The organism is Mesorhizobium sp. CNPSo 4688, from assembly GCF_057784295.1.
Genome location: NZ_JBWLUY010000028.1, coordinates 1 through 43,115 on the forward strand (window position 1 = coordinate 1; position 43,115 = coordinate 43,115).

Below are 43,115 nucleotides of genomic sequence, written 5' to 3' on the forward strand. Positions count from 1 at the left end.
GAACGGGCACGCGGTTTCAAGGCAGGCAGCGGCAGCTGGTTTGCGGTCCGATCGCTTTTCTCGTTCATTGCGAGGTGGCTCCGTTCAGTTTGCGGATGATCTCGGCGGTCAGGGCATTCGTCTGGTCGCGAGCGTCCTGCACCGCCTTGTTCACGGGCTGGACTTCGTAGAGCGTCCCGGCGGTTGCGATGGAGGCGAAGGTCGGCCGTTGTGACAAAAAGGTCTCAAGCACGCTGGCGTCGGCCTGCCGCAGCAGCTGGATCATCGACAGCAGAAGGTCCTCGGCGTCGGATTGCGCCAGGCGATCGATCAGTTCGTCGGTCGACTGATAGAGATGACGTGGCTGTTCGAAAGAGCGTACCCGGCGCGGCGACTGTTTTTACTCCACTCCACGGCGGACAGTTGCGGATCGGTGTCGAGGACCGTCACCCGATGACCGCCGGCGGCCTACTGGTCATGCTGCCCTGTCATCGTTGCAGTGCCTGATGAACGCCCGAAGCACCGCGGCAGTTTGACAACCCGTCCATCGGCGCGGTAGCACCGTCCAGGCCAAGAGTCGCAGGGCAGACAGCAACCCATCGGGCTGCGCGACCCAGACCAGCTGACGCCCAACTGGCACACTTATCGCGCATCATCACCGTGGATGCGACATCAACTTTGTTGCGAGCGCGATATCGGAACGTGGTTGTGACGCAGGCTGTGCGTCAAGCGCACCGCTTTGAGTGACTGAAAGAACTACGTCGTGAAGGTGAGAAGTCATGCGGCGTCAAGATTCCCCGCCCTTTGTGGCAACCACACTGATCCCTCTTCAGAACCCGGTCTTTCGTTCGATTTGGACAGCCACGCAGATATCCAGCCTTGGCTGGCTCGTGCAGAGCGTTGCTATAAGTTGGCTAATGGCCACGATTTCGGCCTCCGACCTAATGGTTGCGCTCGTGCAAGCCGCATCGGCACTGCCCGCCTTCTTCTTGTCGATCCTTGCTGGAGCGATTGCAGACAGCTTCAGCCGCCGCGGGGTGATGCTTGCCGGACATTGCCTGATCGCGTTGGCATCCACGGTGCTGGCTCTCTCTGTGGGGCTGGGCTATGTCAGTCCATGGCTGATCCTGGGACTGAGTTTCTTGGCCGGGTGCGGCTTTGCCTTGAATGATCCAGCCTGGCACGCCTCGGTCGGTGATATTCTGGAAAAGCGCGAGATACCCGCCGCGGTGACGCTGATGTCGGTGGGCTACAACGTTGTTCGAAGCATAGGACCGGCGCTGGGCGGTGTGATTTTGGCGTTGCTGGGCCCGCTGGCAGCTTTCGCCTTGGCAGCGCTGAGCGACCTGGTCCCGTTGAGCGCTGTCCTGCGCTCCAAATGGCAAGTCCGCGCTTCGCCTCTTCCGCGCGAGAGGATGACGACGGCCATCCATGATGGCATGCGCTTCACGGCGATCTCTTCTGAGATCAGAGTGGCGATCGTGCGTGCAACCCTGTTCGGACTGTCAAGCATCTCGATCCTTGCTCTGCTCCCCCTGCTGGTTCGCGACCAACTGGCCGGTGGTCCAATTGTCTACGGCGTCCTGTTGGCCGGTTTCGGCACTGGCGCCTTTATCGCCGGCATTGGCAATAGCTACCTGAGACACATCACGTCCCAGAATCGATTGATCACGCTCGCATCCATTGCCTGCGCAGCGTGTTGCCTTTTGCAGGCCCTCACATCATCGGTGGCTGTGGCGGCGATCGCGCTTGCCATCGGTGGGGCAGGCTGGGTCGTCACCTGGACCGGTACAGACGTGTGTGTGCAGTTGGCAAGCCCAAGGTGGGTGGTTGGCCGCACGCTGTCGATCTATTACGCTCTGACCTACGGCGGCATAGCAGCTGGAAGCTGGATCTGGGGTACTGTCGCGCAGAACTATTCCCTGACGTGGGCTTTGGAAGGTGCTGCAGCGGCATTGCTGCTGGTTGCAGCTGCGGGAAAGATATTGCCGATACAGCTATGGGAAGAATCCGATCAAGGGGCCTTCGACTTCACACCACCAGAACTAGAGCATTTCCTCCTTTGAGAGAATCGTAGGATTCCCAAAGTCGGATGTTTGTGATTCAAGATGCTGTCTGGATTGGAGGCCAGCATCTGATGACGCGAGCGCTTTCAAATGATCTTCGTGAGCGTGCAGTAGCGGCAGTTCGCGATGGGGAGACCTGTCGTGCGGTTGCCTCGCGCTTTGGCGTTGCAGTTTCCTCTGTGGTGAAGTGGTCGCAGCGTTACCGTGCCACCGGCTCGGTGGCGCCGGGCAAGATGGGCGGACACCGCAAGCGCGTTCTTGAGCCGCATCGGGCCTTCATCGTGGAGCGGATCAATCAGACCTCTGAACTGACGCTGCATCGGCTGAAGGACGAGTTGGAAGAACGCGGGATCAAGGTCTCGCACAATACGGTCTGGATGTTCTTGAGGCGCGAGGGCCTGAGCTTCAAAAAAAACGCTGTTCGCCCTTGAGCAGGCGCGCGCTGATGTTGCCCGCAGGCGTCAGCGATGGCGATCCTGGCAGACTGGCCTCGATCCGCAGTGCCTGGTCTTCATCGACGAGACCTGGATCAAGACCAACATGGCTCCGCTGCGGGGTTGGGGGCCGAAGGGCAAGCGGCTGCGCGGCCTGGCTCCACACGGCCACTGGCGCACGCTGACCTTCCTCGGCGCGCTGCGCTGGGATCGGCTCGCGGCGCCTTGCGTCTTCGACGGCCCGATCAACGGCCAGTGCTTCCGCGCCTATGTCGAGCAGCAGCTCGTCACCGTGCTGAAGCCCGGCGATATCGTCGTCATGGATAACCTGGGAAGTCATAAGTCGGCGGCCATCAGGCAGATGATCAAGGCTGCCGGCGCAAGGCTCTGGTATCTGCCGCCCTACTCTCCGGACCTCAATCCGATCGAGCAGGCCTTCGCCAAGATCAAACACTGGATGCGCCAAGCTCAGAAACGTACCGTCGAGGACACTTGGCGCCACATTGGCCACCTCGTCGAAACCATCGAGGCGGCCGAATGCAAGCACTACTTCGAAAACGCAGGCTACGCTTCCGTCAAAACGTGAAAGGCTCTAGCGCTTGATCCGAGGCCCAGGAGCGGTCCGATCGTGATCAAGGTGGAGTACTTGATCGCCGAGGAGAACATCGATGAATTTCTGCGCTGCATGCGCGAAAGGCGGCGCGTTCAGAGCCGTGCCGGTGCGCGGGACTGGACCCTCCAGCGCGACCTTCAGAAGCCGACGCTTTGGACCGAGACATTCCGCACCCCGACATGGACGGACTATCTTCGTCTAAACCATCGGCTAACGGTGACCGACAGGGAGGTAGGCGAGCGCCTTGCCGCTCTGCAGGCTGATGGGTCTCTTCCTCGTCTCGCTCTTTCGATCGAGCGGTCGACAAGCCCTGCCACCGGCAGCCAGGTTCAGCCAGTGCCCTTTGTATCGCGCCCGTAAGTAGATGCTAACTTTCGGAGTTGGACACGGCTTGTCACTTGATCGCGCTCCATCACCATAGCTCAGTGCGAGGACGAGCCTTACATAAGTGGCGACCGAAGCGCCCACCGCCACCTCTCCCTTCTGGTGCGCAACAAAGCGGGCAGAATGTCAAAGTGTCGAAGTCAAAAGGCAACGTCATCAACCCGTTCGACCGCATCGACGAATACGCGCTGATGCGCTGTGTTTCACCTTGACCGTCATGGCGGCGCAGGCGCGCGGTATGAAGCTCGATCCGGCGCGCATCGCCGGCTACCGCAATTTCGGCGCCAAGCTGTGGAACGCGGCGCGCTCGCCGAGATGAACGAGGTCGCGCAGTTTCAACGAGGCGGCCGGCGCACGCTGCCCACCGCTTCGTCTGGAACCTTGTTCTGCGACTGGTATCTGGAGCTGCTGAAGCCGGTGTTCATGGGCACGGACGAGGCAGCCAGAGCCAGCCTGCGTCGCCTTCGTGCTCGACGAGATCTACAAGCTGCTGCATCCGTATGATGCCGTTTCCCGAGCAGTCGGACGGATGCATGTTGCAGCATGCGGCATACTCGCGGCCACGAATCCCGACATGAGGCATCCGCTCGCACACGATCGAGTGGTTCGTGTCGATCAAAGTAACCAGCCAAGACCTCACGCGGTAAAGCGACGCCGGCGCTGTCTCCCGTCAACGCCTACGCCGCCGCAAAGGCCAACCCATGGGCCGGATACTCCGCGCCGCAGAACCGGCGCACTTTGACCCTTGAGCTCCAACAGGCTCAGTGCTGAGAAGCCCACCATGATGGCAACCACGACGAGACGCGCCAGCGGATTGAGATTGTAGGTCGTAATACCGAACCATAGGGCGAACACAAGGACCGCGAGCGCCAAAGACCAAAAGAATACGGTTCGAACCCAGCAGATCATGGTCCCCTTGGCACTGGTGGCTTCTCCGGAGGCTTCACATCCCCGGGCTGCCTCCTTGGTGACGAATACCGTAATGTGTCTTAACGAATTGCCTCAGATCGTGCATTTCGATCCGTCCAGGAAATCCATTGACGCGAAAACAACCGCATCTTTACATTTCAGCAGGCGACGCCATGCATCAGAAAACACCTACATTCGCCTAGAAGAGGGATTGGTGTAAAAACGGGGTAGGACAATGGCTGCGGCAGGAACTGCATTCTTTCTTTGGTAAGTGCGACGCTTGGATGCGCAGCCATCGTAGCTCCGGGAAATTTCTTCCCATTGGTTCTGCCGCGCAGCCTTGTCATCCAAATAGAATAGGGCGCCACAAGGGGCGTTCTCGCGGCCGCACCGTGCAAACTCTTTGGGGGCGGCCAACTCTCACCGTCATGGGGCGATAGGAAGGAGTTACTGTACCCGTATAGGAATGAACGCCTGCATCTTTACCCGGAGCGGATGCGTCCGCTGCGCTGTCCTTGAGGGAGGAGAAGAAATCCATGGAGACCCGTTCGCCTGTCTTCGCAGATAGCCGCACGCTGAATCGTGTCGAGGAGGTCATGACCGATCTCATCCTTTGCGAACTGGCGGGCTCGGAACCGCAATTCATCACGGCGGTTGCTGGCCATCTCGGAATGACGCAGCCGTATTCGATTAAGTCGGCAAGACGAAGCGTTCACGAAAGTTCGCTTGGCGAAACCGATGTCGAACTCGTGCTTGAAAATGAAGGGAGCCGCTGCGGCCTTCTGGTCGAGAATAAAATCCGGGCGATCAGGATGGCGCGGCAGTTCGAGCGATACCGAATGCGCGGCGACGAAGGCGTTGCGAACGGCCTATGGGATACGTTCCTTGTCATTCTCGCCGCCCCGCAACGATAGGTGGACGCGCTGCTTGCCGAGGAGAAGGATTTTCTGAACGGATATCTGACCTACGAACGGATCGTCGCCTGGCTCGTAAGCCAGGACGAAATTCGGCATGCATTCAAGATTCAGGTCTTGCGGGAGACGATCGCCGATGCCCGCGCGGGATATTCAAAGAAGCGCGACACCCGCATGACGGCCTTCCATCAGGGCGTCTATGAAATCGCGACCGCAGAATTCCCGGCCATTCGCATTGCCTGGATAGAGAAAGCGGGCCATGACGATTCGATCATCCATCTCCCCCATGCGCTGCCAGGACGGGGCGACAAAGCTCCTTTTCAAAGCCAAGATGGGCACGGCTGAAATGCGTATCGAGACGCGCGACGCGATCGGTATGGAGCGCGCTCTGGCAGCGATCATCGAGCGGAACTGGCGCACGACGCGAGCGAAAGGGTATGCGGGCGTTGAAATAGCTGTGGCTCATCTCGATCCTGCGTCCGACTTTGCAGACATTGAAGTGGATGTGCGTGACTTCTTAAGAGCACTGACTTCGCTGCAGGAGTTCCATCATCGGAACGATGTGGCAACGATAATTGAAGCAACCCGAGGCACTTGGTGAGTTAAGGCTAGTGGTTGCCGCAACAGAAGAGTCCGATTTTGGATTTTCTTTCTGCGTGTGCGCGCAAGTCTGGCGCATGTACAGGAGTATTCCTCACCGTTCGTCGATTGATCGCCACGGCGACCTCAACGGCCGCGCTGAAACTGTCGTCCCGCAGCGCTTCTCGTGAATTTCATTTGCCGAAACGCGGCTGGCGTGCCGCCCAGCGTCAGTGTCAGCTCCGACCGTTGAGCGCAACGAGCCCCGCGGTGGCCGGCAGGTCCGGACGGACGAACAGCCAGATCGGAGCGTCAAGACTTTGCATCCTCGTTGAACGGTAAGAGATTGGCGCGGACGGTTTGTCTTGCCTGTCATCTCGTGTCGAGATAGATAAAAAAGGACTGGGGATCATGCCCTGGTTGGATTTGTTCATCGCGGGCATCAGGCAGCTAAGATACTTTGTCGGCATCGTCGAAGCCGGCAGTTTCACGAAAGCAGCCGCGATACTCAACATTGCTCAAAGCGATCTAAGCCTGCATGTGCGTCAGCTGGAGGATGGCTTCGGCACCCAGCTTCTGGTTCGCGACAGGACCGGCATCAGCGTCACGGCGGCGGGAGGCAAGCTGCTTGAGCGCGCGCGGATCATCCTGAAGGAAATTCAGCTCGCTGAGGCGGAACTGACCAAAACTGTGGCTGCTCCTTCGGGGGAGGTGACCATTGGCATTCCGTCCGGAGCCTCCCGCGTCCTCAGTGGTCCCCTGCTTGAATCGGTAAGAAGCGAATTGCCAAGGATCTCGCTTAAGATGATCGAGGGCATGACAGCGCCACTGGAGGAGTGGATCGCTACCGGCCGTTTCAACCTGGCAGTCCTTTATCGCTCTGCCGAGAGCGTGGGGCCAATGACGGTGCTGGCCCGCGAGGAGTTTTGTTTAGTGGTACTGCCGGGTGAACTGCCTTTTGAAGATTCGATACCGCTCGCCGGCCTGCATGCGTTCCCGCTGGCGGTGCCCACGCGCAACAACAATGTCAGGCGTTCGGTGGCTGATGTCGTCGCCCAGCACGACTGTGTTTTGGACATAAAATTCGAAGTCGACTCCCTTTCCACGATCATCGATATGGTCATGGAAGGAAAGGCATATTCATCCTTGCCCCGTCCGCTATTCGGAAAGAGGCGTCTCAAGGCCAGGTCCGCACCGTTAAGATCATCGATCCAGTAATCACCCGTTCCGTTGTGCTTGCGGTCAACCCGAAAGATGAGCTCTCTCCAGCCGTGTCCCCGGTCCGCAAGTTGATCCCCAAGGTCGTGAAAACATTGATTGAGAGCAAGGACTGGTCAGCAACGGCTCCGGGCCTGGCTTAGAGAAACGTCAATCTGATCGAGGGTTGAGGACGTACGCGGATGTTTGGCTCTGCCAATGCCTCGTAGATCATAGCGTCACGTAAGGGGGTTATCCTATCTTACCGGCTGAAACCTCGACGACGCCTAGACCTGTTTCGCAGACCTCGGGAAAGTGAGTGGCCTGAGCTTCGGAAAGCCCCAAACAACGGTATGACGGACCATCACGGAGGCGAGGCCGCGAGGCGGTCGCGACCGACGCCAAGTGCCCGATACAATATCAAGGGGCAGACGACGCTTCCGTCGTCTGCCCCTCGCGGTGGCACCACGCCAGTATCCAAGGTGAGGCCGGCCAGATAATGTTCAGGCAGCTTATCCAAGGTGGTTGATAGCGTTCTGCGGACCGAGGGGGTTCGCGGAAATTTGCGTTACCAGTAGTCGGTGACGCACCATATAACGACAATTTGGCAAAGCCTCAGGCCTGCACTCTCTCCCGGAGCGCGAGTGCTGCAGCGACCATGTTCACGAGGGCAGGGCGGACCTCATCCCATTTGCGCGTTTTGAGGCCGCAGTCCGGGTTTACCCAAAGTTGCCGGTCGGAGAGCCGCTCGCGCGCAAGCATGAGGAGGGCCGAAATCTCGGCGACTTCCGGAACGCGCGGTGAGTGGATGTCATAGATCCCGGGACCGATTTCGTTCGGATATTTGGTGCTCGTAAAGGCGTCCAGCAGTTCCATTGCCGAGCGCGATGTCTCAATCGAAATTACATCCGCGTCCAGCTCAGCGATCGCGTCGATGATCGCGTTGAACTCCGAATAGCACATGTGAGTGTGGATCTGGGTCGCGTCCTCTACACCCGTCGAGGCCAGCCGGAAGCATTCGACCGCCCAGTCCAGATAGACTTGCCAATCGCGCTTTAGCAGCGGCAAGCCTTCGCGAAACGCCGCCTCGTCGATCTGGATTATCTTTGCGCCAGATCTTTCCAGGTCCGTCACTTCATCGCGAATGGCGAGCGCGATCTGGCGGCAGACCTCGGAGCGGGGAATGTCGTCGCGGACAAAAGACCAGTTAAGAATGGTCACAGGGCCTGTGAGCATTCCCTTGACTGGCTTTTGCGTAAGCGACTGGGAGAATTCCCACCAGCGCACCGTCATCGGATTGGGGCGCGATACGTCGCCGAAGATAATCGGGGGGCGCACGTAGCGCGAGCCATAGCTTTGCACCCAGCCATTCTGGGTAAAGGCGAAGCCGGACAGCTGCTCGCCGAAATGCTGTACCATGTCGTTTCGTTCGAACTCGCCGTGCACCAGCACGTCCAGCCCGATCTCCTCCTGCCAGCGAATGGCAGTCTTGGTCTCGTTCTGCAGGAAGCTGTCGTAGTCGAGATAGCTGAGTTCGCCCTTCCTGTGGGCGGAGCGGGCCTTGCGCACCCGAGTCGTCTGCGGGAATGATCCTATGGTGGTGGTTGGGAACGGGGGCAGGCTTAGCGTGCGGGCCTGGACCGTGGAACGCACGAGGAAAGGGTTCTTTCGTTGCTTCATGCTGTCGTCAATGCCGGCGATCCGACCTTCAACAAGCGGATCATGGACCTTTGCGGACGCTGCGCGAGCAGCGGCAGCCTCGGCGGAAGCTGTCAACTCGTCTGCCACTGAATCCCTGCCTTCGAACAGCGCCCTCGCCAGCACCACCAGTTCGTCGGTCTTCTGCGCGGCGAAGGCGAGCCACGACCTGATGGTGGCATCGAGTGCCGTCTCCATCCGAAGGTCCATGGGCACATGCAGCATCGAGCACGACGGCGCAATTTCGACGCGGTCCAAGGGCCAGCCGGCGACGATCGGCTTGATGCGGTCGAGAATGGCAGGCAGGTTCGCGCGCCAGACGTTGCGGCCATCGATCAAGCCAAGCGACAGCACCAGATCCTTAGGCGCGAGCCGACCAATCGTCTCCAACTGTTCGGGAGCGCGCGAAAGATCGAGATGCAGTCCGGCTGCGGGCAGCGAAATCGCCGTGTCGAGATTGTCACCCAGCGCACCGAAATAGGTAGCCAGCATGATCTTCAGTTCGGGCGCGGCATTTGACAGCTGCCCATAGGCAAATTCAAAGGCCGCTTGTTCGTTCGGGTTTAGATCCAGCACAAGCGCCGGCTCGTCGATCTGCACCCAATCGGCTCCCGAAAGTTTCAACCTCCGCAGGAGCTGCTCGTAGACGGGCAGAAGCCGCGGCAGCAGCGCGATGGGATTGAAACCCTCGGCAGGTGACTTCGCCAATTTGAGGAAGGTGACAGGTCCAAGGATGACTGGGCGTGTATGAATGCCGAGGGCTTTAGCCTCGAGGAAGTGATCAACCGGTTTCGTCGACGAGAGGGCAAACGTCTGATCATCGTCGAGTTCCGGCACGATGTAGTGATAGTTGGTGTCGAACCATTTGGTCATTTCCATCGCGGTCAGGGCAGGGCCAGCCGCACGCTCCTGATCAGAGTGCCCGCAGCTCCCCGTCTGGCCTTGGTCGCCGCGCGCCATGGCGAAGTAGATGTCGAGCGGGAGCTCGCCGCCACTCCAGGCGTATCGGGACGGCACCGCGCCGACCATTTCTGCAGTGTCGAGCACATGGTCGTAGAGCGAGAAGTCGTTCGACGGAATTTTCGACACACCGCGATCGCGCTGCTCTTCCCAGTTGGCGGCACGCAGCGCTTTCGCCGTTGTGAGAAGGTCGGTAGCGGAAGATTTTCCGGACCAGTAGCTTTCAAGCGCGAATTTCAGTTCTCGTCGGCGACCGAACCGCGGCACACCGAGCGTTGCCACAGGAATTTGCTGAGAGACAGTCATGCCATACCCCGATGGTTGGGGCGTGGGGACAAGAAGGCGCCTCGTAGGCCGGCACGAACGCCGGGCTGCTGCGGCCACCGAGACACCCCGCCCGTGGACAAAGTTCGTCGTGGCAGGTCTCCTGGCTCGCGGGGTCATAGCTTCTCCCCGTCTTCCCGAGGCTGTCGCCTCAGTGACATGAGTGGGGTTGGCTCACCGCTAACAGTTGCGGGGGCAGCGCCGGCCTCGCACCGGCTTCCCTCTTAGCTCCATGCGGCAGTGCCGTACGGAGAACCACGGCATGCAGACAATCACAGCAGGGAACTGTGTGTCAATACCGCATAAAGAAATGTTTATGTCATTATGTGACATTTTGGTGTTGCGCATAGGTTGCACCGAGAGCGAGTAACTGCGACCGCGCTGATCAACCGGCAATCAGGCCACGCATTGAACCGCCCGAAGCCCAGTAGACATCGAGAACTCCGGCCGGCTTGCTGTTCGAGCCCACCGCGGCCTGCCAAGTCGGCGGCGTCAATCCGATCGCCTACATGCCGGCGATCATCAATGGCCTCAGCGCCGAATCGAGGGCCCCACATCCCTGACTTCTTGAAATCCAAAGGCCAAGACACATGACGCGTCGGCAAGGTGCCTATGTCTCTTCTCAGGTCAGACGTTTTTGCCCGCATTTGGCAGATCCGGCTCTGACACGTTGCACTCATACACACGGGATCGGTTGCGGGTATTCTGCCCGCTCGAAGCGTAAAAGCGCCAAAAGGCAAAGCTTGCTCGACGCCAAAACCAAGAGATGCCGTTTCGCTTTCGCGGGTTTACCTAGAAATCTTTGACACGGACCCCACCATTTCTGGTGCGCCTGTCGTATTTCCATTGTGTGTTGCACGGTAGAGTGACTGCGTTTCGCCGCGAGCGCGGCAGAACCGCAGACGGTACGCGATCGGCCGGAGGAAATAAGGCGGCGCAGACCGTCACGCTTTTCAAACGAGACATTCTCCAGGAGGGGATCGTCATCATCTATCCGGCTGTCGGGAGGCTCGGCTGGCTGAGAGGACGAGGCAACATGCGGTCAAGAGATGAAGGGCGAGGTCGACGCCAGGCAACTGCACTGGACGTCGCCCCAAAATGGCGGGCCGGTCGCGCAGTCGAGCCGCCATCACGAGATTTTCGCGGCCGTGGCGGCTTCGCGGTCTGCTGTCCGCCGGGTGAAGCGCGCAGCAAATGAGGCCTGGTGGAGAAGCCCATGCGGCCGAAGCCAGTGCGACGATGGATAGGACATTCGATGCCTCTGAAGGACATATCGGGCCGTCGAAGAGCGCTGCGAGGCGCTGTGCTTCCTGCCGGCGCTCAACCCGACAGCTGGCTGGGCCAGTCCGAGTTGCTGCATCTCACCCCTGATGCACACCTGGAGTGTGTAGAAAGCAAAGATGTCGAGGCGGCAATTGACGGCACTACGGTGATCCCCTCGGGCGCAGAGCGGAGATGCGACTCCGCTTTCGGGATTCAGAGGGCTGCACTTTGTCGGGACGAGATTGAAACATCAGCAACCCAGCAGTCCTCAGAGGAGACTGTTGATCCCTCCTCTATACGCGCGGCATCAACGTTCCCGTCCAGTCAAGCTACGACGAGCGTGATCTGGTCAGGGGCGCCGCCACCTGCCTGTCTTGAACGGTGCCGACATAGCCTTGATCCTGCTGCCTCGGATCCTGAGATCCCTCTTTGCCCCCGCTGTTCATTGAACAGCTCGCACCGGGTGGATCTGGTCTTGCCGCCAACTAGAGCAGCCAGGCTTGCTCCGCCTCGCGGCGCAGGTTCTGCCTCGGCCTTGGGCCGATCTGCTGGATCGCCAGTCCGGCGGCCAGTGAGCCGAGGTCGCCGCAGGTCTTGAGGTCGCGGCCTTGCGTGTAGCCATGCAGGAAGCCGGCGGCGTAGAGGTCGCCGGCGCCGGTCGTGTCGACGAGTTCCCGGATCGCCGTCGCCTGGATGACCACGGTCTCGTCACCGCGCACGATGATCGATCCTTTTTCGGACCGCGTCACGGCGGCGATCCGGCAGTCCTTGCGGATCTTTGCCAGCGCCTCGTCGAAGGACGATGTCTGGTAGAGCGACTTGATCTCGTGGCTGTTGGCAAAGACGATGTCGACGGTGCCCGAGCGCATCAGGTCGAGGAACTCGTCGCGGTAGCGGTCGACGCAGAACGAATCCGACAGCGTCATCGAAACCTCGCGGCCGGCCGCGTGCGCCAGCCTGGCGGTCTGCCGGATCGCCTCCTTGGCGCGCGGCGGATCCCATAGATAGCCTTCGAAATAGGTGACCTTGGCGCCCGATGCCTTGTCGGCCTCGACATCCTCCGGTCCGAGCTCGACGCAGGCGCCGAGATAGGTGTTCATCGAGCGTTCGCCGTCGGGCGTCACGAAGATCATCGATCGCGCCGTCGGCGGTTCGCCCGTGAGCGGTTTGGTGTCGAAGGCGACGCCCTGGGCATGGATGTCATGCGCATAGATATCGCCCAGCGCATCGTTGGAGACCTTGCCGAAGAAGGCGGCACGTCCGCCGAAGGAGGCGATACCGGCCGCCGTGTTGCCGGCGCTGCCGCCGGAGGCTTCGATCGCCGGACCCATGCGGCTGTAGAGCAGTTCGGCGCGCTGCGTGTCGATCAGGTTCATCGCGCCCTTGATGATGCCGTTGGTCTCGAGGAAGTCCTCCTCGCACTGGGCGATGATGTCGACAATGGCATTGCCGATGCAAAGCACGTCATAATCCGGCATCAATGTCTCCACCAAAAACCCGAGCCGGTTTCTTGCCGCGCTGGCCCGGCGTGGGTGTGGCCAGTTGGAATGGACTTTTCGCTTCCCAATCGACTCGGCGCCGGCCCTCACGGGGCGGCGAGCCCTGCCTCGCGACGCAATTCGTCGGCTCTGTCAGTCCTCTCCCAGGTGAACTCAGGCTCTTCACGGCCGAAATGCCCGTATGTCGCTGTCTTGCGGTATATCGGGCGTAAGAGATCAAGCATCTTGATAATGCCCTTTGGTCTGAGGTCGAACAGCTCAAGAATGAGTTGCTCAATCCTTTTCTCCTGAATTCTCGCGGTCCCGAATGTATTGACCATGACGGAAACCGGACTGGCCACGCCGATCGCGTAAGCAATCTGCACCTCGCAGATGTCCGCAAGTCCCGCAGCGACGATGTTCTTCGCGACATAACGAGCCGCATAGGCAGCCGAGCGGTCAACCTTGGACGGGTCCTTGCCCGAAAAAGCGCCGCCGCCGTGGCGCCCCATCCCGCCGTAGGAATCGACGATGATCTTGCGCCCAGTGAGGCCGCAGTCGCCGCGTGGCCCACCGACTACGAACCGCCCCGTCGGGTTGACCAGAATTCGGACGCCTTCGGCGTCCAGGTGGGGCGGTAGGACTGGCTTTATGATTTCCTCAATCACGCCCTCGCGGACCGTCTCTTGGGATACCTGCTCATCGTGTTGCGTCGACACGACGATGGTGTCCAATGCGATGGGGCGCAAGCCTTCATAGCGCACCGAAACCTGGGATTTCATGTCAGGACGCAACCAACTGAGTTCTCCTGCCTTCCGCACATCCGCCTGTCTTTTTGTCAGGCAGTGGGCGAGTTGGATCGGCAAGGGCATCAGAGTATCAGTCTCGCGGCATGCGTAGCCGAACATGAGGCCCTGATCTCCAGCTCCCTGGTCGAGATCCTGCCCTTTGCCCTCGTCAACGCCTTGGCTGATGTCGGGCGACTGCTCAGTTATGGCCACAACGACGGAGCACCGCCGGCCGTCAAAACCGATGGCCTCATCATCATATCCGATATCGAGAATCGTATTGCGGGCAACTTGGCTGTAATCAACCCTTGCATTGCTGGTAATTTCGCCGGCCAGAACGACTGTCCCTGTCTTCACCAAGGCTTCACATGTCTTGACCAACGTTTCGCAAGCGACGCGCGCTTTCGGATCGAAGCGGAGCAATGCATCGAGGATTGAATCCGAGATGTTATCGGCCAACTTGTCCGGGTGGCCGGCGCCAACCGACTCGGAAGAGAACACGAACTGCCTAGCCATGAAATGCCTCGTTTCGGGTGTTAAAGTTGTCGGGGCGCTCTGCTTCAGCTGCCTTGCCGGTCGGTGATGCCCGGCACCTCGAACGCAGTGCACAGGTCGGCAACGTCCTTTCGCACCTGGGCATGGAGACCTTCGTCGTCTGGCCGCCGGAGGACGCAGTCGATGAAGCCAGCGATTTGCACCATTTCTTGGTCGCGCATACCCATGGACGTTACCGCGGGTGTCCCCAACCGAATTCCGCTTGTGAGCGCCGGATGCCGCCGGTCGCCCGGCACCATGTTGAAGTTCGTGATGATGCCGGCCTTTGCCAGTCGCTCGGCATAGGCCTTTCCGGGCAATGGTCGCTCCCGAAGATCGAGGATCAGCATGTGATTGTCAGTCCCGCCCGTGACCAGGTCATAACCTCGCTCCATGAGCCCCTTGGCGAGGGACTTGGCATTTTTGACGATCTGTTGACCGTAGCTACGGAAGGACGGGTTCGCGGCTTCCTGCAAAGCGACAGCTAGCGCAGCGATGACATTCATATGAGGCCCGCCTTGCAGTTGAGGGAAGACCGCCCGATCTAGTCGCTTGGCGAGATTGACTTTGCTATCCAGATGATAGAGCGCTTGATAGCGATCTTCATTTTTTGACAGAATGAAGCCCCCGCGGGGGCCCCGTATTGACTTGTGGGACGTGCTGCTGACGACGTCGCAATATGCTACGGGATTGGGATGCGCTCCCGCGGCGATCAGGCCACTGATGTGCGCGATGTCGGCCACGAGATAGGACTCCGCCTCCGACGCGATTTCGGCCATCGTGGCGTAGTCAAAGACACGCGGGTAAGCAGTTCCGCCGACCCAAATGAGTTTTGGCCGTTCCTGCTTGGCCGTCTCGCGCAAGCGATCATAGTCGATTTGCTGGGATTCTTCGTGGAGCCGATAGGGAACGCGTTTATAATCAGTTCCTGAGAAGTTGACCGCCCATCCATGAGTCAGATGACCGCCACTGGGAAGAGGCAAGCCCATCACTTTGTCTCCGGGGCTCAAAAGTGCGCGATAGACAGCTTGGTTCGCCGGCGAGCCGGAATAAGGTTGGACGTTAGCGTGTTCGCTGCCAAATAGCGCCTTCAGGCGTTCAATGGCGAGCTTCTCAAGCTCATCGACGATCTCGTTTCCCTCGTAATACCGGGCACCTGGGTACCCCTCGGCGTACTTGTTCGTGAAAATCGAGCCGGTCGCTTCCAGCACGGCCGAAGAGGCAAAATTCTCCGAAGCGATCAGTTTGAGCGTCGTCCGCTCCTGTCGCTCCTGCCTCAGAAGCAGTTCGTGAACGCGGCTATCAACCTCGGCCAACCGCGACGGCACACATCTGTCGGGTAGGCCAGTGCGGTCGGCGGAATTGTCCATCGAGGGATCGCGCTCCAACTTGATTGAACTATTTCACGATCAGGCAGGCAGTCCTTTAGACCGCTCGCTTTGCATCGCTTCGAGTCGCCGTAGGTCTCGTTCATGACAGCCGTCGGCGTGGGGCAGGAGATCGACCAGAAACTGAACCAGCCTACTGTCCTTGCCTCGCGTTTTGAGGTGGTATGAGCGCCACGGGTGTTGTTCGTCGCTGCAAAGAAACGAGGCTCTGGCGAGTAGCCGGACATGGTGCACAACCCGCTCGCGGCGCAGACCTAGAATTTCAGCCAGTTCACCGACAGTTAGGTCTGCATGCGCGCAAAGCCCCAGTATTCGAAGGCGATCAAGATGCGCTGCCGTGCGAAGGCGACTGACAAGTGTCATCATTGGTAAGCATCACGTCATATAGGAAAATGGGGCACTCGTCCTTCGGACCTTGTCATTGGCGTTCTCCGCATCTTGCATGCTCCCGAAAGGCCATGTCGGTTTCGACCTGCCCGACTTTACATGTCTCGACAAGCGTACCATTCACAGCGGTTTGGAGTTGCTAAGAGTCTATGAATTTCTTTGAAAGATCTGTTGCAACGCCTCGATGCGATTTGGCGACGTGCTGATCATGCGGCGACCAGGGCAACAGACACCACGATCTGCCGTTTCCTCTTAGGGTTGCCTGAAAACCCGGTTGGAGGCTCGGCCGGCGGAAACAGGACGAGGACACTGAAGCGGCCAGAAGACAGACGGATAACTACTGACCTCGGCCCCAATCTCTATCCAGTTTCGAGTTCGTTTCCAGCGTTGGATTTGCCCGGTTGGGGGGTTTGAGCGATGGGCGCGCGGTGCTGATCATCGTGCGCAGCGCTGTCTGATGTCCGCAGGGCGAACCGCGCAGTGGATGGCAGCTCGAGCCCGCATTTGGGTGGGGCGCAGCCTGGCTATGCCGTTTGCGGATTTTCTGGCAGCCGGGGCGCCTCGAGGTTGAAGCCTGGTCGGCAATGCGCGCGGGTTCGGCGTAGACGCGCCATCGATGGGGTCAGGATGGAATCGAGACCCCAGGTGCAGAACCGACCGGCTTAAAACCCTTCAAGAGCGCCATGCGCGGCCGAGCCGGCGCTGAACTGCAGGGCCAGGATGCTGCCGGTCCAGATCCTCTATCACCACACCAGGTGAGTAAGTCCCCGCCGGTGCGTAATGGAGCGGGACCTCGGCATCTGCCGTGGCCGCGGCTATTTGACCCTGTCCGCGCATAGCACAGAACAACGTCGTAGCGGCGTACGCTTGTGGCGGTGCGATGCTCGTGATGCGTGTCCAAAACCTGACAGTAACATGTCAGGTTCATTACACCTGCCATCTTAGATATTGTGGTTTTTCGACGCGCATCATGTGCTTCCCCCGGCTGAGCGCGTTGGCACGGCCTTTGCTCATTGAGATGCGGGAACATTGCGTGAGGGCTGCTTCGTCTCGCGCATAGTGTCGCGCAGCCTGTGGCAATAGCTTTGGAGAGCAACATGTCTTGCAGATAGAGCCCCGGTCGGAGGCCTGGCCGCCTGGGCAGCCCATCACGAACTTGCAGCCTTGGCATCGAAGCATCTTGCGTTGTGCCGACCATGTGGCCGCCATGCACCATCTGTTATGGATGCAGCAGAAATACAGGACTGCAAAGTTGAGGTCGTAGTTGCACTCATGAACACGCTCTAACGGGAGAGATGAGCGCACCAAAATTCGACGCGTGAGGCTGACAGAGAAGGTCCGAGTCTGATGCATCGGATCGCGCTCGACCGCGCAGGCGAAATGAACAAGCTTTGGAGGGCCCGAGGCTGTGGGAAATTCCGACCTTGTTCGTGGTTGACCGGGACCGCCGGCGCAACTTGGACTCCCAGAACGGGGCATACCCTAAAAATTGTAGGTTTCGAGTGCGGCGCAAGTAGCGGCGCAGAGCTGGATGCGCATGTTTAACGAAAATCCACGTGAGAAGTACAATCTGGTCGGCCGTCGGTTCACCGATGTGATCGCGGCTATCGATAAGATCGGAGCAGCGTTTCCGGACAGAATCGCGATTACGCATGGCGCGGCGGAACTCACCTATGGTGAGCTGCGCGTCATGTCGGCCAGCATCGCGAGCACTCTACGAGAGCGCTGCGCGGTGGGAGCGATCGTGGGCTATTGGGGTGAACGAGATCCCAATTGGGCAGCTATAGTAATCGCAATCCTGAAGGCCGGCTCGACATACTTGCCGCTCGATCCATCTTTACCCGCCTCACGCACTTCATTCATTCTCGAGCAGAGTGGATGCACTCTGATTATCGGGAAAGAGCGACCGGAGACCCTTGGCGTGCTTCAACAAAACAGCCATGGCAATCGAGAATTCATGGCGGTGCAGACCGCGTTAACAGGGGACAGTGCCGCTTCCGTGATGCCCTCATCGGCTGAACGCGGCCTGGCTTACATCTTGTTTACGTCCGGTTCGACGGGTTGGCCAAAAGGTGTGATGGTCGAGCGCGCTGGACTAAACAACCATTTGACGGCCAAGATCGATGCGCTCGAGCTGACCGAAAAGGACTGCATCGCTCAAACTGCTTCGCATTGCTTTGACATCTCGCTGTGGCAGCTCTTGGCAGGCCTATGCGTTGGAAGCCGCGTCGCGATTATCGACGATGCGACGCTTAGATCTCCGATCGCTCTTCTCAAGGCGCTCGGGGAACAGGGCGTCACAATTGTTCAATTTGTCCCATCGGTGCTTGCCATATTTGTTGACTCTCTGCAGACACTCCCGGTCGACGAGCGACCCCTCAGTGCCTTGCGCATGATCTCCACGGTCGGCGAGCCGCTGACGCCTGCCTTGGCGCGCGCGTGGTTGGCACTGTATCCCCAAGTCCCAATTCTCAATCACTATGGCCCGACAGAATGTGCTGACGGGGTTACACACCATGTGGTTTCTATCCCGCCGGGTACAGCTGACGCCTATGTACCGATCGGTCGGTCGATCTCCAATCTTGAAGTCTATGTCGCCGATGGATGGCGGCCGTGCAGGACGGGCGAAGTCGGCGAGATCTGTGTCAGCGGAGTCGGTGTCGCTGCTGGCTACATCAACGATAGCGCGCGTACCAAAGATGCTTTTTTTCCAAACCCGTTCTCCAGCCATCCATCCCATCGGCGCCTTTATAAAACTGGTGATCTCGGACGCTTCAGAGCTGACGGGCTGCTGGAATGTCTTGGCAGACGAGATCGCCAGGTCAAGATTCGCGGGCACCGGGTCGAGCTTGGAGAGATCGAGTCTCGTCTCTGCGCCCATCCTTCGGTTAGTGGCGCCGTCGCCATAGCACCCGTCAATAAAGGCGTGAAGCTTACAGCAAGAGACATAACCAAGGCCGACGGAAGCAACAGGCCAAGACGGATAGTGGCCTACGTGTCGGCCTCTCCCGAAGTCTTGGAAAGCGAACTCCGAAGCTTTGTTGCCGAAATGCTTCCTGCCTACATGGTCCCGGACCGAATCATTCATGTCGATCGCATTCCAATTACCAGAAACGGGAAAGTCGACTTTGCAGCTTTGCCGGACGCCACAACTATTCGCCCTCAGCTGCTGAGTTCCTTCGAGGAACCAAAGACGGAACTCGAAACCAAGCTGCGAGATATCTGGTCCAGCGTTCTTCGCATCAAAGGTATCGGCGTGAACGACCGGTTTATGGACCTTGGCGGGGATTCACTGCGGGCGATGCTTGTACTAGCCCGGCTGCAGAGGCAGTTCGGGGCGAAGATGGATTTCAGGCTGGTGCTAAATGGGACCGTCAGGTCGCTGGCAGCATCGCTGTCAAGTCGATCGGAAACCACGCACAACATGCCTCCCGCGGGCCAGAAGCACGGACGGTCAACGCTGACACGGGTGCAGGAACACCTGTGGTTCCTCTGGCAGCTCGATCCGGACGCGAGGAACTACATCATTCAAGGCGGCCTGCGCATACGAGGAGCAATCGATCCCACTGCCTTCAATGAAGCTTGGATCGATGTCGTCGGGGCTCACGACGCGCTCTCGGCTCGTTTCAGCGACGACGACGGGCCTGTCCAGATTTTTGACAATCCGCACCCCAACTTAGAATTGGTTCACGCTGATCACCTTACGCCAAAAGAGGCTGAGGCGCTTGTGGCGGAGATGCGGCAGACCGAGCTCAATGACGCCTTTGATCTCAGCCAGGGCCGTTTGTTTCGTGCGCGCATGATCCGCTTTGCCCCAGATGATCATCTAATACTGATAACCGCGCACGAAATCATTATAGATGCCTGGTCAATCTCGATCCTGCTCAGAGACCTGCGAACGAGATACTCCAATGCTTCCCCGTTTTCTCCGCAGCATCGTGTGTCACTCTCGGCCTATGCGCACTGGGAAGCTGTACACGTTACACCGGAATCGCTGGTCGAGCAGCAGCGCTATTGGCGTGGGCAGATTGGCGACAACCCGCCCGCGCTTTTGCTAGGGAGCGATCGACCCCGGCCGAAAGGAAATTCCTACCGCGGGGCCTCGCATGCGGCTCCGCTTGGTGAAGAACTGTCGGATCAAGTGAGGCGTTTTGCTCATCGGCACAGGTGCACCACATCCACGATGCTGTTGGCATGCTTTAAGCTGCTGTTGCGGATGTATAGCGGTCAGGACGATGTCATTGTCGGTATACCGCACGTCGTGCGTGACCAAACAGGCACCGAGGAGATCGTTGGTTTCTTCCTCAATATGCTGCCAATCCGAACCACGATCGATGTCAACAAGTCCTTTGTGGCTCACGTGACGCGTGTGCAAACCCTTGTCAGCGATGCCATCGCGAATTCGGCGTATCCTTTCAGTTGGATGGTGAGGGACGCCCGATTGTACCGCGAAGCTGGTCGATCTCCGATCTTCCAGGTCATGTTCAATATGTACTCCGAACCCCAGGAGCCGCCGGCCGGACGCGATTTGGATCTGACGTTTCGTGAGTATGACACAGGTTATGTAAAGTTCGACCTTACCCTATATGCGCAAGACCAGGGCGATGAGATCGCGCTGCAACTGGCATATGCAGAAGACATTTTTTCAGGTGAGCTGATCGCTCGCATGGCCGCCAACCTTCGCCAGCTTATTGCTGCCTGTGTCGATAGTCCTGCTGAGCCGATAGTCGCCCTGGACTGCCTGTGCCCCTCGGAGGTCGCCATGCTGGACGCGCTCAAGGGCCCCGAACAGGTATACGAGAACGAGCCTTCGCTCGTGCAGGCCTTCAATCACGTCAGCGCAAAGAACGACCGGGTGGCGTATTTCGGCGAGTTCGGAGAAGTCACGTTCGGCCAACTGCGCGAGCGCATGGCGGCGATCCAGTCCGCTCTGCGTACCTGCGAGGTAGGGCAGGGCGACATGGTCGCCATGCTGATCGATCGGTCACCAGATGTGGCCGCTACAACTTTGGCCATCCGAGCCGTGCAGGCGACTGTCGTGCCTATATCGCCAGATTACCCGAAGGAACGGATCAGCCACATCATCAGAGATAGCCGTGCCAAGCTGCTGATCCACGCCCGCGCGGATGAAGAGATCGATTTCGGTGTCCCGTCCGTTAGCGTGTCTTCCCTGCAGGCCAGATCCTGCCCCACTCGGGCGTCGCACCGCGAGGTGGTGCGGCCTGATAAGGACGCAGCGAGCCTGATTTACACGTCATCCTCCACGGGTAAAGCGAAAGGCGTGCTCATACCCGAGACAGCAATACTCAATCGACTGAACTGGATGTGGCGATGCTTTCCGTTTGATGACGCCGAGGTGGCAGTCGTTCAGAAGTCGGGGGCACTTGTTGCAGCAGCATGGGAGTATCTTGGAGGCCTCCTGAGAGGCATCCCGACGCTGATCCTGACCGATGAATATTTGCTCGACCCCGACCTCTTGTTGAGCGCCTTGACGAAGCATCGCGTAACCCGATTGTTCGCCTCCCCACCCATTCTGTCCGGTCTGATCGCCTCCCAAAAGCGACATGCGCAGGCGACCAGCTTGCGCCTGGTCACAAGCAGTGCTGAACCAATGCCGCCATCGCTTCCTTCTCGTTGGCGAGAGTGCTTTCCGGATGTGCCGTTATGGAATTTTTATGGCGCAACGGAATGCGCGTCTAATGCGGCAGTCTATGCAACATCGGGGACCGACGATGGCTCTAAAGTTGTGCCTGTGGGGCGCCCAATCGACAATGTGAAAATCTACGTGCTCAATGCGCAGCTTGAGCGGGTCCCCGTCGGGGTAGCAGGCGAACTCTGCGTCGCGGGACGCTGCCTAAGCACCGGGTACTGGCGGGACCGCAAGCGAACGAAGCAAAGTTTCGTGGCCAATCCATTCGATGACGGCCAATACGGCCTTCTTTATCGCAGTGGCGATGTCGCTCGTGTCACAGCCGAAGGTCTTCTGGAGATTTGCGGTCGGTCGGACAACCAAATCAAGCTCCGTGGTTTCCGAATCGAGTTGGAGGAAATCGAAACCGCCCTTGAAGCGCATCCTGGAATTGCGAGGGCCACGGCAATCGTTCGGGGAGCGGACGAAAATCGGCGACTGGTGGCCATCGTGGTCCTAACCGACGACAGCCTTACCTCGCTAGATGTGGTGAATCACCTACGGCAGGAATTGCCACCTTACATGATACCATCCGAGTTTCGCACCGTGGACCACATGCCACTCACGGCGAGCGGGAAAATAGATCGTTGCCGTCTCTCATCTGTCCGGTCGCGCGAGCTTCGGGGTGTGCAATCCCCTGAGCCGAGCACGCAACGGGAGCGACTTCTCGCCGGGATTTGGCAGGAATTGTTGAGCGTCAAATCCATCGGGATCGATGACAGTTTCTTTGATATTGGCGGAAACTCTCTTCTGAGCGTGCGTTGCGTTACATTAGCGCGTAAAGCCGGGCTGAGCTTGACCGTCGCCCAACTGTACAGAACACCGACCATTCGGGAATTGGCCAAGGAGATCGCAGCGGCCACGACGAACTCTGCCAATGAGCTCCCCGCTGGGCCGATGCGAGTGACTCCTGGCGTCTCCTCTTGGAATAGCCTTGTCGGTTTAGGCGAGCACTACAACATAGGCGACCTCTTCTTCCTGCCCGCCGGTCTTTTGAATCTATCAATCCTCGAAGGCGCCCTTGCTCATGTCATTGGCCGGAACGAAGGACTGAGACTTCGAATAGTCCAAACCGAGAACGGCCTGTCGCAGGCAATCGGACCGGTACCAAATCCGCTCGTGGAAGAAATAGATCTGGTCGGCATGACCACGGCAGAACAGCTGACGATCATGGAAGGCGCCTGCGCAGAGCGTCAAACCAGCTTTCGGTTTGATGGCGAATCCCTTCTTGTCAGGCTTTCAGCCTTCCGGACATCAGAGCGCGGCGATTACTATCTGCTTGTTTTGATGCATCACTTCGTGGTGGACGGGACTGGATACCGACTGTTCCTCAATGCACTGGAAACAGCCTACAATACGCTAGCCGCAGGCGGCCCCATTGCGGATCAAGGGACGACGTCTCTCTCTCACTGGCTGGAGCGATTGGGCCATTACGCAGATAGCGAGGCGCCAACCGAACTCGAATATTGGGAGGGGATTCGATATGATCTGCTCGATCTGCATGTGAGCGATAGCGGATCGGGCACAGCGGAATTTTTGGATGAAACTGCCAGAAGGCTCCATTATGCACGGCTGGAGGGGTTGTTAAATGAAGAATATTGCAGGCCATTTTGGCAGGATCAGGCCAAATATTGCGTAACGCTCGGCGAGAAGGAGACGGCCAGACTTCTCAATGTCTCGGCGACGTCTGCACAATGCGAGGATTTTGATATAGTCCTTTCGGCCCTGTCAGGGGCATTTGGCCGCGCATTCGGGAATTACTCGCTTTGGATCGACAGCCTCACATCGACCAGAGGTGAATTGTTCGACGACATCGATCCATCTCAGATCATCGGATTTGTCGGCGAACTGGTTCCGCTTCCCTTATATCTGACAGGGAAGGACACCCCTCAAGATCGCGCTCGTTCGATATATCGGCAGCGCAACGCGCTGCCGCGCCGGGGGATCGGTTTTCGGGCGATGAAGTTCTTGAACCGGGATCCGGCAGTGCGCAAGCGCATCGACCAATTGCCGTTGCCTAGGATCGGACTGAACTATCGAGCACGACTGCAACACCATTATCGACGGCGTCTGTTAGACAGAGATCCGCACTCGCTTTGGATCGGCGAAAATATGAAACAATCCGCCATGAACTACCTCTTCTGGTTCAATGTCGGATACGAAGCTGGCGAGCTGCAGATTGAAGTGAGATACGATCCAAGACAGGTTGGCTATGGAACGACCCGCAACCTGTGCACAATCTTGCACCAGGAACTGCTCCAGATAATCAACACATCTGCAGTAGCCGGTCGTTCGGCCGACTATAAGCCGGTGCGAGGTGATGAACAGGGCAATCGGAAGCATGGCCGCACCGGAAAAGCGCATTGATCTGTCGGACGAAAAACTTTCCCGCCTCATCGTCCGACTCGCCATTCCTTCAATTATTGGCTTGTCGATCAATGCGCTGCAGCAGTTCGTCAACGCGATCTTTGTAGGCACGCTTGGGGCCCAGGCTATCGCCGCCGTCAGCATGACTTTTCCGATAGTTGTCCTCCTCTTGGCAATCGGACAGGGTATCGGCGTTGGCACGGCGTCATTCGTGTCTAGTAATCTTGGCGCGGGCAGGTCGCTTGAGGCGAACCGAGGCGCGAGCTTGGCACTCGCTCTCGCGATTCCGATCGGATTGGCGCTTACTGTCGGTCTGCTCCTGAATCTGCGCGAGCTTCTCGCTTTGCTGGGCACCAGTGCGACAATCATGCCGGCCGCGCTCGAGTACGCTTCGACGCTGCTGTTAGGCTACACTCTCATGCTGCTGAACGTGGTCAATGGGTTCATCGTAAGGGCCGAGGGCAATACACGTTTCAGCATGTGGACCATGATCACGGCCTTCGCGCTGAATGCCGTGCTCGACCCCATCTTCATTTTTTCGCTCGGTCTGGGCGTTCGAGGAGCGGCGTTCGCGACGCTGTTGTCCCAGATCGCCGCCATCAGCCTCTACGTGGCGTATTTTCTGAAGAGGCGTGGGCGTGTCCGTGTCGGAACTTCTTACGTTAGCTTTAGGATGGGTCGCATCAAACAGATCGCGGCCGTTGGAGCGCCGGCAACCATCACCAGTATTTTGTCTGCCGTTGCATTCATGCTCTTCTACCGCGCCGCCGCGCCATTTGGTGACGCTTCAGTTGCCGCTGTGGGAATAGCCACGCGATTGTCAACGATCGGGGCGCTCCCAATTATAGGCTTCTGCATGGGCTCTCAGGCGGTGCTTGGTTTCGGTTGGGGAGCACAGGATTTCGCCCGGGTTGAGAAGGCCGCCAAGTTCATGCTTTCCATAGCCGTCGCATTTTCAGTCAGCTTTTCCGCCGTGGTCCTGATTTTTGCTCGACCAGTGGTTTCGCTTTTCAGCGATAACGTGGATGTAATCGATATCGCCGCCTCTGCCTGTGTTGTTTTTCACCTTTTCTTCGGCCTCTTTGGCGTTCAGCACGTTACGATCACCCTGCTTCAGTCATTGGGGAGAGTGCGGCTTGGCGCCGTCGTTTCCCTAGCCAGGCAAGGCTATCTTTTCATACCTGCCATACTGCTGTTTCCAGCTGTTTGGGGCTTTGACGGACTGCTGGCGAGCCAGGCGGTTGCCGAGTTGCTGGCGGGGCTGATTGCTCTGTTTGTAATTCGCGGTCAGATCGGCGTTCTGAAGAATGCCCTCGCTGAGCTGGAGGATCGGGTCGAGGCTAAAGGGCTGACATGAAGAGCGATCATATCGGTTCTGCCTCAAATGGTGGTTGAAGAACCTGATCCAGTACAAGACCGCTCCGTACGGGCACGCCAATGATCACTCCGTCAACAGGGCGAGGACAAAGCACGGAAGTGGACCGCAGCGCGCTAAGCCGCCAAACAACGGAGTCATGGTCGAGAAAGCGAGGACATCTGGATACGTTGCTCCCCCCATATGTTGCTGTGCAAACCTGTCGAGCAGCGAATGTCGGCAGTGTGCCGGTGATGGCCGAAGAAGAGAGTGCAATCGCCACCGCGGCCGAAAGCAGAAGACGTGAATTCTCGCTCGGGCGCGCCTGCGCCAGAGCGGCATTGTCCAAGCTCGGCGTTCCTCCTTGCGCAATCCCAAGGGGACCTGACCGTGAGCCGCTTTGGCCACCTGGTGTGGTTGGCAGCATAACACATTGTGCTGGATTCTATGCTGCCGCCGTCGCTCGCCATGAAGACTGCGCTGCGCTTGGAATTGATGCAGAAGTCGACGAGGAGTTGCCGTCGGGCGTATTGGAGCTCGTCTCGGTTGACGAGGAACGAAATTGGCTGGCCAACGCATCCGGCCGCCTCAAGTGGGACCGGTTGCTTTTCAGTGCCAAGGAAAGCATCTTCAAGGCATGGTTCCCGCTCACACGTGAATGGCTGGGCTTCGAGGATGCCGTGGTCGCTATCATGCCCGACGAAGGCAAATTTCGTGCTCGCCTCCCTCACACATTCCGGCCGGCCAGAGGTCGTGCATGGGAGCTTCGCGGCCGGTTCATCATTGCCGATGGACTGATCCTCACGGCCGTCTTCGTTCCGGCGCTCAATCCGCTGTTGCGTTTTCCAGCCGCCGGACGCTAGGTGAGATACGTCCGGATTTGACGGGTGAACTCCGAAGCCGGCGGTTCTGCTGCGGGAGGTACTCTCAGCCCGCTCATCGCAGTCTGTCTGTCCGCTACATTTCGGATAAACCAGTCATAAGTTTTGGCAATTCCCACCTCGATGGATGTTTTAGGGCGCCACCCCATCCCTAGCAGTTTTTCGCTGGATATAAGCTTTCTCGGCGTTCCGTCCGGCTTGGAGACATCAAGTTCTATCTCGCCTTGAAAGCCGACGACATCGCAAACGACTCGCACAAGCTCAAGAATAGTCATGTCGCTGCCGAACCCTACGTTAATGTGCTCTGCCTCAGAGTAATGTTTAAGCAGGAAAATCAAGGCGTCGGCACAATCTTCACAGTACAAGAACTCCCGACGGGGTGTTCCGCTTCCCCATACACACATCCGATCTAGGTTTTTGACCTTTGCATCGTGTGCCTTGCGTATTAATGCCGGCAGAACATGTCCTAAGCTAAGATCGAAATTATCGCGAGGACCATAGAGGTTCGTCGGCATGGCCGAGATGAAGTCCACGCCATATTGTATGCGGTAGGCCTGACACAACTTAATGCCGGCGATCTTTGCGATTGCGTACCATTCGTTCGTCGGCTCAAGCGGACCAGTCAGGAGCGCGTCTTCTTTGATGGGTTGCGAGGCGTACTTCGGATAAATGCAACTCGATCCCAGAAAAACAAGCTTCTCAACGCCATTTCGAAACGAGGCGTCGATGACATTGGCCTCCATTATCAGGTTCTGGTAGATGAAATCGGCGGGCATGGTCGAGTTTGCCAGGATACCGCCAACCCTCGCCGCAGCCATTACGACGGCGTCCGGTTTTTCTTTTGACAGAAATTGCAGAACGGCCTCTTGCCGCGTTAGATCAAGGGTTTGTCTATCCGCAACAATGACGTCGCAATCTTCTGAAGCAAGCGACTGTACTATGGCGCTGCCGACCATACCTCGGTGTCCTGCAACCCAAACTCGTTTCCCGCTCAGCGAGTACATCAAATCCGACCCCCAGAGTGTGACGTGCCGTTCATTAACTTCAGATCTTCCCTGGCCATTTCGCGGACAAGCTCCCTTACGCTCGTCTCGTGTCTCCAGCCCAGGACCTGCTGGGCTTTGGTCGGATCGCCTAGGAGAAGATCTACCTCTGTCGGTCTGAAATAACGCGGATCCACCGCCACGATGCACTTGCCTGTGGCGGCATCAATACCTCGTTCCTCGATGCCTTCTCCCAGCCATTCAATCGTCATTCCGACTTCGTCGAATGCCCATTCCACAAACGTGCGGACAGATGTCGTCACGCCCGTGGCCAGGACATAGTCGTCAGGGCTATCTTGCTGACACATCATCCACATGCCGCGCACATACTCGCGAGCGTGGCCCCAATCACGTTGAGCGTCGAGATTGCCGAGGTAAAGCACTTCCTGTTTGCCCACGCTGATTGCTGCCGCGGCCCGCGTAATCTTGCGCGTGACAAATGTTTCACCACGAAGTGGGCTTTCGTGATTGAAAAGAATACCGTTGGATGCGTGGATGCCGTAAGCCTCTCTATAATTTACGACAGTCCAGTATGCGTAGAGTTTAGCGGCAGCGTAAGGTGAACGTGGGTAGAACGGTGTTTTTTCGTTTTGGGGGACCTGTTGAACCAACCCATATAACTCTGAAGATGACGCCTGGTAAAACCGCGTCCGATTGCTCAATCCAAGAATTCGGATAGCTTCCAGCATGCGCAATGTACCTAGCGCATCCGCGTTTGCGGTGTATTCAGGCGTCTCGAAGCTTACCTGGACGTGGCTTTGCGCGGCAAGGTTGTAGATTTCATCCGGTTGGGCTTGCTGAATAATGCGCAGCAAATTGGTTGCATCCGTCATATCTCCATAGTGGAGAAAAAGTCTGGCCTCAGGGTCGTGCGGATCCTGATAAATGTGCTCAATTCGTCCGGTGTTGAATGATGATGAACGACGCTTTATGCCGTGGACTATGTAGCCTTTGTCCAACAGCAGTTCCGCAAGGTATGCCCCATCCTGTCCCGTTATGCCCGTTATCAAAGCTGTTTTTTGGTTTGCCACCTTCGAAATCTCCGATGTGTTTGCTTGGCGCGAGGCGTTTGGGTGACTGCCCGGGTTCTCCAGCGAGATCATCCCTCGTTGGCGCAGATCATCAGACGGCGCCAGCGGTACGCCATGCGCAATGGGAGTGCCGCCACACTGTCGCGCTTGGTGCGTTTTGACGTCGGCGGCCGAACATTATGACTTGGGCCCGCATCCCGTGGAACGCACCTAATGGCCCCATGCCGGTTCCTTGCATTCGCTGAATGGCCGCCATGGCGCGTCTCGGCTGGGACCAGAGATTTGACTGTTTTCTATCAAAATCAGACGTCTTGGGTCCTTCAGATCGAACTCAATTACCCGGGGGACGAAAAGGCGCGCATATCGGCTAAACGCGCTGGTCGGGGGAAAACGAATGACGGTGTCGCAGCGCCCGAGAAGATACATCTCAACGAGGGCGGAAATTCCGCCGTCAACGCCTTGTGCTGCAGTGTGTAAAGGGCCCGCCTGGTCGGATCGGAAACGTTTGGAGACGGTGAGAAGATCGGGAAACCTTGCCGACACCTGATCCAGGACCTGCTCGCTGTCCGTGCACAAGAACACCCGGACCGGCCTTGAGTGCGGTAACGCTTTAGCTTCATCAATCGCAGTGCACACTTGGCGAACGGCGAGCTCCGGGTCACCCCAGTAGGGGGCATGGTCCATTATGTCTTCACCGTTACCATGCCGAACATGAACTCCGATTATGCTGTGTCCCTCAAAACGCTCCTGATAGATGTCGTCTATACGTGATTGAATTTCGGGCCGGAGCTTGACACTCTGGAACACCTGCCGCTCGGCATCCTCATCACAACGCCACATCAAACAAGCGTCACACACGACCGTGTTCGCTTCGACATCCTGCTCAGCCTTGAAGAGATCGCTTAATTCCTCGCGCTCTTGGAAAATCAGCTCATCTGGACGGTAAACGCAGTCGAGCGATGACCTATTCCACGAGGCTGGGAAGAATGGTCCCGGGAAGGAAAAATCATTGATCCCGTCGTCGCAAACAACCGATACGCCAGCGATGTCTTTGATCGGCTGGAAGAACACCGGAAAGGCATTTGTGAAGGGTTGATTGAGATAGCAGGATCCGCGCCAGTCGATGGCTAGCGTTCGTCCCGACCGCCGAGCGTAGTGCCAGGCCGCGGCCAGCGACCACAAACAGTCACCGAAACCCGTACGCCTGCGAGAGACGACAAACCGGCGCTTCAATCCGCTGACCTGCATTGTTCATAGTCTCGTTTCAGAGAAGAAAACGAAGTTGCATCTGACGTTTCCGATCACAGGTCGACCGCGACCTCGGGCACCTGTGAGTCCCCGTTGTACTGCGACGTAAGCGGAAGAGCTTCCTCAGCTCTGCCCGCCCTTATCGCGCCGCTCGCAGATATTGACGCCGATGCACTCGCTTCCGGACAAATTTAGCGTGTTCTAATGGGCCTAGGCGGAATTTGTAAAATTGATTGTGTGTATGGGTTTTATCCATGTGGTGGATACCATCGGAAATGCCTTTGACGACGGGCTAACCCTGCATTCCCGCGACTTGCTCCGAGTCACGAGACATTCACGGTTTGGATAAAAATGATCCAAAGAATCAATTTTACCGGCCGCGTGGAGAGCTATTAGAAGATGCTGAATTAGTCTGATTGCACCGGCCCCAAAGTCGGGGCGGTGCCAGGAGCACGCATATGCAGGTCCGGTGGACACGGTGCTGGGAGAGCGAGTTAGAACTCTCCGACCACACAGAGCTTTGTGAGTTTTTTCGAGCGACCTATGGGCCGACGGGTGCCTTTAACGCAAAACCATTTGAGAATGGTCGCAGCTGGGCCGGAGCACGGCCCGAGCTGCGTATCGTCGGCTACGACTCGCGCGGTGTGGCGGCTCACATTGGAGTATTACGCCGCTTTATCAAAGTTGGTGAGACTGACCTATTGGTGGGCGAACTAGGACTGTGGGGAGTCCGCCCAGACCTGGAAGGGCGTGGACTCGCTCATTCGATGCGGGCGTTGGTCCCTTCACTTCGGCAGCTTGGCGTTCCATTTCTGTTCGGCACTGTGCGGCACGCTCTCTTCAAGCGTGTTGCTAGGCTCTGCCAAGACGGTCTGGCGACCATCCTTCCGGACGTTCGCGTCCGCTCCACCCTCGCAGATGTGTACCTCGACCTGCCCCCCACGCGGTTCGAGGAGCAACTCGTTGTTGTTTTTCCGATCGGACGTCCAATGAGCGAGTGGCCCACCGGAACGTTCATTGACAGGAATGGTCCAGAGCTGTGAAACAACCGAATTGCAAATCCGAAATGCCGCTTCTCTCCGTCGATGGCGCCGAAGATCGTAGCGTTTACCTGACGTTCGACGATGGCCCAGATCCGCTCTCCACTCCTGAGATTCTGGACCTGCTGGCGAAACACCGTGTGTCGGCGACTTTCTTTGTCATTGGTGCTTACGCGAAAGACCGACCGGAACTCATCCGACGTATGGTTGCCGAAGGGCACGAGGTCGCTAACCACACGATGACTCATTTGGACCTGTCTACATGCGGTCTCGGTGAAATAGAACACGAAATACTTGAGGCAAACAGTGCGATCCGGATGGCATGCCCCCGCGCCTCGGTCCGACACATGCGAGCGCCATTTGGAGCCTGGACAGAAGAAGTACTTGCTGCCTCGGCCAAGGCCGAAATGGCGCCCGTGCACTGGTCGGTGGATCCTCGCGACTGGTCTCGCCCCGGGGTCGATGCCATTGTCGATTCAGTCTTGGCGTCGGTCCGCCCCGGCGCGATCGTCCTTCTGCACGACGGATGCCCTCCCGGCGAGTCGGAGCCGGGCACTCATGGCAGCCTACGCGATCAGACGGTCGAGGCGCTATCTCGCATAATCCCAGCGTTGCAGCTTCGCGGATTTTCAATCCGCTCGCTTGCTCAGCATCATTAACGAACGGTATTCCATGGATCTGCTCGGCACCACCAGCAGTGTGGCCATTGCTTTATATGCGCTGCTCTCGACTGCTTACAAAGGCATGCAAGCCATTTATGCCTTGCCACCGAACTTGTCATCTGCGCCTGGGAGTGCCGCCGCTTCCGACATGCTGCCGAGCGTGGATGTCATTGTGCCGAGCTACAATGAGGAGCCGCGGACGCTTTGTGCTTGCTTGGCCTCCATTGCGGATCAAGATTATAAGGGAGAGGTGCGGGTCTATGTAGTCGATGACGGTTCTGCCAATCGGGATGCCGTCGTATCCGTGCAGGCGCATTATGCGCATAACCCGAAGTTTCACTTCATTTTACTGCCAAAGAACGTCGGAAAGCGTAAAGCGCAGATTGCCGCGATACGACGTTCGTCGGGAGATTTGGTGCTCAACGTGGACTCGGATACCACAATCGCGTCCGACGTCGTTTCCAGACTTGTCCTGAAGATGAAGGATCCCGCGATAGGCGCGGCAATGGGTCAGCTCGTGGCTAGCAATCGCAGCGACACTTGGCTGACACGATTGATCGATATGGAGTATTGGCTTGCTTGCAACGAGGAGCGTGCGGCGCAGGCTCGCTTCGGCGCTGTAATGTGTTGCTGTGGCCCCTGTGCCATGTACCGCCGGTCCGCGCTCCTTTTGCTGCTCGATCAATACGAGACGCAATTCTTTAGGGGCAAGCCAAGCGACTTCGGCGAGGATCGCCATCTCACGATCCTTATGCTGAAGGCAGGCTTTCAAACGGAGTACGTCCCCGACGCCATCGCGGCCACCGTTGTTCCAAATAGGCTAAAACCGTATCTGCGCCAACAACTGCGCTGGGCAAGGAGTACGTTCCGGGACACCTTGCTTGGGCTGCGTCTGCTATCTGGTCTCGATCGCTATCTGACGCTGGACGTGATCGGACAGAACCTTGGTCCGCTGCTTCTCGCCCTCTCGGTGCTGACGGGGCTCGCACAATTGGCACTGACCGCCACGGTTCCCTGGTCGACAATCCTCATGATTGGATCCATGACCGCGATACGCTGCAGCGTAGTGGCCCTGCGAGCGGGCCAACTTCGATTTCTCGCGTTCTCGCTGCACACACTCATCAACATCTTTCTCTTACTTCCCTTGAAAGCCTATGCGTTGTGTACATTGAGCAACAGCGATTGGTTGTCGCGCGGACCCGCGACCAGCGTAGCCGATAGTGATGAGAAACTGAACGTCCTTCAAACGCAAAGGCTGGCGGTGCCTCAGGGCCCTCGAAGTGACGGGTGATACTTGCGTTACTCTAGATGGACGAGCTTGAGTCGGGGCATGAATTTACTGCATCAGAAATCGATCGCGGATGGTCGGTCCCGGTGCGGTCCCAATCGGCTCGAGCAGGAGAACGACGGGCGTATAGATGCAGAACATTCTCCAGCTGACTGTGTTTCAGTCCCGGCGATTAATCTTGCGGGGGTAAGAAAGTCATATGGCGGCAGGTCCGTTGTCGACGGGCTCTCGTTCACGGTTGCGGCCGGGGAGTGCTTCGGTCTGCTGGGGCCGAACGGGGCGGGGAAAAGCACAATCGTGCGTATGGTCCTCGGCATGACACCGCCTCACGCAGGCAGCATCGCTGTGCTCGGAGTACCTGTGCCAGAAAGGGCTCGCCTGGCACGCAGCGGCATCGGCGTGGTAGCGCAGTTCGACAACCTTGATCTGGAATTCACGGTGCGCGAGAACCTGATGATGTTCGGTCGTTACTTCGGCATGAGCACGCGCGAGATCGAAGCAGTCATCCCATCTCTGCTCGATTTCGCGCGCCTCGAGAGCAAAGCGAACTCGCGCGTTGCGGATCTGTCTGGCGGCATGAAGCGGCGCCTGATGCTTGCGCGTGCACTCATCAATGACCCACAGCTCCTGATACTGGACGAGCCGACTACTGGTCTCGACACGCACGCGCGCCACTTGATCTGGGAACGGTTACGGCACCTGTTGGCACGCGGCAAAACGATTCTCCTGACGACCCATTTCATGGATGAGGCAGAGCGGCTGTGCGATCGATTGTGCATCCTTGAAGAAGGGCGCAAGATTATTGAAGGTCGGCCTCATGTGCTGATTGAGGAGCAGATCGGCTGTCAGGTAGTTGAGATATACGGTGGTAACCCGGGTGAGCTGAGTACGCTGGTCAGGCCTTATGTTCGGCGCTTGGAGGTGAGCGGAGAGACCCTCTTCTGCTATGCGACCAATCCGGATCAGGTCCGCGCACAACTTCGTGAGCGGCCCGGCCTGCGGCTTCTAGAGCGGCCGCCCAATCTTGAGGATGTCTTTTTGCGGCTGACTGGTCGGGAAATGAGGGATTAGACGGATGTGGGAACGTTATGCGACGGCTCTGCCCGCCAATGGGTGGAACTGGATTGCGGTATGGCGTCGCAATTATCTGGCGTGGAAGAAGGTTGCACTTGCTTCAATTCTCGGCAGCCTTGCCGATCCAATGATCTACTTCTTTGGCCTGGGCACCGGCTTCGGAATAATGGTAGGGCATGTTGAGGGTACATCGTACATCGCCTTTCTGGCAGCGGGCATGGTCGCCGCAAGCGCGATGACTGCGTCGACCTTCGAAACGCTTTATGCGGTCTACGGTCGTATGGGCGGAACCTGGGAAGCGATCCTGTGTACACAACTTTCTCTTGGCGATATCGTTCTAGGTGAATTGGCGTGGGCAGCCACCAAGGCCCTTGTGGCCGGTATAGGAATTACTGTTGTTGCTGCCATGCTAGGCTATGCGCAATGGGCGTCCGTCCTCTGTGCCTTGCCATTTATCGCGCTTACGGGCTTTGCCTTCGCGAGCTTAGCCATGATTGTCACGGCCCTTGCACCCAGCTACGACTATTTCATATTCTACCAGACCCTTGTCGTCACCCCGATGCTGTTCTTGTCCGGCGCGCTCTTTCCGCTCACGCAACAACCCGACTCAATTCAGCGGCTGTCGCGTTTCTTGCCGCTGTCACATTCCATCGATCTCATTCGTCCGACGCTGCTTGGACGCTCGGTTGAAAGCGTCGGCCTGCACATCGGCGCGCTTTGCATCTACATAGTAATTCCGTTCATCCTGTCGCTGGGCTTGCTTCATAGGCGGCTGATGCGCTGACCAACGTTCGCATATCCGACCTGTATCGTCTGGATAGGTACTCCGAAGCATTTAGGCTGTAGATCTTGATCCAGCTTGTCGGTGGTCCGGAAAATCCCCGCGTCACTCCCAAAGGATACAGCGGCGTCAAAGCGCCGATCGGCATCAAGCGCATTTGCCGGCGATGCGGTCTCGGCATAGGGTGCCGCATACCGGTGACGAACCCGAAGTCCCGGCCTGGATGCAACGACATTGTCTCTGAGCTTAGGGCGACCGTGAGACTTCCTTGCAGCACCGAAACAAGCCCATGGTATCGCCGCTATGCACCGGGCGACGAATGTCGCCTGGCTTCCACGCGACGTTCGGATTGGGCCACTCCAGCCAAATGCAGCATTTCATCCCCTTAAAATGAGCGTTGGAAACGCAGGATGCCGCCGACGCTGTTCTTTTTGTCGGCGTTGGTCCTGTTCACGATGGAAGGGTCAGCCACGTCGACGGCGAAGTCGCCGTAGCGGTTATAATCCATTTCGGCTGTAATCGTGAAATCAGGGACGATAGTATAGGCGACATTGATAGCGATACCATAGTTCTTGAGCTGATCACCCGAGAGCTGAAGGTTGAACGAAGTTGTCTCGTTGAACCTGTAAGTGGAACCTGCCCAAAAAGCCCAGTTGCCGCCCCAAATTTTGTAGAAGCCGCGGCCGCGAGCGTCAATTGCGTTGGTGGAATTATCGTTGAGCTTGCCATTGGAGCCGTAGCCGAACATTCCGAACAGCGACAGTTCGGTGGTGACATTGATGTCAACGCGAAGCTTTCCGGCCACCGATTTGTAGCTGCTAGCATAGGCAGCTACGCCGGCGATCGCGCCCCATTGTTGTGTGTATTTCAGGCCACTGACCACGTGCGGAACGTAGCTGTCGATGGTGCCGACCGCGCCTTCGCCTTCTTCAAGCGAGACTACGGCCGAGAAGCCGTTAGCGGCATCAAAATAGTACTGGACTACGTTGGTATCGAGATCACCGTAGGGAACAAGCATCAGATTGAGCACGTTGGCAGGATAGCCGATAAACATGTCGAAGGCCGACCAGTCCTTGCCAACTCGCAGCTCACCAAGCTGAATCCAAGCGAAAGTCAGGCCGAGGTCTCTGTTGGAAGCAAAACCTTGACGGCTGTCCGGATCGGAATGTGCGGTACGGTTGCCAAAGTTCACGCGGGTTTCGGTATAGGTCTTCAACGTGCCGAACTCGGTTTCCTGATTGGTCCAGGTCTTTAGCGTGAAGCGGGCATTGTTCTGCAAGGTGGCGTTGGTGCTGCCGTCTTTGCGGTCGGTTGCCTTCGCGCCATCGAATGACCCAACGTCACCAAAGCCGGTTTCGTAGCGGACATAGCCGCCGATGCGCAGGCAGGTTTCGGTGCCTGGGATATAGTAATAGCCCGCCCCATAGACGTCGCAGATCTTGACGTATTTGGTCGAGTCTGGTTCGGCGACGATCGCGTCGACGGCGCCGGCATCGGAAACTGCAATCAGGGCCGCAGCTGAGCCGACAAGAAGGCTCATGATGTTCATTCTTGATCTCCGTTCAAAGATAAAAAAGCGGAAGGACGTCAAGAGCGGACCCTTCCGCTATCCCCACGATGGAAAAGTGAGGCGCAATGCGCGGCGACTTGCGCCGGGTGACCAACAGTCAAGAACAAAGGCGGCGAAACCTATAGCGTCCTCTCAGTAATAGGTGTTTATAGACTGTACTGACCGCAATTAAGGTAGAGAATTCAGCCATTGTGTGAGCCAATCGCCATAGTTATGTCCCTAGTCGTGCACACTGCCGCCACAGTTTCCAATTTTCCTACGCAATTGACGTGCCATTCGCTAACGCAGTTCCGCGTTAAATCCAGTTTCCCGGCCAACCTTGGTTTGCCGTTGCTTTGAGACAAGCCGAGCACACGAAACGCAGACGTTTTGGGTACTGTTGTTATGTTCGATGCGCGACAGGTTTCGTGGAATGGTGACGGGAATTGTTTGAGCCTCGACATTGACCCCTTATGCGGCACCGTTCAGTACGTCAGGGCAGGGCGGTAACGGTGAAAGACCTCAACCGATCCCAAAATATCGGGAGCTACCGGTGCCCTTCAAAATTCTGCAAGGAATCCGACAAAATAGCGGCACGGCAATTGGCGTAACCCATTGAAAATCAAGATCGCTGCATCTGGCATGGCGTTTGCTGTCTCGCCTCTAACACTATCGAACAGTCGTTTTTCGTGCGCCAACGTTTAACAGACATGATGCCTGATTGATGCGATTTATTCAGGGCTAAAACAAATGAAGGTTGTGTACCAGAAGTGGAGAAAACAGATGACCTATACAATGGCGGAAACGGCTTTGCTGATTGTTTCCACCTTGGGCTTCGCATTGGAATTATATGAAGCCAACGTGGCCGAGCATCGAGGTTTCGCATTGCTGGCTATATCAACACGAAAAAAGTCACCTGTCGCCTCAGCCAATGGCAAGAGGAAACTTCTCTCTTTTCATATCAATGCTGCAAGTTGAACTCATCAGCCTGATATGATGTGCATCTGACGCCTCGGCTTGCAGACCCAATGCGCGCAACACCCAGGATGACCAAGGGCGAACGTTGATCTCGCGCGCAGGCGATCGACGTCGATCGTCCCCTGGCGCAATCACCGGAGGCCATCGGAATTTCCTCAATCAGTCCACCCCTTGAAACGAAAGGAGCAAAACTCGTTCGGCATGCGCGCGACCCCGCAAAGGTCGCGCGAACCCCGTTCTGGTCCTGATAGCCAGGATCGGGGGAGGCTCTCGCAATCTGTTTATCCTGAAGGAGAACAACATGACGTTCCGTCCATTGCATGACCGTATACTCGTCCGCCGCATCGAGGCCGATGAGAAGACGGCCGGCGGCATCATCATCCCCGACACAGCCAAGGAAAAGCCGCAGGAAGGCGAAGTCATCGCCGTCGGCGCCGGCGCTCGCGACGAGAGCGGGAAGCTCAGCCCCCTCGACGTGAGGGTCAACGACCGCGTTCTGTTCGGCAAGTGGTCGGGCACCGAGATCAAGCTCAATGGCGAAGACCTGCTCATCATGAAGGAAAGCGACGTCCTGGGCGTCATCGAGGTTTCGAGCTCGGCCAGCCAGGCCGCGTAACCGAGACGCATGACACAAGGAGTCAACAAGAACTGCCTACTTGCTGGAGTGAACCAATGGCTGCCAAGGAAGTGAAATTTCATGCTGATGCCCGCGACCGCATGCTGCGCGGCGTCGACATTCTCGCCAATGCGGTGAAGGTGACGCTCGGTCCCAAAGGCCGTAATGTGGTAATCGACAAGAGCTTCGGCTCCCCGCGCATCACCAAGGATGGCGTCACCGTCGCCAAGGAGATCGAGCTTGAGGACAAGTTCGAGAACATGGGCGCGCAGATGGTCCGCGAAGTTGCTTCGAAGACCAGCGACATCGCCGGCGACGGCACCACCACCGCCACGGTGCTGGCGCAGTCGATCGTGACCGAGGGCGCCAAGGCAGTCGCCGCTGGCATGAACCCGATGGATTTGAAGCGTGGCATTGACAAGGCGGTGGAAGCGATCCTCGGCGATTTAAAGGCCAATGCCCGCAAGGTAACGAAGAACGACGAGATCGCCCAGGTCGGCACGATTTCGGCCAATGGCGATGCAGAGATCGGCCGCTTCCTGGCCGAAGCGATGGACAAGGTCGGCAATGAGGGCGTCATCACCGTCGAGGAAGCCAAGACCGCCGAGACAGAGCTGGAAGTGGTCGAAGGCATGCAGTTCGACCGCGGTTATCTCAGCCCCTATTTCATCACCAACCAAGACAAGATGCGCGTCGAGCTCGAAGAGCCCTACGTGCTGATTCACGAGAAGAAGCTGGCCAATCTGCAAGCCTTGGTACCGTTGCTGGAGGCCGTGGTTCAGTCCGCCAAGCCGCTGCTAATCATCGCCGAGGACGTCGAAGGCGAGGCACTGGCTACGCTCGTGGTCAACAAGCTGCGCGGCGGACTGAAGGTCGCCGCCGTCAAGGCCCCGGGTTTCGGCGACCGCCGCAAAGCGATGCTGGAGGATATTGCCATCCTGACCGGCGGCACGGCCATCAGCGAGGATCTCGGCGTCAAGCTCGAGAATGTGACACTGGAAATGCTCGGCCGCGCTCGCAAGGTGGACATCGACAGGGAGAACACCACCATCGTCGATGGTGCCGGCCATAAGGACGAAATCAACAGCCGCGTGGCTCAAATTCGGGTGCAGATTGAGGAGACCACTTCCGACTATGACCGCGAGAAGCTGCAGGAGCGCCTGGCCAAGCTCGCCGGCGGTGTCGCCGTGATCCGCGTCGGCGGCTCGACGGAAGTCGAGGTCAAGGAGCGTAAGGACCGCGTCGACGACGCGCTGCACGCCACCCGCGCAGCTGTCGAGGAAGGTGTCTTGCCGGGCGGCGGCGTGGCACTACTCAGGGCAGCAAGGGCGCTCGAGAATGTCGCTGTAGACAACCCGGACCAGAAGACCGGGGTCGACATCGTGCGGCGCGCGATCGAGGCTCCCGCTCGCCAGATCGCCGAAAACAGCGGCGCGGAAGGCTCCATCATCGTGGGCAGGGTTCGCGAAAAGCCCGATTTTGGCTATGGCTGGAACGCGCAGACCAACGAATTCGGCGATCTCTTCGGCCAAGGCGTTATTGATCCTGCCAAGGTCGTGCGCACGGCGCTGCAGGATGCCGCTTCCGTAGCCGGCCTGCTTGTCACCACCGAGGCGATGGTGGCCGAGAGGCCGAAGAAGGACACCCCCGCTCCGGCGATTCCGGGCGGCGGCGGCATGGACTTTTGATCAAATTGAAGGGGAAGTGCTCGCTCCCGCGGGAACGAGCACTTCCCTGGAATGGGGATCGCCATGAATGAGCGCCCCGGGGCGCGCGCGGCAAGTGAGACCTACAGCATCGAAACTGAAAGTGTCCTGGGTTGGGTCGATATCCACAATGATGGTGGGGTCAGCGTTTGGCTCAGAGCTTTCATCGACCCCGCCCTGCCGGTTGTGGAACTGGATCCCAAAGGTATTCCGACCGGCACCCCCGTCAGATAGTCTCAAACGTCACCCGCGGAGGCGTCGTCGCCGGGGCCGCTGAAAAGGCTGTCTGTTCGCACCGAGGAGGTTCGCAGTCAGAATGCACGACTCCCGATGCTCTCCCTGCCCATTTTTCGGAGCCAATCGTTGAACTTTCGTCGTTCACAAAGAGCTGTTGCACGAAACAGCACAGTTCCCAAGGCGGATTGCGAGGCGTTCTTGTGGCTTATCAACGCCTCGCAACACGTTTGCTCTTCCGGTCTATGAGCTCCTTTACTCGATCGAAACGGGTGCCAGTGCCCTCGAGAGGCTGGCCTCGCCGCGGCCGTAAGTCGCCGCATCATAGTTGACGAGCGTGTCGGTCCTGGCTGTATCCAGCAACTGATTGGTAATCTGTGTCGGTGTTGCAGACGTGAACTTGCTGCCAAGGATGGCGGCATAGCCCGCAACCACAGGTGCCGCGACAGAAGTTCCGGATAGCCCGGTCTTGTCACTTTCGACCCCCACCGTCAGGAAGTGGCTCTGCACCTCCGAATCTGAACCGGCATAATTCGAATAGGAGGCGAGCTTTGCCTTGTTTTCGGGAGTGCCATTGTGCTCGAGCGCACCCACAAAGATGGTCGATGGCGCCCCAATCAGGTCGAGAGCTAGGTAGTCCACAGTCCCCTCGATCGGGGTCCCTACCGCTACAGCCTCGTTGCCGGCTACCTTTGTGAAGACCGCATCACCCGCCCGAGCCGCAGCGGCAATCGATTGCTCAAGCGGAAATTCGCTCACGGGACCCTCAAGGGCAAAGCTCAGATTGACGACATTGAGCCCGTCCTCCAGCGTGAGCGGAACGGATTCAGAATAGTCAACCTCGATTATCTTTGCGCCAGGTGCCACCATGCCGGCTACTTCAGCACTCCACTGCCCATGGTGTCGCCATTGGGGGCCATGGCCGAGATCCCCCTCTTGGATTTCACCTTTGAAGTCGTCCACGATAGTCACAGATACCCCAGAACCGGTATAGCCCGATGCCCATGCTTCACCAATATCCGGACTCATCCAGCAAAAGGTGCCGTCGGGATTTTGTGCGCAGCCCGAGCTACTGCCTTCCATGGTTGGGGTTCCGGCACTCCATTTGCCGGTCACTCCGGAATCGAGGTCACCGGCGAAACCGCTTGGTGCCCACAGGCACACGGCAAAACCGGCAACAAACCCTGCCTGCAACAATTGCTTTCTGCGCAAATCAAACTCCTGTCTGCGGTTGTACATCAACGAAATGAACCATTCACCATCACTTAGAACTGACCTTTGAACCAGAGACTGAGTCTCAATCGGCTCGGATGGACGTTTACCAAATGCTTCAACGTATCGGCGGGCGGAAGCCGGGACGCCGCTAGACGGCAATTCACGGTCTGGACCCCGCCGATGTCGCCATAATTAGCGGTGCAGGGTTGTTCAGTCAGGTTCCCGCCCAAAATCGAACTGACGATGAGAGAAAGCGCCGTCGAGGGTGTCGGGCGCTTTTGCACAATAAAGCCCAGTTTTATGCCCGGGTCGATACGAACCTTTTTGGCGTGCTGGCCGGAACTGGCTCCCCACAGGAGACCGAAATCGTCCGACAGCTTTGTTAACATTTCAAATCGCATGTCGATCCATTTGCTACGGTACCACTTGTCAAAAGACACCTGGGTGCCATCCGACAGCTCATATCCTCCCTTCCCCAGGCGGCTGGCGACCGCGGTTAGCTCTGACCCCTGCTGAATGTCGACGAGACAGGTCTCCTGTCCGTTCGCAGTGATCACGCTGAGGGGAAATGTCATCCCAAATAGGACGAAACTCGCCTGTAACCTAATGCCCATCTGCAACGCCCATAGGTGGAGCCGCCTCCAAACCATCGGGCCTCGACAGGCACACGATATCCCTGGGCACGTGTTCAAGCGCGGCAGCGGCCGTAGCCGCAGACGCATGCCTGCCAGCAGAGAACGCGATCGATCTCAACAAACTCACTTGCTCCAGTCCTTGCAATTTACCGAGCGATCGCTTCGCTCTTACCTGGCAAGCAACTCCGCCGCCTCTCAATGGAAGCAGCAAAATTCATACCGATTGTACGATGCCGCTAGAAAATGAAGGCAACCTGGCAGGCATACAGCGCAAGAGCGGCTTGGGTCCGACCAATCGCGGCCCTGCGTGCTGCTGGAAAGCTGTGCGGCGGCGCTCGCGACTGCCCCACGGCAGGCGAACAACTCGATGACGCCCATGTGTCCGGCGCAGCATTATCAAGCCCCCACTCGCCCGTAATTGGTGAATGTCTGCCGCCCGATGACCACCCCGGAATACCAGACGACTTCCGAAGCCGGGTGGCAGGACATGGAGGGATTAGGAATGTCGGACCAACTGTCTGGACGTCATGGCTTGCCACGGGTTGGCGCCAGGCGGGAATTGTCTTTATAACGGAAGCTGACGCTGCTCTCGTCGAAGCGGATGAGTTCTGCAGACTTGGACGGTGTCCGACAATTTGTGTCGCTTTGGCAATTTGACGACATAGGCTTGTTTGGTCGGCTTGCTGGATCTTCTTGTACGGAAAGGCAAACTGCCGGAAGGGATTGAAGCGACGCGGTTGAGGCGGCGATCGCGCGGGGTGCCCCGGTCGCCACCGGTTCGCGGCTGCTGCGCGGCAATGCGCCGGAATGCGAGGCTCTGGAGGCGGGCGCCGCGGCGTTCTTCCGAGCTGAACGCGCGCTGTTCTTCGGCAGCGGCTACATCGCCAACTTCGCTCTGCTGGCCGCCCTGTCGCAGGAGGGGACATTTTGATCCTCGACGAGCTGGCCCATACCAGCATACTTGAGGGGCACGCGCCGGTCTCAAGTTCTCCGAGCATCACGGCGTCGATCCTTTCGAGGATGCGATCACGCGCTGGCGAGCCGAAGGCGGCACCGGGCGCATCTGGATCGCAGTCGAAAGTTCTTACGGCATGGATGGCGATCGCGCGCGCCGATGGAGAGCCTGATCGCGCTTGGCGATCGGCATGAGGCCTTCATCGTCGTCGACGAGGCGCACGACGCTGTCTCGACATTCATGCCAGGTGCGATTCCGACGGCTGCTATTTTACGACATTGCTGATCATGTTGGTATCGAGGAGGAAGCGTCGATTTTCCGTGGCTCTTCATGGGGCGGGAAAGATCGAGGTCAGCTCCACTAGCGGTGAACGACGTAATGGCTGCGACACCAGGCGACGACATATCCGACTCCCGCAAAAAGTTCCGTCACTCGATCCATATCGCGCGAGCAGGTGCCACTCTCAGCCGCTGGCGAGCCCGCCCGACTGGTCCAATAGTTCGCATAACCTCAAAGATATTTTTTGCAATTTTCCCCTTGAATCAAAGTGTAATTTTTGATGGTCCCCTGCGTCGGAATTTTCTGGCCAAAGGCAGTCACAAGAAATGAGTCAGCTGCTTTTTCAGGTCGGGTGGGAATGCTCCTTCGCAGGCCGTGCGCCGCCCACCTATCGGACCCGAACCCCAAGCCGTAGGCGTGAGGTGCTCCAATCTAAATCTAAGCTATCCCGCCATGGCGAAGCTTCAGCCCCTCAGTCGGTTTTGCAGTGCCTGCCGATCGGCACGGAGCCCGTCGAGGTCCAGCTGGACTGGCTGCCCTGGTTGCGCCAATCGCCTAACCAGCTCGCGCGTGCCGTCCACCACAAAGACGCCGC

Annotated in this window: 27 protein-coding genes, 6 pseudogenes and 1 riboswitch; of the genes and pseudogenes, 22 read left to right on the top strand and 11 right to left on the bottom strand. The window is 58.0% G+C overall.

Features of this window, described 5'->3' with window-relative positions; genetic code table 11:
• Positions 1-64: 64 nt before the first annotated feature.
• Positions 65-265, bottom strand: a complete 201-nt coding sequence (locus AC04SH_RS31345; RefSeq protein ID WP_488481565.1) for a hypothetical protein — start codon at positions 263-265, stop codon at positions 65-67.
• A 493-nt stretch (positions 266-758) separates the two neighbouring features.
• Here AC04SH_RS31345 and AC04SH_RS31350 point away from each other — a divergent pair.
• The 9 genes and pseudogenes from AC04SH_RS31350 to AC04SH_RS31390 all read left to right on the top strand — a co-directional run.
• Positions 759-2,027: pseudogene (locus tag AC04SH_RS31350) on the top strand (MFS transporter); the annotation flags it as partial.
• Positions 2,028-2,116: 89 nt separating this feature from the next.
• Positions 2,117-3,065, top strand: a protein-coding gene (locus AC04SH_RS31355) for an IS630 family transposase (protein ID WP_488481589.1) whose coding sequence is annotated in 2 segments (ribosomal slippage) — positions 2,117-2,452 and positions 2,454-3,065 — 948 coding nt in all. Because the reading frame shifts where the segments join, the coding sequence is not laid out codon by codon here.
• A gap of 6 nt (positions 3,066-3,071) precedes the next feature.
• A pseudogene (locus AC04SH_RS31360) lies at positions 3,072-3,452 on the top strand (MFS transporter); the annotation flags it as partial.
• Between the two features lie 152 nt (positions 3,453-3,604).
• Positions 3,605-3,794: pseudogene (locus AC04SH_RS31365) on the top strand (class I tRNA ligase family protein); the annotation flags it as partial.
• Between the two features lie 69 nt (positions 3,795-3,863).
• Positions 3,864-3,978, top strand: a pseudogene (locus AC04SH_RS31370) (class I tRNA ligase family protein); the annotation flags it as partial.
• A 943-nt stretch (positions 3,979-4,921) separates the two neighbouring features.
• Entirely contained in the window at positions 4,922-5,299 is a 378-nt protein-coding gene (locus tag AC04SH_RS31375) for a hypothetical protein (protein ID WP_488481566.1), read from the top strand.
• On the top strand, positions 5,300-5,644 hold the full coding sequence (locus AC04SH_RS31380; protein ID WP_488481567.1) for a hypothetical protein: 345 nt from the start codon (positions 5,300-5,302) through the stop codon (positions 5,642-5,644).
• Complete coding sequence (locus AC04SH_RS31385) at positions 5,631-5,900, top strand: hypothetical protein (RefSeq protein WP_488577762.1); 270 nt, start codon at positions 5,631-5,633, stop codon at positions 5,898-5,900. Before AC04SH_RS31380 ends, AC04SH_RS31385 begins: the two co-directional genes overlap by 14 nt.
• Positions 5,901-6,289: 389 nt before the next feature.
• Positions 6,290-7,239, top strand: a pseudogene (locus AC04SH_RS31390) (LysR family transcriptional regulator).
• Between the two features lie 451 nt (positions 7,240-7,690).
• Here AC04SH_RS31390 and metE read toward each other — a convergent pair.
• From metE to AC04SH_RS31410, 4 genes are all read right to left on the bottom strand, one after another.
• Positions 7,691-10,015 carry a 5-methyltetrahydropteroyltriglutamate--homocysteine S-methyltransferase gene (gene metE, locus AC04SH_RS31395; protein ID WP_488577764.1) on the bottom strand — a complete coding sequence of 775 codons (2,325 nt, stop codon included), beginning with the start codon at positions 10,013-10,015 and terminating at the stop codon, positions 7,691-7,693.
• A 118-nt stretch (positions 10,016-10,133) separates the two neighbouring features.
• Positions 10,134-10,332: riboswitch (cobalamin riboswitch) on the bottom strand.
• Positions 10,333-11,805: 1,473 nt separating this feature from the next.
• Positions 11,806-12,798: an adenosine kinase gene (locus AC04SH_RS31400; RefSeq protein WP_488481569.1), complete on the bottom strand. Its 993-nt coding sequence runs from the start codon at positions 12,796-12,798 to the stop codon at positions 11,806-11,808.
• 107 nt (positions 12,799-12,905) lie between these two features.
• The gene (gene metK / locus AC04SH_RS31405) at positions 12,906-14,102 is read right to left on the bottom strand and encodes a methionine adenosyltransferase (RefSeq protein ID WP_488481570.1); all 1,197 of its coding nucleotides are present in this window, start codon (positions 14,100-14,102) and stop codon (positions 12,906-12,908) included.
• Between the two features lie 44 nt (positions 14,103-14,146).
• Complete coding sequence (locus AC04SH_RS31410; protein WP_488481571.1) at positions 14,147-15,490, bottom strand: serine hydroxymethyltransferase; 1,344 nt, start codon at positions 15,488-15,490, stop codon at positions 14,147-14,149.
• 1,936 nt (positions 15,491-17,426) lie between these two features.
• Between AC04SH_RS31410 and AC04SH_RS31415 the strand changes: the two genes are divergently transcribed.
• The 3 genes from AC04SH_RS31415 (at position 17,427) to AC04SH_RS31425 (ending at position 26,168) form a co-directional block, all read left to right on the top strand.
• Positions 17,427-23,951 (top strand): amino acid adenylation domain-containing protein, encoded by a 6,525-nt coding sequence (locus tag AC04SH_RS31415; protein ID WP_488481572.1) that lies wholly within the window; start codon positions 17,427-17,429, stop codon positions 23,949-23,951.
• Complete coding sequence (locus AC04SH_RS31420; RefSeq protein WP_488481573.1) at positions 23,926-25,308, top strand: MATE family efflux transporter; 1,383 nt, start codon at positions 23,926-23,928, stop codon at positions 25,306-25,308. Before AC04SH_RS31415 ends, AC04SH_RS31420 begins: the two co-directional genes overlap by 26 nt.
• A gap of 251 nt (positions 25,309-25,559) precedes the next feature.
• The gene (locus AC04SH_RS31425; protein ID WP_488481574.1) at positions 25,560-26,168 is read left to right on the top strand and encodes a 4'-phosphopantetheinyl transferase family protein; all 609 of its coding nucleotides are present in this window, start codon (positions 25,560-25,562) and stop codon (positions 26,166-26,168) included.
• Here AC04SH_RS31425 and fcl read toward each other — a convergent pair.
• The 3 genes from fcl to AC04SH_RS31440 form a co-directional block, all read right to left on the bottom strand.
• Positions 26,165-27,190, bottom strand: a complete 1,026-nt coding sequence (fcl, locus tag AC04SH_RS31430; RefSeq protein WP_488481575.1) for a GDP-L-fucose synthase — start codon at positions 27,188-27,190, stop codon at positions 26,165-26,167. The genes AC04SH_RS31425 and fcl overlap by 4 nt on opposite strands.
• Positions 27,190-28,260 (bottom strand): GDP-mannose 4,6-dehydratase, encoded by a 1,071-nt coding sequence (gene gmd / locus AC04SH_RS31435; RefSeq protein ID WP_488481576.1) that lies wholly within the window; start codon positions 28,258-28,260, stop codon positions 27,190-27,192. Before gmd ends, fcl begins: the two co-directional genes overlap by 1 nt.
• A gap of 210 nt (positions 28,261-28,470) precedes the next feature.
• Positions 28,471-29,508, bottom strand: coding sequence for a nodulation protein NodZ (locus AC04SH_RS31440; RefSeq protein ID WP_488481577.1), 1,038 nt, complete (start codon positions 29,506-29,508; stop codon positions 28,471-28,473).
• A gap of 458 nt (positions 29,509-29,966) precedes the next feature.
• Here AC04SH_RS31440 and AC04SH_RS31445 point away from each other — a divergent pair, with 458 nt between their 5' ends.
• From AC04SH_RS31445 to AC04SH_RS31465, 5 genes are read left to right on the top strand one after another with little or no spacing between them, the layout of a single operon-like run.
• Complete coding sequence (locus AC04SH_RS31445; protein ID WP_488481578.1) at positions 29,967-30,551, top strand: NodA family N-acyltransferase; 585 nt, start codon at positions 29,967-29,969, stop codon at positions 30,549-30,551.
• A 23-nt stretch (positions 30,552-30,574) separates the two neighbouring features.
• The gene (gene nodB, locus AC04SH_RS31450) at positions 30,575-31,207 is read left to right on the top strand and encodes a chitooligosaccharide deacetylase NodB (protein ID WP_488481591.1); all 633 of its coding nucleotides are present in this window, start codon (positions 30,575-30,577) and stop codon (positions 31,205-31,207) included.
• 13 nt (positions 31,208-31,220) lie between these two features.
• Positions 31,221-32,501, top strand: a complete 1,281-nt coding sequence (nodC, locus tag AC04SH_RS31455) for a chitooligosaccharide synthase NodC (RefSeq protein ID WP_488481579.1) — start codon at positions 31,221-31,223, stop codon at positions 32,499-32,501.
• Between the two features lie 39 nt (positions 32,502-32,540).
• Complete coding sequence (nodI, locus tag AC04SH_RS31460) at positions 32,541-33,569, top strand: nodulation factor ABC transporter ATP-binding protein NodI (protein ID WP_488481580.1); 1,029 nt, start codon at positions 32,541-32,543, stop codon at positions 33,567-33,569.
• A 4-nt stretch (positions 33,570-33,573) separates the two neighbouring features.
• The gene (locus tag AC04SH_RS31465; RefSeq protein WP_488481581.1) at positions 33,574-34,356 is read left to right on the top strand and encodes an ABC transporter permease; all 783 of its coding nucleotides are present in this window, start codon (positions 33,574-33,576) and stop codon (positions 34,354-34,356) included.
• Between the two features lie 382 nt (positions 34,357-34,738).
• Here AC04SH_RS31465 and AC04SH_RS31470 read toward each other — a convergent pair whose 3' ends face one another.
• Positions 34,739-35,902, bottom strand: coding sequence for a porin (locus AC04SH_RS31470; protein WP_488481582.1), 1,164 nt, complete (start codon positions 35,900-35,902; stop codon positions 34,739-34,741).
• A gap of 783 nt (positions 35,903-36,685) precedes the next feature.
• Here AC04SH_RS31470 and AC04SH_RS31475 point away from each other — a divergent pair.
• From AC04SH_RS31475 to AC04SH_RS31490, 4 genes are all read left to right on the top strand, one after another.
• Entirely contained in the window at positions 36,686-36,880 is a 195-nt protein-coding gene (locus tag AC04SH_RS31475; protein ID WP_488481583.1) for a hypothetical protein, read from the top strand.
• Between the two features lie 301 nt (positions 36,881-37,181).
• On the top strand, positions 37,182-37,496 hold the full coding sequence (locus AC04SH_RS31480; protein WP_488481584.1) for a co-chaperone GroES: 315 nt from the start codon (positions 37,182-37,184) through the stop codon (positions 37,494-37,496).
• Positions 37,497-37,552: 56 nt separating this feature from the next.
• Positions 37,553-39,184, top strand: coding sequence for a chaperonin GroEL (gene groL, locus AC04SH_RS31485; RefSeq protein WP_488481585.1), 1,632 nt, complete (start codon positions 37,553-37,555; stop codon positions 39,182-39,184).
• 63 nt (positions 39,185-39,247) lie between these two features.
• A complete protein-coding gene (locus AC04SH_RS31490) occupies positions 39,248-39,436 on the top strand; it encodes a hypothetical protein (RefSeq protein ID WP_488481586.1) in 189 nt (62 codons plus the stop codon).
• A gap of 255 nt (positions 39,437-39,691) precedes the next feature.
• On the opposite strand, the gene AC04SH_RS31495 is transcribed toward AC04SH_RS31490, so the two are convergent.
• Positions 39,692-40,648, bottom strand: a complete 957-nt coding sequence (locus tag AC04SH_RS31495) for a S8/S53 family peptidase (RefSeq protein WP_488577763.1) — start codon at positions 40,646-40,648, stop codon at positions 39,692-39,694.
• A 53-nt stretch (positions 40,649-40,701) separates the two neighbouring features.
• Positions 40,702-41,265: a hypothetical protein gene (locus AC04SH_RS31500; RefSeq protein ID WP_488481588.1), complete on the bottom strand. Its 564-nt coding sequence runs from the start codon at positions 41,263-41,265 to the stop codon at positions 40,702-40,704.
• Between the two features lie 751 nt (positions 41,266-42,016).
• Here AC04SH_RS31500 and AC04SH_RS31505 point away from each other — a divergent pair.
• Positions 42,017-42,463: pseudogene (locus AC04SH_RS31505) on the top strand (aminotransferase class I/II-fold pyridoxal phosphate-dependent enzyme); the annotation flags it as partial.
• Positions 42,464-43,115: the final 652 nt, after the last annotated feature.

Coding starts and splice junctions, on each gene's coding strand:
- AC04SH_RS31345 (WP_488481565.1), bottom strand. CDS start 265: ATGATCCAGCTGCTGCGGCAGGCCGACGCCAGCGTGCTTGAGACCTTT.
- AC04SH_RS31375 (WP_488481566.1), top strand. CDS start 4,922: ATGGAGACCCGTTCGCCTGTCTTCGCAGATAGCCGCACGCTGAATCGT.
- AC04SH_RS31385 (WP_488577762.1), top strand. CDS start 5,631: ATGGGCACGGCTGAAATGCGTATCGAGACGCGCGACGCGATCGGTATG.
- AC04SH_RS31400 (WP_488481569.1), bottom strand. CDS start 12,798: ATGCCGGATTATGACGTGCTTTGCATCGGCAATGCCATTGTCGACATC.
- metK (WP_488481570.1), bottom strand. CDS start 14,102: ATGGCTAGGCAGTTCGTGTTCTCTTCCGAGTCGGTTGGCGCCGGCCAC.
- AC04SH_RS31410 (WP_488481571.1), bottom strand. CDS start 15,490: ATGGACAATTCCGCCGACCGCACTGGCCTACCCGACAGATGTGTGCCG.
- AC04SH_RS31415 (WP_488481572.1), top strand. CDS start 17,427: ATGCGCATGTTTAACGAAAATCCACGTGAGAAGTACAATCTGGTCGGC.
- AC04SH_RS31420 (WP_488481573.1), top strand. CDS start 23,926: ATGGCCGCACCGGAAAAGCGCATTGATCTGTCGGACGAAAAACTTTCC.
- AC04SH_RS31425 (WP_488481574.1), top strand. CDS start 25,560: ATGGCCGAAGAAGAGAGTGCAATCGCCACCGCGGCCGAAAGCAGAAGA.
- fcl (WP_488481575.1), bottom strand. CDS start 27,190: ATGTACTCGCTGAGCGGGAAACGAGTTTGGGTTGCAGGACACCGAGGT.
- AC04SH_RS31440 (WP_488481577.1), bottom strand. CDS start 29,508: ATGCAGGTCAGCGGATTGAAGCGCCGGTTTGTCGTCTCTCGCAGGCGT.
- AC04SH_RS31445 (WP_488481578.1), top strand. CDS start 29,967: ATGCAGGTCCGGTGGACACGGTGCTGGGAGAGCGAGTTAGAACTCTCC.
- nodB (WP_488481591.1), top strand. CDS start 30,575: ATGCCGCTTCTCTCCGTCGATGGCGCCGAAGATCGTAGCGTTTACCTG.
- nodC (WP_488481579.1), top strand. CDS start 31,221: ATGGATCTGCTCGGCACCACCAGCAGTGTGGCCATTGCTTTATATGCG.
- nodI (WP_488481580.1), top strand. CDS start 32,541: ATGAATTTACTGCATCAGAAATCGATCGCGGATGGTCGGTCCCGGTGC.
- AC04SH_RS31465 (WP_488481581.1), top strand. CDS start 33,574: ATGTGGGAACGTTATGCGACGGCTCTGCCCGCCAATGGGTGGAACTGG.
- AC04SH_RS31470 (WP_488481582.1), bottom strand. CDS start 35,902: ATGAACATCATGAGCCTTCTTGTCGGCTCAGCTGCGGCCCTGATTGCA.
- AC04SH_RS31475 (WP_488481583.1), top strand. CDS start 36,686: ATGACCTATACAATGGCGGAAACGGCTTTGCTGATTGTTTCCACCTTG.
- AC04SH_RS31480 (WP_488481584.1), top strand. CDS start 37,182: ATGACGTTCCGTCCATTGCATGACCGTATACTCGTCCGCCGCATCGAG.
- groL (WP_488481585.1), top strand. CDS start 37,553: ATGGCTGCCAAGGAAGTGAAATTTCATGCTGATGCCCGCGACCGCATG.
- AC04SH_RS31490 (WP_488481586.1), top strand. CDS start 39,248: ATGAATGAGCGCCCCGGGGCGCGCGCGGCAAGTGAGACCTACAGCATC.
- AC04SH_RS31500 (WP_488481588.1), bottom strand. CDS start 41,265: ATGGGCATTAGGTTACAGGCGAGTTTCGTCCTATTTGGGATGACATTT.